Origin of the sequence: Sphingomonas sp. SKA58 (genome assembly GCF_000153545.1) — a bacterium.
Taxonomy (GTDB): Bacteria; Pseudomonadota; Alphaproteobacteria; order Sphingomonadales; family Sphingomonadaceae; genus Sphingobium; species Sphingobium soli.
This window is the reverse complement of the sequence record NZ_CH959307.1, coordinates 642,372-698,574: the sequence shown is the minus strand read 5'-3', so window position 1 is coordinate 698,574 and position 56,203 is coordinate 642,372. Positions and strand designations below refer to the sequence as shown.

The window sequence follows — 56,203 nt, the reverse complement described above, 5'->3', positions numbered from 1 at the left end:
GAGAGGTGGTGTCGCAGTGATTTGTCCATTGAATGTCCGGATCGGCCAGAAGTCCCGGTGAATCGATCCGTTCTTGCTTTATTCTCTGGAACGAAGCTAGAACAGGTGCAGAATCATGACGGACAGTTTTTTGAACGATGTGCCCTTTCGGGAGGCCGACCTGCCAATCGCGCAGCGCGATGATCGGCAAAGTCTGCTCGTTATCGCCGACTGGGCCGATATGGAAGAAGTGGCGCCGATTGCGGATGCCGCCAAGCTGCGGTTGTTAGGCGTAACCGGCTTGGCCGAAGCGTCGGCCAGGCTGGATGAGCAGACGCACTGCGACACGCTCCTGCTGTTTTGCCCGATCATGACCGCAACGCTGGAGCGATTGCTTGTCCAGGTGGAAACACAGGCAATCCAGACTGGCATGGCTGTTGTGCTGGTGGCTGGATGGGATACGGTCGACCTTGCCTTTGCATGCATTCGCAGCGCACACACCCAGCTCTTGTGCGATCCCGACCCGGTGGAATTGGCGGCGGCGCTGGTCGCGGCCGGTGAGCATCGTCCGTTCAGCGGCAGCGTGCATGAAGTCGACCGGGAAGCCTTGCGATTGCAGCAGTTGAGCGAAGAAGTAGGCCGCCTTGCGCGCACGATCGACGCCTTGACGCAACGGGGGAAGGCTTCCGCCACGCCAAGCTTCGATCTTGGGCCACGGATATCCGACCGTCCCAGTGACTATATTGGCATGCCCGTGATCCCGCCTTTCTCTCCCCCGGCGCGTCCGGTCCAAGGGGGATCGGTGAGCGCAGAGCAGATACGCGACATGCTGCGCGCACGGCGTATCCGGGCGGATTTTCTGCCTGGCGACCTGTTCGCTGATCCAGCCTGGGACATGCTGCTGGATTTGCTCGCCGCACGTTTGGAACAGGAACGCGTGTCCGTATCGAGCCTGTGCATCGCCGCCGCCGTACCGCCCACGACGGCGTTGCGCTGGATCCGAACGCTAACCGACAAGGGCATGGTGCAGCGACATGCCGACCCGCAGGACGGCCGGCGCGTTTTTATTTCGCTGGCGAACGACACGGCCGATGCGATGGTGCGCTGGTTCGGCGCTAGCCGCAGATTGCTGTGCGGCTGAGGCTTGACCGCCGGCCTATTTCGCCGCAATAGGCGCCTTCCCCACGGGGGCGATTAGCTCAGTTGGTAGAGCGTCTCGTTTACACCGAGAATGTCGGCGGTTCGAGCCCGTCATCGCCCACCATCTATATTGGCGATAGTCGCGCCGTCGCTGAATCTCCCTATTCGCCTTGATGTAAATCCCCAGCCATGCGCGCTCGATGGGACAATCGGGCTGCAATGTCATCTCGCCTTCGCAACGTTCAGCCTGTGGCAAGCCGCGATTGGCCACATATTCGATATGCCGACTATCGCTGCTTTTGCCGAAGCTATCCTTCCCGCGCTGCTGATTTGTTCGCCCCTGGCGGTCATTGCGACGCAGGATTGCGCGGCGTGGCGGCTAAGGTCGGCATCGACCGCGCAGGATTGGAACGATGTGTGCGCTCGCGAACTGACGCGCCCGATGTGATCGGGCATATTGCGATATAATGCGGCCGCTGCTAATTCCATATGTCATGATCCAGCCGCCTGAAATCATTCGAGTCTCAAAGCCCCGCGTCTCCTGCGACGGATCGGGCGATATTCCCGCAGCACTCGGCCATCCGCGGGTGTTTCTGGAAATCGACGAGCACGGTTATGTCGATTGCGGCTATTGCGACCGTCGCTTCGTGCTGATCGGCGGCGTTGCGGATACCCCCGATGTCGTCACCAAGCCGGATATCGCTTCGGGCGCCAGCCTGTAAGCTTTTCTGTTGGGTTGCAGGCAGGGCGCGCCTATATCGGGCGCATGACCGATACCGCTTCCCTCTTCACCGATGCCCGTGGCCTTCTTTATCGTCCGGGTCTGCTCGATCCCGATGGCGCGCGCCGGCTGACGGCCCAGGCGCTAGGTCGTTGCGACGACGGTGAATTATATCTGCAATATCGCGCAAGCGAGAGTTTCGGGTTTGACGATGGCCGGCTGAAGACCGCCGACTATTCTACTGATGCCGGCTTTGGTCTGCGCGGTGTCTCGGGCGAAATGACCGGCTTTGCGCATGCCAATGATCTCAGCGAGGCGGCCATCGCCAAGGCGGCGCAAACGCTTACCCTGCTTGATCCCGCCAAGGATCAGCCTGCGCCGCCGCCCCAGCGTACCAATCGCCATCTTTATACCGACGCCAATCCGCTAGAAATCGTTCCGTTTGCGGAAAAGGTCTCGCTCTGCGCAGAGATAGACGCTGCCGCCCGCGCGCGCGACCCGCGCGTCGCGCAGGTGTCGGTCAGTCTGGCAGGCAGCTGGTCGGTGGTGGAGATCGTGCGCGCCGATGGCTTTACCGCGACCGATATTCGCCCTCTGGTGCGTCTCAACGTCTCCATCATATTGGAGGAGGACGGCCGGCGCGAAACGGGTGTTTTTGGCATTGGCGGCCGCTATCTTTATGATCAGGTGATGGACAAGGCGGTGTGGAACCGCGCGATCGATGAGGCGCTGGCGCAGGCGCGCGTCAATATGCGCTCTGTCGCAGCGCCTGCGGGCGAGATGACCGTGCTGTTAGGACCCGGTTGGCCCGGCGTTCTGGTCCACGAGGCGATTGGGCACGGCCTTGAGGGCGATTTCAACCGCAAGGGCACCAGCGCTTTTTCCGGACGCATTGGTCAACGCGTCGCGGCACCGGGCGTCACTGTCGTTGACGATGGCAGCATCATGGATCGGCGCGGGTCCCTGTCGATTGATGATGAGGGCACGCCAACGCAGGAAAATATCCTCATCGAGGACGGGGTTCTGCGCGGCTATATGCAGGACCGGCTGAATGCCCGGCTGATGGGGGTTGCGCCCACGGGCAATGGCCGCCGCGAAAGCTATGCGCATGCTCCGATGCCGCGGATGACCAACACCTTTATCAAGGGCGGGCAGGATGATCCGGAGGAGTTGCTCAGCCGTATGAAGAACGGGATTTTCGCGAAGAGCTTTGGCGGCGGTCAGGTGGATATCGTGTCGGGCAAGTTCGTCTTTTCATGCACTGAGGCCTATAAAGTTGAAAATGGCAAATTGGGTGATCCCATAAAGGGTGCGACGCTGATCGGCGACGGCCCTACCGCGCTGACCAAGGTTATCGGGATCGGCAATGACTGGGCGCTGGATGAGGGCATCGGCATGTGCGGCAAGGGTGGCCAAAGCGTTCCGGCCGGCGTGGGCCAACCTACGCTGTTGATGGAGGGGCTGACGGTCGGCGGCACGGCCGCCTAGGCCGTTACCTGCGGCCAACCGAGCCAACTGCTCCGTAAACGGCGGGAACCGTTGCGGCCGGTGCGACATTAGTCATGCATGAACATGCTGACCGACAGCCATGATGCCGTGACCGCCGATTGGGCGGCCGCGTTGCTTGATTTCTGGTTCAATGAGGTAGGCGAAAAAGGGTGGTGGAGCCATGATCCACAATTGGACCATGTATGCGCCCAAAAATTCGCCCATCTGTGGCGTGAAAAGAAAAGCCAGGCCGCTGCGGATTTCCAGGATCGAGCCGATGACGCGCTGGCCGCGGTTATCCTGTTCGATCAATTGCCCCGTAACATGTTTCGCGGCACCGCTGATGCCTTTGCTACGGACGCTTTGGCGCGGGATATAGCGCGTGGCGCGATCGCGCATGGATATGATGTACAGATCGGCGGCGCAGGGCGGTGTTTCTTCTATATGCCATTCATGCATAGCGAGGACAGGGCCGATCAAGACCTGTCCCTCACCCTGTTCGAGGGAGCGGGCGACGCCAAATGGCTCGAATTCGCCCGCAAACATCATGAGATGATCCAGCAATTCGGTCGGTTTCCGCACCGTAATGCCGTGCTTGGCCGCATGACCAGATTCGAGGAAGAAGATGTGATTGCCGACGGCGCGGATTGGTGAGCTCCGTGCACAAATTTTAGGCAACATCCTGCTGCTGCTTAATTTTGCAGCGGAGCTTTTCGCATATCCAGCCGCAAAGCCCGCATTAACGCGTCTTTATCTTTTTGGCACGGCCCTTGCTGATATGTCCCCGCACACCATTCACAGGGGGCGACATGAAACTTGTCATGGCTATTATCAAGCCGTTCAAGCTGGACGATGTCCGCGAGGCGTTGTCCTCGCTCGGCATCGCCGGCATGACGGTCAGCGAAGTGAAGGGCTTCGGTCGCCAGAAGGGGCAGACTGAAATCTATCGCGGCGCCGAATATTCCACCAACATGGTCCCGAAGATCAAGATTGAGGTCGTCTGCGACGACGACCTGGCGCCACGCGTGGTCGAAGCGACCCAGGCCGCCGCCAATTCGGGAGCGATTGGCGATGGCAAGATCTTCGTTCTCGATGTGGGACAAGCCGTGCGTATCCGCACAGGTGAGACCGGCGAAACCGCGCTGTAAGAAGGGGGAAATGATGAGCTTTTCCAAGAAATTCTGCGGCGTGGCGGGGGCTGGTGCCCTGTCGCTGTTCGCCGCTCTGCCCGCCTGGGCGCAGGACGCGGCCGCCGCCGCGCCGACGCCGGACAAGGGAGATACCGCGTGGATGATGGTATCGACCGTTCTCGTCCTCGCGATGATTCTGCCGGGCCTCGCCTTGTTCTATGGCGGCCTGGTCCGCACCAAGAACATGCTGTCGGTCATGACGCAGATTGGCGCCGTCGCTGCCTTCGCCATGCTGATTTGGGTGATCTATGGTTACACCATGGCCTTTGGCGACGGCGGCAACGCGGTCATTTCCGGCTTTGGCAAACTGTTTCTGGCCGGCGTCACGCCTGACAGCACGGCGGCGACCTTCACCGACGGAGTCGTCATCCCGGAATATGTCTTCATCTGCTTCCAGATGACCTTTGCGGCCATCACCGTCGCGCTGGTGCTGGGTTCGGTGGTGGAACGCATGAAGTTCTCCGCCGTGATGGTCTTCGCCCTCATATGGCTCACGATCGTTTATTTCCCGGTCGCGCACATGGTGTGGGCTGGCAACGGCTATTTCTTTGGCCTTGGCGCGCTCGACTTCGCGGGCGGCACCGTGGTCCACATCAATGCGGGCGTTTCCGCACTGGTGGCCTGCCTCATCCTTGGCAAGCGCATCGGCTTCCCCAAGGAGCCCATGCCGCCGCACAGCATGACGTTGACGGGCGTCGGCACTGGCTTGCTGTGGGTCGGCTGGTTCGGCTTCAATGCGGGTTCGGCCCTTGAAGCCAATGGCTCGGCCGCACTGGCTATGATCAACACCTTCGTCGCCACCGCATCAGCCGGTCTGTTCTGGATGCTGGCGGAGCGCCTCAACGGCCACAAGGGTTCGGCGCTGGGCTTCTGTTCGGGCATCATCGCAGGCCTCGTCGCCGTCACGCCGGCAGCGGGCAATGCCGGACCGTTCGGCGCGATCGTGCTGGGCGCTGTAGCTTCGATCATCTGCTTCTATGCTGTCACGGTTCTCAAGCCGAAGCTTGGCTATGATGACAGCCTCGACGCCTTTGGCATCCATGGCGTCGGCGGCATCATCGGCGCAATCGGTACCGGCATCGTCTATGCGCCGAGCCTTGGCGGCCCCGGCGACGGTTCGGTCGGCATTGGCGCACAACTGGTGATCCAGATCGAAGCGGTTCTTGCGACCGCCATATGGGCTTCGATCGGCACCGTCATCGCAATCTTCGTCGCCAAAGCTGTCACCGGCCTGCGGGTCAGCCAGGAGGTCGAATATGAAGGCCTGGACCTCGGCGAACATGGCGAGCGTGCCTACAACCCGTAATTTTCACTGAATTGGCCGGGCGGTCACCCTGTTCGACAGCAACCGCCGCCCCGCCTTCCGATGTTCCTCCTGCGAACATGCCTTGGGCCGGTACGAAAGTGCCGGCCTATTTTTTTGGAGACGGGGGCAGGTACGAAAGTGTCGGCCGTCCTTCCAGCGCCTTTGCTGGATTAGCTGGCGGGACGATGCCAGAGCGTCGAAGGCCTTTCCGCATCGGCGGGCCAACGCCGTGCGCGCCCGACGACCTGAATCCCAGCGCGCGCGACCCACATCAGCTTGTCGCTCTTGCGCGTCACCACGCGGTGATCCCATGCCATTGGTCCGCGCCGCGCAACGGTGCGGGCAATATCGCCATAGATACCGGCGGCGGCCAGAACGGCCCAGGCGGCACGCGGTGGCAGCATGCCAGTGCCGTGCCGCGCGCTATCTTCATAGGCTGCGGCCATATCCGTCAGCCGGCGGCCGAGGATGGCAAGGCGTGGGCGAACCCATGGCTTCATATGCTCGCCAGGCGGAATGTCCATTTCCACCAGCCATTCGACGGGCAGGTAGCATCGGTCCGCCGCCTCATCTTCCCCGATATCGCGGGCGATATTGGCCAGTTGAAAGGCAAGACCAAGGTCGCAGGCGCGATCCAGCGTCGCATCGTCATGCGGGTCGACCCCCATCAGCACCGCCATCATGCATCCGACCGCGCCGGCGACATGATAGCAATAGCGCAGCATGTCATCCTGACTGCGGGGCCGCCAATCGCGGGCATCAAGCGCGAAGCCCTCGATCAGATCATGGGCGTAGCGGTGCGGAATACGGCATTCCCGCATGACCAGGCCAAAGCCGTCAAAAGCCGGATCGCCGGTGGGTTCGCCCCGCAGCGCCCGGTCGGTCATCACCCGCATATCCGAAAGGCGTGCCTGCGCGTCGGCCACGACGCTCATTGCCCCGCCATGGTCCTGCCCGTCGGCGATATCGTCGCAAGTGCGGCACCAGGCGTAGAGCAGCCAGGCGCGTTCGCGGGTTTGCCGGTCGAACAGCTTGGATGCCATGGCGAAGCTTTTGGAGCCGCGCGCGATGCTGTCGCGGGCATGGGCGACGAGCCTCGCGCGATCAGGGGCGATGGGATCGGTCATAGTCCCCATCCATGCCCGCGTGCGCCGCCGGCGTCGAGGGGTTACAGCCGCGCGGCCTTCATCGCGAAGATCGTTTCATGCGGCTGATAGGCCGCCATCGCATCGACCAAGGCTTCGATGCTGTCTTCATGCACCAGAATGCCGGCATGTTGCGGCCGGATGAAGCCGCTTTCCACCATCTGGCGGTTAAAACCGATCAGCTGATCGTAAAAGCCCGCTACGTTGAGCAGGCCTACGGGCTTGTTATGATAACCCAGCTGCGCCCAGCTGATCGCTTCCCATAATTCGTCCATCGTGCCGACGCCGCCCGGCAGTGTCACGAACCCATCGGAAAGGTCGGTAAACAGCTGCTTACGCTGGTGCATGGTCTGGACGACATGGAGTTGCGTGCAACCGCGATGCGCGACTTCCGCGCCGACCAGCGCTTCGGGAATGACGCCGACGACTTCGCCGCCCGCTTCCAGCGCGGCGTCCGCGACCGCGCCCATCAGGCCAAGCCGCCCGCCGCCGTAGACGACGCCGATGCCCCGCTCGGCGAGCGTGCGGCCGACGTGACGCGCCGCATCGATATAGGTAAGGTCGGCTGGCGTCGCCGATCCGCAATAGACTGCCAGTCTTTTCATCTAAGTCCTGCTCAAATCGTCCAGCATCAGCGCGGCGGTCGCCTTGGCGCTGCCCACCACGCCGGGAATGCCCGCGCCGGGATGGGTGCCGGCCCCTACCAGATAGAGATTGGGAATGACATCGTCGCGATTATGCGCGCGGAAAAAGGCGCTTTGGGTGAGCAGCGGTTCCAGGCTGAAGGCACTGCCCATATGGGCGGCAAGATCCCGGCCGAAGTCACGCGGCGTATAGTGGAACTGGGTGACGATGCGCGATCGGATGTCGGGGATCAGCCGATGCTGGATCTCATCCAATATGCGCTCGGCATAGGTCGCGCCGAACTGGTCCCAGTCGATCGGCAGCTTGCCCATATGGGGCACCGGGGCGAGCGCGTAAAAAGTCGAATGACCATCGGGCGCCATCGACGGATCGGTGACGGTCGGGTGGTGCAGGTAGAGCGAGAAATCCTGCGGCAGCACGCCATGATCGTAAATATCGGTCAGCAACCCTTCATAGCGCGGGCCGAACAGGATCATATGATGCGGGATGCCCGGCCAGCTGCCCTTGATCCCGAAATGCAGCACGAACAGGCTGGGCGACCAGCGTTTGGCCGCCAGTTTCTCGCCCTGCTTTTGTCCGCGTGGATGGTGGGCGAGCAGGTCTCGATAGCTGTGCATCAGGTCGGCGTTGGAAGCGACCGCATCGGCCTCGCCGCGCCAGCCCGAAGCGGTGTGCACCGCCGTTGCCTTGTCGCCATAGGTTTCGATCCGCGTGACTGGATCGCCCAGCCGCAGCGTGCCGCCCAGTCGTTCGAAATGGGTGGCCATGCCCTGCACAAGCCGGTTGGTGCCGCCCTGAGCGAACCAGACTCCGCCATCCTTCTCCAGCTTGTGGATAAGGGCATAGATCGAACTGGTCTTCATCGGATTGCCGCCGACCAGCAGGGTATGAAAGGACAGCGCCTCGCGCAGCTTTTCGTTCTTCACATAGGACGCGACGATCGAGTAGACCGATCGCCATGCCTGATACTTGGCCAGCGCCGGGGCCGCTTTCACCATCGATGCGAAATCGAGGAAGGCGACATGGCCGAGCTTGCGATAGCCTTCTTCGTAAACGCCGGCGGCATAATCGCAGAAACGCTCATAGCCCGCGACATCGCCGGGATCGAGCTTTGCGATCTCGGCCCGGAGCGCTGGCTCGTCATTGGAATAGTCGAAATTCGTGCCGTCGCGCCAGTTGAGCCGGTAGAAGGGCGACACGGGCATCAGGGTGACATCCTGCGCCATGTCATGCCCTGACAGCCGCCACAGTTCAGCGAGGCAGTCAGGATCGGTGATGACGGTCGGCCCCGCATCGAACGTAAAGCCGTCCTTTTCCCACATATAGGCCCGGCCGCCCGGGCGATCGCGCGCTTCCACCAAGGTGGTCTGGACGCCGGCCGACTGGAGGCGAATGGCAAGGGCGAGGCCGCCAAAGCCCGCACCGATGACGATAGCGGTTCTGGACATCAGGCGGGCGGGTTCAGCAAGGTGCGCATGGCGCTCCTTATGGGGATGGGTGGCTTGCCGCACAAGATGCGCAAACGGTCAGCCATGGTCGATTGGCCAGCGTAGAATCGCTGGATGAGCGCGGGGTGGAGGCCATAGAAACGGGAGAATATTCGCCAGCGCTCGTCGGGTCGGGCCGCGCCGAACAGCATCTTGCCCAGCATGCGATAATAGCCGCCCTGTCGCCAATGCGCCCGTGCAAAGGCGCGAGTGGCGGCAGGCAGGCCGTCCAGCGGCTGACGGGCCAGCCAGAGCGCGAAGCGGACGGCGTCGGGCAATGAATAGCCGGTCATCGGCTGGAAGAGGCCGGCGCGCACGCCTGCACGGGCGACGGGATCGGATACCGGCCAATAGCGATCAAAGTCGCCGCCATGGACGACAGGCAGCACGCCTTCTTCCCGGTGGACGCTCTGCGCGTCCCAGCCCTTCGCTGCGGCATAGGCGGCGATCCGCTCGTCCAGCACCACGCCGTCGAGGTCGGGCTTGTCGCTATAATAGGTGTCCTCGACGAAAATGTTGTGGTCGTCCCAGGGGAGCAGGTAGACGAAGCGATAGCCGTCATGCTGATCGACGCTGGCGTCCATGATGACCGGGCGCTCGACGCCGTGGGGCGCAGCGCAGCGCAGCGCGTGACCGACGAATTTTTGCCAGCCGCAGCGCAGAGCCGAAAGGTCGCCCGGTCCCCGCGCGTCGAGGACCGCCTGCGCGTGAATGATGCGCCCATCGGCCAGCGTGACACGATCGGGCGCGAGTGTTCGCACGTCCGCGCCGATGAGGAGGCGATCGCCCAGCGTCTTGCGCACATGGACAGCGAAAGTGACGGAAGTAATGCTGTTATACGGGGTGGCCAGGTCGCGCTGAAATCCGGGAAAAATGACGGCATGACCCTGTGTCCAGCGATGCGCGATCATGGGGTCCACCAGCCAGCGATCCTGCGGGGCGACGTCGCCGTCGAAAAAGGACCAGATGTGGTTGCCGCCCGGCTCTGTGCCATGTTCGATCAGGAGCAGGCGCAATTCCGGACGCAAGGCGGCGAGCGCAAGCGCGGCAAGTCCGCCGGCGAGGCCGCCGCCGACGATCACAAGGTCACAGTCGATGGAATTCATGAACCCCTGATAGGGATTGGAGGACGCGGGCGATAGCATCCCTTCCGCTCCCTTGGCAGAAAAGTCATTATAGTGTAGGGGGGTATATTATGCATATTGTCGAGGATAGAGAAAAGCTGCTCGCGCGCACGCGACGAATCGCGGGCCAGATCGCCGCTGTTGAGCGGCAGTTGGCTGGCGACGCCGATTGTTCGCAGACGTTGCAGCTGGTCGCGTCGGTGCGCGGCGCTGTCGGCAGCCTGATGGAAGAACTGATCGAGCAGCATATGCGCGCGCATGTCGCGCGACCGGGGCTAAGCGACGTTGCGCGGGCCGCGGCTGCCGAGGAAATGCTGGCGTTGATCCGCCGCTATGGGAAATGACGATGCACGACGCTCATCATCACGCCCATGAGCATGGTCGCGATCACTGCATGCCGCCACCGCCGCCAACCGCCACGCCGGGGGAGGCGGAAGAACGCCATTATTTCGACCATATCTACCTGAGCGCCGGGCATGACCGCAATGCGCGCCGCACCATCTGGGTCGTGTGGTTGACCGCCGCGACGATGGTGGTGGAGATCGCGTTCGGCTGGTTGACCGGGTCAATGGCTTTGCTGGCCGATGGCTTTCACATGGCGACCCATGCCGGCGCACTCGCGGTGGCGGCGGCGGCCTATGGCTATGCGCGCCGCCACGCCCGCAATCCGCGCTTCACCTTCGGCACGGGGAAGGTCGGCGACCTGTCGGGTTTCGCGTCCGCTTTGTTGCTGGGCGTCACGGCGCTGTTGATCGCGGTCGAATCCGTCACGCGCTTCTTCGAGCCAGTGCAGGTGGCATTCGGGGAGGCGACGCTGGTGGCGGTCATTGGCCTGGTCATCAACATAGTGAGCGCCCTGCTGCTGGGGCATGACCATAGCCACGCAGATGGGGACGCGCACGGCCATGCCCATGCCGACAATAATATGCGCGCGGCCTATATCCATGTGCTGACCGATGCGCTGACGTCGGTGCTGGCGATCGCGGCGCTGCTGGCCGGACGCTATATGGGCTGGTGGTGGCTGGACCCGGCGGTCGGCCTGCTGGGCGCGGTGGTCATCGCGCGCTGGGCCTGGGGTCTGATGCAGGACACGGCCGCGATCCTGCTCGACACCGCCGAGCCGGCGCTGATGGCGCGGCTGCGGCTGGAGGCGGAAGCCGAGGGGGCGACGATCCGCGACCTGCATGTCTGGCGGATCGGCCCGCATGCCCATGCCGCGATCCTGAGCCTTGCGCCGGGCGCCGATGGCGCGGCAGTGCGGGCGCGGATCAAGGCGCTGCCGCGCATGGAGCATGTGACGGTGGAATGCTGAACCGCCCGGTTATTGCGGTTTAAGCGCGTCCATGATCTGTCGCACCGGGCTGATGTCATAGCCCGCTGCCGCTGCCTGTGCCGCGAGCACATCGGGGTGATCCCCGGCCCGAGCGCGGGTGAGTGCCCAGAGCAGCGTGCTGCGCGTGCCCGAACGGCAATAAGCGAGGATTTTGCCTTGGCCCGCCTGATCCAGCGCCTGCGCCATGCCATCGAGCTGCCAGGGGGCAAAGCCGCCATGGGCGACCGGCACGGCGACATAGTCGATGCCGGCCTTCAGCGCAGCGCCCTCGATCTCCGCGCCGTTGACCTGCCCCGGCTCTTCATCATCGGGCCGATTGTTGACGATCATCGTCACGCCCTGCGCTTTTGCCTCCGCGACTTGCTCCACGCTGATCTGCGGGGACACGAGGATGCGGTCGGTGAGCGTGCGGAACATGGGGCTTCTCCTTCTGCGGCAGAGCGATGCCTTTCGATGACCGCGCTGGCAAGGCCTTTGCTTCACCAGAGGGCGCGGCGGAGATGGTGCGGCTGCGCTGCCTGGGTTTAAAGAAACGGGCGAATTGCCGCCAGAAAGGCGTCGCCATAGGCGTCAAGCTTCTTCTGGCCGACACCGCTGATGTGGCTGAGTTCGCGGATATTGGCCGGGCGCTGTTCGGCCATTTCGCGCAGCGTGGAATCATGAAAGATGACATAAGGCGGCACGCCCTGGTCCTGCGCCAGTTCGCGGCGGCAGGTGCGCAAGGCGTCGAACAGCGGATCTCCCACGGGATTGGCGTCGGCGCCGTTGCGGGCATTGCGGCGGCCGCGCCGTTCGCGCTTTGGCGGCATCAGGATGCGCACCTCTTCTTCGCCGCGCAGGATCGGGCGGGCATTGGGACCAAGCATCAACCCGCCATGCTCGGTCGTTTCCAGCGCGTCGCGGACCAGCAACGCGCGTTGCACCGGGCGCAGCAACGCCATTTCTTCTCCACTGACGATGCCATGCACGGAAATGCGGTCATGGCCGCGTTCGCGCACCTTGTCATTGGCGGCGGCTGTCAGCACCGCTTCGATATGGCCCGCGCCGAAACTCTGCCCGGTGCGGTAGACCGCGGACAGATATTTGCGCGCCGTCTCCGTCGCATCGACGCTGGCCGGGGGCGAGAGGCAATTGTCGCAATTGCCGCAGGTGGGCGGCGGGCTTTCGCCAAAATGACGCAGCAGGATGGCACGGCGGCAGGTCGCGGTTTCGACCAGCGCGCCCAGCGCCGCGATGCGGGCGCGCTCCCCCTGCTGACGCGCGGGTTCGAGTTCGGCGATGCGCAGGCGCGCGCGGGCGAAATCCTCCGCTCCCCAGAAAAGATGTGCGACCGCCGGTTCCCCGTCGCGACCGGCGCGGCCCGATTCCTGATAATAGCCCTCGATCGATTTGGGCAGGCCTGCATGCGCGACGAAGCGGACATCGGGCTTGTCGATACCCATGCCAAAGGCCACAGTGGCCACCATCACCATATCCTCGCTGGCGATGAAGGCGGCCTGATTGGCGGCGCGGGTCGCAGGGTCCATGCCGGCATGATAGGCGCGCACGGCTCGCCCGCCGCGCCCCAGCGTCTCGGCAAGCTTTTCGGTCGCGGCGCGGGTCTGAGCATAGACGACGCCGGGGCCGGGATGCTGGGCGAGCAGATCGGCAAGCTGGCGCGTCAGCCCCTCGCGCGAGTGGACGGCGTAGCGGATATTGGGCCGGTCGAAGCCCGAGATGATAAGGCCGTCTTCAGGAATACCAAGCTGGACCAGAATGTCGGCGCGCGTATGCGCGTCCGCCGTCGCAGTGAGGGCAAGGCGCGGGACTTGCGGAAATTCGTCGAGCAGCGGGCGTAGCAGGCGATAGTCGGGGCGGAAATCATGGCCCCATTCGGACACGCAATGGGCTTCGTCGATGGCGAAAAGCGCGATCTTTGCCGAACGGAGCAGGTTGCGGAACGACTCCTGACTGGCGCGTTCGGGCGCGACGTAGAGAAGATCGAGATCGCCACTGCGCAGCCGGTCCTGCGTTTCGCGCCAATCGGCGTCCACGCTGGTGAGGCTGGCGGCGCGCAGGCCCACCGCATTGGCGGCGCGCAACTGGTCGTGCATCAGGGCGATCAGCGGCGACACGACGATACAGCAGCCATCGAGCGCGGCGGCGGGAAGCTGGTAGCAGAGCGATTTGCCCGCGCCCGTCGGCATGATGGCCAGCGTCGGGCGGCCCGCCATGACACGGCCGACCACCTGTTCCTGCACCCCGCGAAAGGCGGTGAAGCCAAAGATATCGTGGAGAAGCGTGGGAATGTCGCGCGCCATCGCGCGGCCTTAGCGGCTGGGGGAGGCAAGGGCTAGAGCGGAGCGCATGACAAAACATGCCCGCCCTTCCGGCGCGGGCACCGCCTTACCGAACGGGTCAGGCTGCCTTGCCCTTCAGCGCTTTTTGCCGGCGGCGCTGCACGGACGACCCAATACCCATGGCTTCGCGATATTTGGCCACGGTGCGGCGGGCAATATCCATGCCCTTGGCCCGCAGCATATCGACCAGCGTGTCGTCGGACAGGATCGCTTGCGGATCTTCGGCCGAAATCAGCGCCTTGATATGGCTCTTGACCGCTTCGGCCGACACCGCGCCGTCGCCGCCGGCCGCCGCCACGCCGCTCGTGAAGAAATATTTGAGCTCGTAAAGGCCGCGCGGGCAGGAGAGATATTTGTTCGATGTGACGCGGCTGACGGTGCTTTCATGCATGCCGATCGCATCGGCCACGGCCTTGAGCGTCAGGGGCTTTAGGTGCGCGACGCCTTTTTGGAAAAAGCCTTCCTGCTGGCGCAGGATCTCGCTCGCCACCTTGACGATCGTCTTCTGCCGCTGGTCGAGCGCCTTCACCAGCCAGTTGGCGCTGGCTAGGCAGTCGGCCAGCCAGGCCTTGCTATCCTTGTCCTGCTTGCCGGTCGACAGTTCGACATAATAGCTGCGATTGATAAGCACGCGGGGCAGGGTGGCGCTGTTGATTTCGATCGCCCAGCCGTCGCTGGCGGGGCGAATGAAGAGGTCGGGCGTTACCGGGGCGGCGGTGGAGGCGGAAAAGCGCAGGCCGGGCTTGGGGTCATAGCCGCGCAATTCGGCGATCATGTCGGCCATGTCCTCTTCATCCACGCCGCAGATGCGGCGCAGCTGGGGGAGGGCACCCTTGGCCAGCAGGTCCAGATTGGCGAGCAGCCGCGCCATGCAGGGGTCGTGACGATCCGCCTCCTTGGCTTGCAGAGCGAGGCATTCGGCGAGCGATCGCGCGCCAACGCCCGTGGGGTCAAAGCCGTGAATGACGCCAAGCACTCGTTCGACCTGATGCAGCGGCACGCCCAAGCCATGGGCGGTCGCCAGCAGGTTCGCCTCCAGATAGCCCGCCTCGTCGATCTGGCCGATCAACTGCGACGCGATCAGCAGGTCCATGCCCGCAAGGGCGGCGCGCGCCTGATCCATCAGATGTTCCTGAAGGCTGCTGTCGGGCGCAGCGAAACTGTCAAAGTCGGGTGCATCCTCGGCATAGCCGCCGCCGATAGGCTCCATGCCCCCGCCGGTGCCCAGCGCCGACGCGATCCGGTCGCCCGGACCATCGTCGATGAAGGTTTCCGCGCCATGATCGACGTCGAGCGGGCTGTCGGCCGCGCCGAGGCCCTGCGCGATCAGATCGTCGCTCGCTCCGCTTTCGGCCGCCAGCGTCGGGGCCTCGACAGTCCGGTCGATGCCATCGGTCGCGACAGGCGCATCATCTGGGCCGGTGTCGAGCAGCGGGTTCTTTTCCAGTTCGCCCGCGACAAAGGCGTCGAGTTCCAGATTGGACAGCGCCAGCAGCTTGATCGCCTGCTGCAATTGCGGTGTCATGACCAGAGACTGGCTCTGGCGAATGTCGAGGCGCGGCCCCAGCGCCATCAGGCGAGCGCCCGGTCGAGGAGGAAAGGCCGCCCCCGCCCCATGTTACAGCTGGAAATTTTCGCCCAGATACAGGCGGCGGACTTCAGTATTGGCGACCAGTTCGGTCGGATTGCCGGCAAACAGCACCTGACCGCCATAGATGATGCATGCGCGATCGACGATTTCCAGCGTTTCGCGCACATTATGGTCAGTGATGAGAACGCCGATGCCCCGATTCTTGAGGTCCTTCACCAGATCGCGAATGTCGGCTATCGACAGGGGGTCGATGCCGGCAAAGGGTTCGTCGAGCAGCACGATCGAGGGGTTGGCCGCCAGGGCACGGGCGATTTCACAGCGGCGACGCTCACCGCCCGACAGCGCCATGGCAGACGAATCACGCAGCCGGGTGAGGCCGAATTCATCGAGCAGTTGTTCAAGCCGCGCCGCGCGGGCCGCCTTGTCCGGTTCGGCCAGTTCCAGCACCGCGCTGATATTCTGCGCCACGCTCAGCCCCCGAAAAATCGAGGTTTCCTGTGGCAGATAACCCAGGCCCAGAATCGCGCGGCGATACATGGGCAGGCCGGTGATGTCCTGCCCGTCCAGCACGATGCGGCCGCGATCGGGGCGGACCAGCCCCATGACCGAATAGAAACAGGTCGTCTTGCCCGCGCCATTGGGGCCGAGCAGGCCGACCACTTCGCCCTTGCCCACGGTCAAGGACACGTCGGACAGCACCACGCGCTTGTCATAGCTTTTGGCGATCGAGATGACGGACAGGCCATCGCCCACTTCCTGCGGGGCGAGGGGGTGGGCCGGGGTCGGCCGGTCCTGAACGGTCACGTCGTGCATCCTGTCATCCTTGGCGAGCCATGGGTTCGCGCGCATGGATTGGCAGTCCTCGCGCGGCTGGCAAGCTTTGTGCATGGTAACAGGATGGGAGCAAGAGTAAAATCCCGGCTTAGCGGATCGGCAAGGCTGTCTCATATTTGGTCGTCGACAGCGCAAATTGCGACGATGCGCCTGCCACCGACGGATGTTTGAGTAAGGTGCGCATCAGGAAATGTTCATAGTCCGCGACGTCGGACGCGACGACGCGCAGCAGATAATCCCATTCGCCCGACATCGAATAGCATTCCATCACCTGTTCGTGGGCGCGCACGAAATCCTCGAACGCGGCAATGGCTTCGGCGGAAAATTCCTTCATCCGCACATGGCACAGCACAATGACGCCCTGCCCCAGCGCATTGGGATCGGCGATCCACACCGCGCGCCTTAGCAGGCCCTGATCCTGCATCGCACGGACGCGCCGCCAGCAGGACGGGCCGGTGCTCCCGACCCGTTCGGCGAGTTCGGCGTTGCTGAGCGTCGCGTCGCGCTGCAATTCCGAAAGGATACGGCGGTCTAGCAGGTCGAGGCTGGGTAAATTTGTCATGCGATTGGCATATCACGAACATCGCTTTCAGTCAGGCTGCAAGCTGCCGGGATTTTGAAAAGCATTTTCGCGCGTCGTTTGCGATGATGCGCATATGGAGATGGACGCCCAAAATCCGCCCGTCGGCGCGGCAGCCGACTGGACAATTTCGCAGGATTGGACCGCCTATGACGCGGGCGATCATGCGATGTGGGACCGGCTGTTCGAACGACAGGCGGCGATGCTGGAGGGGCGGGTGGTCCCCGAATTTCTCCAGGGTCTCGACATTTTGCGCATGGACCGCCCGGGCATACCGGAATTTACCGCGCTCAACGAGCGGCTACGCGCGGCGACGGGATGGGAAGTGGTCGCGGTTCCGGGGCTGGTGCCCGACCGCATATTCTTCGATCATCTCGCCAACCGGCGCTTTCCGGCCGGTCGGTTCATTCGCACGCCCGAACAGGAGGATTATCTTCAGGAACCGGATATCTTCCACGATGTGTTCGGCCATGTGCCGCTGCTCGCCAACCCTGTGTTCGCCGATTATATGCAGGCCTACGGCCGCGGCGGACTGCGTGCGGACGGAATGGGCGCCATCGCGAAGCTGGCGCGGCTTTACTGGTATACGGTCGAATTCGGCTTGATCCAGACGGATGCGGGCCTGCGCCTTTATGGCGCGGGGATCGTGTCATCCAACGCCGAATCGCATTTCGCGCTGGAGGATCCGTCGCCCAACCGCATCGGCTTTGACCTGCGACGGATCATGCGCACCCGCTATCGCATCGACGATTTCCAGCAGAGCTATTTCGTCATCGACAGTTTCGAGCAGTTGCTGGCGCAAACGACGGAGACGGATTTCGCCCCGCTCTACGCCGATCTCGTCGCGCTGCCTGATTATGACACTGATACCATCGCGCCTGAGGACCGTGTGCTGACGCGCGGCACTCAGGCCTATGCCAGACAGAAGGAAGAGGAGCCTTTATGACCGCCACCATGTTGGACCAGCAGCCCGACGCTGCATCCACCAACCCGCTGGGCCTCAACGGGTTCGAATTCGTCGAATTCACCTCGCCCGATCCCGACGCCATGGCCGCGCAGTTCGAGGCGCTGGGCTTTACCGCGACCCATCGTCATCCGACCAAGAATATCACCCGTTACAAGCAGGGGCGCATCAACCTGATGCTGAACCGGGACGATGCCGGGCGGGTTGCTGCCTTTCGCGGGGTGCATGGACCGTCCGCCAGCGCCATGGCCTTCCGTGTGGCCGATCCGCAAGCGGCGCTTGCCTGGGCGCTCGATCATGGGGCCAAGGCCACGGAAGAGGATGACACGGTGATCGAAGGGATTGGCGGTGCCTATCTCTATTTCATCAAGGATGGCGAGGATCTGTATGCCAATTGGGCGGAGATGCCCGGCTGGCGCGACAAGGAAGCGGCCAACAGCGTCGGGCTGGACCTGCTGGACCACCTGACCCACAATGTGCGGCGCGGCCAGATGCGCGTGTGGAGCGAATTCTACCGCACGCTCTTCAATTTCGAGGAGCAGAAATTCTTCGACATCAAGGGCAAGGCGACCGGCCTCACCAGCCAGGCGATGATCGCACCCGATCGCGCGATCCGCATTCCCTTGAATGAAAGCCAGGACGACAAGAGCCAGATCGAAGAGTTCATCCGCGACTATCATGGCGAGGGTATCCAGCATCTCGCGCTCACGACCGACAATATCTATGACACGGTGGAAAAGCTGCGCGCGCGCGGCGTGCGGCTGCAGGATACGATCGAAACCTATTATGAACTGGTCGACAAGCGCGTGCCCGGCCATGGCGAGGATCTGGAACGGCTGCGCCGGAACCGCATCCTGATCGACGGTGATATCGAAAGCGAGGGCATCCTGCTCCAGATTTTCACGGAGAATATGTTCGGCCCGATCTTTTTCGAGATCATCCAGCGCAAGGGCAATGAAGGCTTTGGCAACGGCAATTTCCAGGCCCTGTTCGAAAGCATCGAACTCGACCAGATCCGCCGCGGGGTGATCAGCGTCGATAGCTGAGCGAGCCGATGCCGCCCGGCGAGCGGCCGGGGCGTGCGCAAAACAACTTTCCGCCAAATAAAATGGCGGCCGGTCCGGGAATTGGAGAGACTTCCCGGACCGACCGCCATGGAGACAAGGCGCGGTGAGGAGACACCGCGCCCTGCCGGGCACTCAGTCGAATTTGAAGCGAACGCCCAAGGCGAAAGTGCGGTCGATCAGCAGCGTGCTACTGTTGAATTCCGTCGGATTGCCGACGTCGCCGAACTTATAGTAATTCTGCTGCTTGGCCTTGGTCAGATTGACGGCGTCGAAGGTGATGCCGATGTCGTCATTGACGTTCCAGGTCAGCTGGAAGTCCAAGCTCTTTTCTGGCGCGCGCCAGAAGCCGATCGGGTTCGCAAAAGACCGGCCTTCATTGTTGTTCAGGAAGCCCTTGCGCCAGATATAGGACAGACGCGCGCCGATCGGACCATTATCATAGGCGAGCGTCGCATTGTAGGAGAGCTTCGACACGCCGAAGAAGGCAGACTTGGTAGTGCCGGTGATCTCACCTGCGTTGTTGACGACCGGGATGGTCTGTTCGGAATCCAGGATCGTCGCGCTGCCCGTGAAGCCGAGGCCGTTTAATACGCTGGGCAGATAGGACGGGAAATAGGTCAGCCCCACTTCCAGCCCCTTGAGCGTCCCGTCGGAGGCATTGGCCGGACGCGTGATATTGAAGAATTCGGTATAGGTTTCGTTGCGCGGCAGATAGTTGTTCGGGATGAATTCGCGCACAGTCAGCGGGACGACCAGCCCGTCAATCTTGCGCTGGAACGCCGTCACATAAATCGCGCTGTTGCGTTCGAAATACCACTCGAGCGCCAAGTCCATATTCTTCGAATGCGTGGGCCGCAGATTGGCATTGCCCGCCGAACCCGTGCCGAAGCCGATACGCGACAGATCGCCGGTCAGCGAGAGATTTGGATTGAGATCGCCAAAGGCGGGACGGCGCAGCGTTTCCCCGTAATTGAAGCGAATGCGCAGATTGTCGGTGATATTGTAGCGCGCGGTGAAGGACGGCAGGAATTTCTCCGACCCCGTCGACACCGTCGTCCGGGCGAAATCATTGCCCCGATCGAAATAGTCGTACAGCGTGTCGATCGCGACGAAGCGCACGCCGGCCTGAAGCTGGAGCGGCCGCCCGAAAAGCTCCAACTCCCCATCTGCAAGGATATAGGCGGCAAGGTTGGATTCGTTGATGCTGAACACGCGCCCGAACGTCATCTGGTCCGATAGCAGAAGGCCCGGCTCGACGGCGCGATACAGCTGACGAACGGCGTCCTTGTTCATGCTGCGCGGATCGGCCAGCACCCAGCTGGTGGGAATGTCGGCGCGGCCATCGAAGAAACCGCTGTTGGTGAAGGGCGTGCCTTCGCCAAAGGCGTCCAGAGTCACCCCCAGCCCGCCGGCGCCCTGATCGCGGACGAAGCTGTCGGCCTTGCGATCATCGTAGCGGAAGCCCGCCTTGATGCGGCGCAGGAAGCCTTCGTCCCACTTATATTCGCCATCCAGCATGAGCGTAAGCGCGCTGCCGGTATTCTTGGTGCCGCTGTCGAACAGGTTGCCAACGGTCCACTGGCTCGCGTCCGTCAGCACATCCTGATTGCCGAAGCTGTAGGCGGGCAAGCCACCCCCGGCATTGAAATCGACATCCAGATCAAGCGGACCGCGATCGGTGCGGATGGCGAAGAAGGAGGTTTCGTTCTTGCTGTCCTGATAGGCGACGTCAGCGGAAATCTTACCTTGCGAGCCGACGTCCCATTTCGCGTTCAGGGCATAGACATAGCTGTCCGTGCGATTGGTTGCCATGTCGCCGCTGTTGAAGCCGGCGACCGAGCCCATTCGGCGCGACTTGATGATGTTCGTGCCGTCATACAGCTCGAAGCTGTTCGCCACGTCGGCCGGCAGGTCGCCCCACCAGTCGGCGAAGCTGAAGTGCAGGCTGTTGAATGTTTCGCCGCGGAAGCCGGTGTAGAAGACTTCGGCGGTGTAGACCGAGCTGTCATTGGGCGCCCATTGCAGCGCGGCGTTGATCGATGGCCGCTCGCGCTTGCCGTAGAGGTCCGACGCGATGACGGCGTCGCGCGAGAGATAATAGGGTGTCTCGACGCCATTGATGTTAAGCGTGGAGCCCGGCGCGGTAGGTAGGCCAGCATCGAGGCCCGGCGTCCAGTTCTGGTTGCGATCGCCCGGGAAGATGCGCTGAAGCGGAGTGAGGCCAGATCCTTCTGGCGGATTTTCCGTCGCGAACGGCACCATCGCGCCGGCCTGGAGATTCTGGTTGCGATATTCAGCGCGGGTGAAGCTGGCATTCACCAGGATGCCGATGTCGCCGATCCCGGTTTCCCAACGATCGCTGACCAGCAGCGCCACGTTGGGGTTCACCTTGTCCGCCAGTTCGGAATAAATGCCGCGCGCGAGACCGGAGATGGTGAAGCCATCAAAGTCGAGCGGGCGACGGGTCTGCACGTCGATCTGGCCGGCCAGGCCGGTTTCCAGCTGGTCGGCCGAACGGGTCTTGTAGACGTCGACACGGCTGACAAGGTTCGCCGAAATATCCTGGAGCGCGAAGGATGTGCCTGCTGCTGTGAAGATATTGCGGCCATTGAGGGTGGTAAGCGGATCCGTCAGGCCACGAATGGTGATCGTCGCTGTCTCGCCACCCGCACGATCGGTGACCTGAATGCCGGTCACGCGCTGAAGCGCTTCGACAACATTATTGTCGGGCAGCTTGCCGACATCTTCCGACACGATCGAATCGACGATCTGCGTTGATTCCCTGCGGACATTCAGCGCACCCACGATCGACGCGCGCACGCCGGTCACGACGATTTCGTTGACCTCATCGTCCGCCTGCGGCGCGGCGGCGGAGTCGGGCACGGTCTGCGCTTGCGCGGCACCCGCCAGCATCAGCGCAACCATGGATGTGGAACCAAAAATGACGGACTTCAAAGCCATCGGATATCCTCCCCAAGGGGCTGGCGCATACGCCATGCCCATGTTTCGATTACTCCGACTAATTATTGCTCCGACAAATGAAGCGCAAGTGGAAAATCGGCCCACTATGTAGGATGGCCTGGGTCAGTGACATTTATGCTGCATATTGGGCTGAAAGCGGGACGGAAGACCGCAAAAATATGCAAAAAGCCGGCGACCGTTCGGACCGCCGGCATTCTGAATGATGGCCGTTTGTCTGACTTAGTGGATTGTCAGTCCGCCCGCCAATAGGCGGAGTTGTCGCGGCTGGCAACGAGGGCGACCTGGCCATCGACCATGCCGATGGCCTTGCCCGGTGCGGCGACGGCGGCGAGCCGCAGCAGGCCCTGCCCCTTTTCCTCCAGGCGCACAAACTGGCTACGCAGCGAAAAGTCCGCGCTCTTGCTGTCGGGTTGCAGCGTCACGGTGCCATCCTTGGCAGCGACCAGATAATGGTCCGGCATGAGAATGGGCGAGAGCATGATGCTGTCCTTGCCTGCGCGACCCTTCGTCTGGCGGAACTGCGTCTGCGCCAGCGATGGGTTGCCGCCGATCAGGCGCGTGCCTTCATGCGCCAGCAACGCGGCCGGGTTCGCGGCGGACACGAAGCGCTCGGGCAGGGGGCCATTGCCCACCGGCACGCCGAAATCGGGCGTGCCATCGGCCGTATAATAGAGGCGCTGGACCCGGGTGTGGCGGTCCGGGTTGAACAGCGGGTCGCCTTTGATCTCCTCATAGTCACGGCCGTGATAGACCAGCATGTCGCGGCCCTGTTCGTCGACCGTAAAGCTGTTGTGGCCGGGGCCATAGACGCTGGTCTGGGAATTGGTGACGAACACCGGCTGCTTGGACTTGGTCCAGCTTTTGGGGTCCATCAGATCGGCATTTTCGTCGGCGGTGAGCAATCCCAGGCAATAGCGCGCATCGGTCGCGCTGGCCGAATAGGTCATGAACAGGCGGCCATTGCGATGAAGGATCGCGGGCGCCTCCCCCACCTTGTAGCCGCGCACTTCCCAGTCGAGCGTCGGGACGGTGAGCCGCGCGGGTTGGGCGCTGAACGTCAGCGGCGTCTTCATCGGCGCGATATAGAGATTGGAATTGGTGTCGATGCCGGGTTCGCGCTGCGCCCAGGCCATGTAGCGCACGCCCTTGTGGACGAAGATGGTGGAATCGAGATTGAAGCTGTCCCACGGCGTCTGCAATTCGCCCAGCACGCGCCATTTCCCGGTCATGGGATCGGCACCGTCACACACCACCGCATAGGTGCGGATGCGGAACACGTCGTCCCCGCCGCCGCTCGGGCCAGCGGCGAAATACATATACCAGACGCCGTCGATCTGATGCAGTTCGGGCGCCCAGAGGAAGCCGGAGCGCGGCCCGCTGGCTTCATGCCGCCACAGCACCGCTTCCTTGGCTGTCGCAAGACCGGCGATGGTCTTGGAGCGGCGCAGAACAAGCCGGTCATATTCAGGCACGGAGCCGGTCATGTAATAATAGCCGTCTTCGTGACGGAAAATCTGCGCATCGGCGCGGTTCTTGACCAGTGGGTTGACGGGCACCGGGGCGGCGGCGTCGGCCTTGGCCGCACGCACTGCGGCCGGCGCTGCCGACAGGGCGGCAGCGCTACCGATGAAGCCGCGACGGGACAGGGCGAAAGACATCAGGTTTCTCCGGTTAAGTCAGACTAATAAGGATCAATATTGTGCTACGGGCCATCCGTCAGCCCCCCATGTCACCGGCGCGATGCGCAGGGTCGGCGCGCCGTCCGCCTGTTTGTCATAGGCGTGATAGACGACATAGTCCTTGCCGTCCGTGTCATGCAGCCAGCCGGCATGACCCGGGCCGCGCCAGCGCTGCTGTTCCTGAAGATCGGCGCGCAGGAAGATGGTTCCGCCCCCTTCCATCAGCTTGCTGCCATCCCTCCCCACATAGGGGCCCGTAATTTCCTTCGATCGGCCGATCACGGTATAATATGTGCTGTTCACGCCCTTGCAGCAATAATCATAGCTGACCATCAGCCAGTAATAACCGCCATGGTCGATAATGAAGGGCGCTTCCACCGGAGCAGGGCCCCCGGCTGGAGCCGGGCGGCGGGCAATGCTGATGGGCCTGGCCTCCGGATCCTTGGGCTTGCCGGTTTTCGGGTCGAGCTCGAACAGCTTTATGCCGGTCCAGAAACTGCCCAGCGTCAACCAGTGACGTCCTTGCCGGTCGATGATGAAATTGGGGTCGATTGCGTTGTAATCATCTTCCTTCGTCGACAGGACCACCATCCCTTCGTCGCGCCAGCCATAGTCGGGCGAGGCGCGATCCAGCGTCCTTGAGGTGGCAAGGCCGATCGCCGACCGGTTGGAGCCGAAGGTCGAGACCGAATAATAGAGGCGATAGCGACCATCGACGAAGCTGATGTCGGGCGCCCACATGCCGTTGCTGCCTGGAATCGCCTGACTTGCCCAAGCGGGCAGGGCAGTGAAGACGGGGTCGCCGGCTTTCCAGTGGACAAGGTCGGAGGAGGTGCGCGTTTCGATCAGTCGCTTGCCGTGGCCAGTGCTGAACACATGATAGATGCCGCCTTCGCGGATGATGACCGGGTCATGGGTTGGCGTAAGGTCGCCCGCCAAGCGGCTGTTGAGCGACGCGTCGGCGGCATCGGCGGAGGATTGCGCGCAGGCCGGCGCGGCGAAAAGGGCAAGGCCCGCCCAGGCGCAGAGGATCGATCGGACCATGGCGGCCTCTCCTTCATTCAGATGCGTGCCGCCGCCCCGCCATGGAGCGACGACAAAGGGGATGGAGCGGGCGGCGATTCCACCCTCCGCCCGCTCCAAACTGTCATTGCAGGTCGAGCACCACGACCGATTTGGGCGGCAGGGTGACGCTGAGCGTGCCGCCGCTGACCTGCGCCCCGGTGAACGGCGCGGGCTTGATCGTTTCAGGCGCATCGAAGCTGTTGTGCGCATTCATCGCCGACGCCGTCAGGATGCGGCCGGCCACCGTCGCGGCGTTGAGGCCGTCCAGCTTCACCGTCACTGTGTTGGGCTGGTTCGGGTCCAGGTTGGACAGGCCGACATGCACCTTGCCGTCCTTGCCACGCACGGCCGAACCGCTCACTGCCGGCATGGTGAATTGCCCCTTTCCATACCATGGCGTGTCAAGCTCGATCGGCAGCACAGTCGCGTCCTGCCACGGCTTGTACATCTCGAAGACATGATAGGTGGGGGTCAGCACCATCTTCTTGCCGTCGGTCAGGATCATTGCCTGAAGCACATTCACCATCTGCGCAATGGCGGTCATTCGTACGCGGTCGGCATGCTTGGCGAAAATGTCGAGATGGACCGAGGCGACCAGCGCGTCGCGCAGCGTATTCTGCTGGCGCAGGAAGCCGGGATGCGTGCCGGGGTCCTGCGCATACCAGGTGCCCCATTCATCGACCGCCAGGAAGACCCGCTTCTTGGGGTCATATTTGTCCATGATCGCGACATGCTTGGTGATCAGCTCGTCCATATGGACGGCCTTGGCCAGGGTGTCGGCCCATTCGGTCTCGCCGAAATTGACCGGATCGGCCTTGGGAGGCCAGCCACCTTGGGGCAGAGTGTAATAATGGAGCGAAAGCGCGTCCAGCTGGTCGGCCGCGACCCGCATCATCGTTTCGGTCCAATTATAGTCATCGACATTGGCGCCGGCCGCAATCTTCAGGATTTTCGTGCCGCGCGGGGCCTTGATAAAAGTGGCGTAACGGCGGGTCACGTCGGCGGCATATTCGGCGCGCATATTGCCGCCGCAGCCCCATAGTTCATTGCCGATGCCGAAATAGGGCACCGCATAGGGTTCCTTGTGCCCGTTCTTCGCGCGCTCTTCCGCCAGGGTGCCGGCGGGCGCAGTCATATATTCGACCCACTCGGCCATTTCCTGTGGCGTGCCGTTGCCGACATTGCCCGCGACATAGGCTTCCGCCCCCACCTGACGCAGCAATTCGAAAAATTCGTCGGTGCCCACGCTATTGGGCTCGGTCACGCCGCCCCAATGGGTGTTGACCTTGACCGGGCGCTTCGCCTTGGGACCGACGCCTTCGCGCCAGTGATATTCGTCGGCGAAACAGCCGCCGGGCCAGCGGATGACGGGCACGGACAGGTTGCGCAGCGCCGCGACGACGTCGTTGCGAAAGCCGTTGGTGTTGGGGATGGATTTGTCATTGCCGACCCACAGGCCGCCGTAGATGCCATTGCCCAGATGTTCGGCAAATTGGGTAAAGATTCGTCGGTCATAGACCGGGCCGGGCGTGTCGGCGTGGATGGTCGCACTGGTCGGCGTGCCGTCGGTGTCGGCAATGGCCGGGGCCGCCAGCGCGCTCGTCGCCAGCAGCAGCGCGGCGGTCGCGCGGCGCAAATAACTGATCATGTCGGTCCTCTCCTGTTGCAATCAGTCGTGAAAAGGGTCGGTGGTCTCGCGGCGGCCACGCAGGAAGGCGTCGGCGACCAGCCGTAGCGGCGCTGTATCGACGTCACTGCGGCCGCCACGGATCAGCGTGGAAAAGCGGCTGTAGAGTCCTGCATATTCGATATCTTCGCCATGTTCGGTCCCGCTGGGCAGGGTCAGCACCGCGCCGCCCTGACTGAGCCTGAGCACGCCGGCATCGGTATCCACGACAATGTTCCAGCTTTGCGGTCCGGTCTGCCGCCAGTCCAGATCCATATGGATCGGCGCGCCCGCCGTGTCGCGAAAGGCGATGTCGGCGGCGATCGGCGCGGCGCGGTTTTCCGGCAGGACCAAAGTCGCGTCCTTCAGGAAGAAGGGGCGGGGCAATATGTGCGTGACGATGGAGAGGGCGTTGATGCCGGGGTCGAACACGCCAAGCCCGCCCGGCTGCCAGATCCATGCCTGCCCCGGATGCCAGACGCGCACATCCTCCCGCCAGACGATCGAGACCTTGTCGATGCGGCGCTCGGCCAGCCAGGCGCGGGCGGGGGCGACGCCGGCGGCAAAACGGCTGTGCCATGCCGCGAACAGCGTCGCGCCGACCCTGTCCGCTTGGGTTTTCAGCGCTTCCACTTCAGCGAGCGTGGCGCCGGGCGGCTTTTCCAGGAACACATGCGCGCCGCGACCCAGCGCCTGCGCGGCCAGTTCATAGCGGACTTGCGGCGGGGTGCAGAGGGCGACCGCATCCACCGCCGGCCCCTGCGCCAGCAACGCATCCAGACTGGCATGATGGGGCACGCCGGGCAGGCCCGCATCATGCGGGCTGACGGTTGCAGCCAGGCTGAACGCACCATTGCCTCGGATGGCCGGCACATGCTGGTCACGCGCGATCTTGCCGATGCCGACGATCGCGATACGGATCGGGTCCATCTCGCTCAGAGCGTCTTGACGGCGACCTGGACAGGTGCGGCGCGCTTCAGTTCGTTGCGCACCGGCAGGGTGAAGGGCGCGGCGAGAATTTCGAACACATCGCCTTCCTGGCATGCCACGCCGTCGCTGAAGGACAGGGTGGCGGTGCCGAAGAAATGGACGTGAACGTCGCCGGCGCGGCGAAACAGGTCATATTTGAAGTGATGATGTTCCAGATTGGCAAAGCTGTGCGACATGTTGCCCTCGCCGGACAGGAAGGGCTTTTCCCAGATCACTTCGCCATTGCGCAGGATGCGGCTTGCCCCCTCGATATGTTCGGGCGGCGTGCCGACCAGCAATTCCGGACCCAGCGAAGCCTGGCGCAGCTTGCTATGGGCAAGCCAGAGATAATTGTGTCGTTCGGTGATATGGTCGGAAAATTCATTGGCGAGCGCCAGCCCCAGTCGGTGAGGCGTGCCATCCTCGCCGATCAGGTAGATGCCAGCCAGTTCCGGTTCCTCACCGCCATCCTGGGCGAAGGCGGGCATGGTGAAGGGGGCGCCGGGATCGACCAATTGCGACCCGTCCCCTTTGTAGAACCATTCGGGCTGCTGTCCGACTTCGCCGTCCGCAGGCTTGCCGCCTTCCAGACCTTCGAGAAACATGCGCATGGAGTCGGTCTGTTTTTCCGCCGCAGCGGCTTCGCGATGCATCTTGTCGCGGCCTTCGGCCGAGCCGAGATGGGTAAGGCCGGTGCCGGTCATCAGCAGATGGGCGCCATCATCATGGTCGATCGGCGCAAGCAGTCTGCCGGCCTCATATTCCGCTGCGATATCGATCGCACTGCCCTGACCGGCGTCGGTCACCGCCTGCGCCAGATCGATGCCCTGCGCGATCGCATGGAGCGCCAGTGCGCGGATGCTGGCGAAGCCGGGGACAAGATAGGCGGTATCGCCCTGTGCAGCGATGACGGCGCGCTCGCCCGAATCCGAACGATGCTGCAACAGACGCAATGACATGAACACTCTCCTCCCGCGCGCCCTGCCGGCGCTGGATCCGACGAAATAGCTGCTGCCCGCGCGACGATATGTCGCTCAGGCGATGAAGCTCAATTACTCCGACATATTGCAAGGCGATGGCAAAGGCAATGATTGTATTTTAGAGGGAACTATGCCTCAAAGGATCAAGGTGGGGAGGAGCCCGAATGGTGAAAGAAAGTCCGTCGTTGCGAGCGGAAGAGGCGACTGGCAACGGCAAGGACCGGGCGACGCGGGGGCCGGGTCGTCGGCTGCACGGCGCGATCGCGCACAAGCTGGGCACCGCGATCTTGTCGGGGCAATATCAACCCGGAGACACCTTATCGGGCGAAGTCGCTTTTGCCGAGGAGTTGGAAGTGTCGCGCAGCGCCTATCGCGAGGCGATCCAGGTGCTGACCGCCAAGGGGCTGGTCGAAAGCCGGCCCAAGGCGGGGACGCGCGTCCTGCCGCGCACGCGCTGGAACCTGCTGGATCCCGATGTTCTGGCCTGGGCCTTTGCCGGGGAGCCTGACATCCAGTTCGTGCGCGACCTGTTCGAATTGCGCGCCATCGTCGAGCCGGCCGCGGCCCGGCTGGCGGCGCAGCGGCGCGACAAGGATGACCTCAAGCTCATGAAGGACGCGCTCGCCGCGATGCGTCGTCATACGCTGGCGACCGACGCCGGCCGCGCGGCCGACCGTGATTTTCACAATGCGATCCTCAACGCCACGTGCAATGACGCCCTGCTGGTGCTCACGGCCAGTATCGGTGCGGCGGTCAATTGGACGACCCAGTTCAAGCAGCGCGCCCGCGCCCTGCCGCGCAATCCCATTCCCGATCATGTTCGCGTCTATGACGCCATCGTCGCGGGCGACCCGAAGGCGGCGGCCGAGGCGATGGGCGTACTGGTCGATCTCGCGCTCGAAGACACGGCGAGCGCGATGGAGCGATAAGGCGCACAGAAAGCAGAACGCAAAAAAGGGCCGGCGCATATCCCAAGCGCCGGCCCTTTTTCCTGTCCGATGGTGCGACCCCTCGGCTCGTTACGCCTCGATTTGCTGGTCCGGCAGCGCGTTGGTCGTCTTCGACCCCCACAGCGCGTAGAAGAGCACATAGAGTTCGCAGGCGGCGGTCAGCAGGAAGCTGGTCTGCAGACCATAATGATCGGCCAGCCAACCCTGCACCACCACCAGCGCGCCGCCGGCGATCGCCATGATGAGCAAGCCCGATCCTTCCTCGGTCAGGGGCCCAAGCCCCTTGATGCCGAGCGTGAAGATGGTCGGGAACATGATCGAGTGGAACAGGCCGACCAGGATCAGCGACCACATGGCGATGGGGCCTGTAGTGAACACCGTTACCAGCATCACGATGAACGCGCCGATCGAGAAGGCGGCGAGGACATGGCCGGCATCGAAGCGCTGCATGATCGCGGAACCCGCAAAGCGGCCGACCATCATGCCGCCCCACAGGAAGGTCAGGTAATTGCCGGCCTGTTCATGGGTCAGGTTAGCGATCTGCGGCTGGCTGACGAAATTGATGAACAGGTTGGCGACGCCGATTTCTGCGATCAAATAGATGAAAATCGCGGGAATGCCGAACACCAGGTTGCGGTGCTTCCACAGCGAATGCTTCTTGCGTTCTTCCTTGTTGTGGCGCTGCGTCGCATTGCCCATGGCGGGCAGGGGGAAGCGGGCGATGACCACGGCCAGGACGGTCAGCACGATCGCGACCAGCACATAGGGCAGGATGACCGACTGCGCATCGGCGAGTCGCTCGGCCTGGGTGAGGACGACTTCGCCCTGCGCAGTGCCGCCCTTGGACCGGCCCAGGATCAGATAGGCCCCGAACATCGGCGCCAGCATCGTGCCCGCCGAGTTCATCGCCTGCACAAGGTTGAGGCGCGAGGAGGCGGTTTCGGGCTTGCCGACGACCGCGACATAGGGGTTGGCAGCAACCTGCAACAGCGTGATGCCGCTGGCGATCACGAACAGCATGATCAGCGTGACGCCATAGGATGGAATGGAGGCCGCCAGCGTCATGCCCAGCGCGCCCGCCGCCATGATGAGCAGACCGATCACCATCGACTTTTGATAGCCCACCCGTTCGATCAGCTTGGCCGATGGGATGGACGCGAAGAAATAGGCGATGAACCAGACCGATTCGATCAGCGTCGTCTGGGTGTAGCTCAGATCAAACACGCTGCGCAGATGCGGCAGCAATGTGTTGTTGATGACGGTGATGAAGCCCCACATGAAAAAGAGGCTGGCGAGCAGCGCGAGCGCGGGGCCGTAGCGCGTGCCGGGATTATGCGTTGCGGCCGGCGCAGCGCCAGACGAGATCGGTCCTGCCATTCATCCTTCTCCAGTGCAGTTCCAGGCGGCGGGCGACCGATCAAGGGTTGCGCACGCCAATTTTGTCGGAGTATATCCCGCGAAACCGCCCGTCAATGGGCGCGCGTCACCGGGAGGAAGTCCAATGCGAAAGGTCGTCACGTTGAAAACAGCGTTGTCATATGCGCTCGCCCTCAGCCTCGCAAGCGGAACAGCGCTTGCCGCCGAAGCGAGCCGCGCGCCGGCCGGAACGATCGACGGCGCGGCCATCGAAACGCTGACGCTTACCAACGGTCAGGGCGTGACGGCGAAAATCCTGACCTATGGCGCGACGCTCCAGTCGCTGATGGCGCCGGGCAAGGACGGGCAGAGCATGGATGTGCTGCTCGGTTATGACGACGCAAAGGATTATGCCGACCATCCCAATTATTTCGGCGTCACCGTTGGCCGCTACGCCAACCGTATCGCCGGCGGCAAATTCAGCCTGGACGGCAAGGCCTATCAGCTGCCGGTAAACGACAATGACGTCAATTCGCTGCACGGCGGCGGCAAGGGCTTTGACAAGCAGGTTTGGAAGGTCGTGTCGATCAAGAGCGGGCCGACCGCCAAGGCGGTGCTGGCGCTCACCAGTCCCGATGGCGATGCGGGCTATCCTGGCAAGCTGGACGTTACTGTCACCTACACGCTGGACGAAAGCGGCAATCTGGGCATCGCCTTCGACGCGAAGACCGACAAGCCGACCATCGTCAACATGACCAACCACGCCATTTTCAACCTGGCAGGCGAAGGGTCGCCCGAAGGGGCGCTGGGTCATGTATTGACCATCCCCGCCAAGGCCTTCACGCCGGTCGACGCCAACCTCATCCCGACGGGCGAATTGAAGCCGGTCGACGGCAGCGTGTTCGATTTCCGCATGCCGCGCCGCGTTGCTGATGGCATTCGCGATGGCCGCGACCAGCAGATCGTCTATGGCCGGGGCTATGACCATAATTGGGCGCTCGACAAGGGGGCGACCCGGACGCCCGAACTGGCCGCGCGGCTGGAAGACCCGGTGTCGGGCCGGGTGCTCGAAGTGCTGACGACCGAGCCGGGCGTGCAGTTCTACGCTGGCAACTTCCTCGACGGAACGCTGGTCGGCAAGGGCGGCCATCTGTATCGGATGGGCGACGGCATTGCGCTGGAGCCGCAGAAATTCCCCGACGCGCCGAACAAGCCATCCTTCCTGTCGGCGCGGGTCGATCCGGGCAAGCCCTATCACCACCAGATGATCTATCGGCTATCGGTGAAGCGCTGATGCCGCAATGGCGGATGATCGCGCGCGAAGGCGCGGACATATTGGGGGAGGGGACATTGTGGTCGGCGCGGGGAAACGCCGTCTACTGGGTCGACATCCTCGCCCCGGCGCTCAACCGCCTGTCGCTCGATGACGGGGCTGTCACCCGCATTGCTATGCCGGAACCGCTCGGCTGGCTGGCGGAACGGCAGGCGGGCGGTTTCATAGCCGGCTTTCAGAGCGGCTTTGCCGCGCTAACGCTCGACCCGCTGACGATTGATCCCATCGGCGACCCCGAACCGCACTTTCCGGGAAACCGGATGAACGACGGCAAGGCCGACCGCCAGGGCCATATCTGGTGCGGCACGATGGACATGGCCGAAGAGCATGATCGCGGGTCGCTTTACCGCCTTGCGCCCGATCACAGCTGGACCGTCATCGACAGCGAATATCGGGTGCCCAATGGCCCCTGTTTCTCGCCCTGCGGCCAATGGCTCTATCACAGCGACACGGCAAAGCGGCAGATATACCGCCTCCGCCGGACGGAGGAGGGGGCCACGGATCGCGAACCGTTCATCCAGTTCGCGGAGACGGATGGCTATCCCGATGGCATGACCGTCGATGCCGAAGGCCATATCTGGGTGGCGCATTGGGGTGGTAGCCGGGTCAGCCGCTTCACCCCTGATGGCCGGTTGGACCGCGCGATCGCCCTGCCGGCACGGCAGGTGACCAATATCTGCTTTGCCGGCCCTGATCTCGATCGAATGTTCGTCAGTTCCGCGACTGTCGGGTTGGACGATCCTTCCGAGCATGATGGCGGCTTTTTTGAGGTCGACTGCGGCGTGAAGGGCTTGCCCACGCATTTGTTCGCCGGCTGAAAGAGCGCGAAATTTCATAGGGAAGGGGGGAGCGGTGGGCCTTGGCACACGCGCTCCCTTTCTCATTCCATTCAAAGCCAATCAGCCCACTTGCATTTGCCGGGAAATGCCTTTAACAAGCGAGGACAACGTTGTCATTGCCCCTCCAAGGCAGATGATGTTGCGCCCGGACAGCCTTTGGCGAACTGCACGCGTCCAAAGGCTGTCCGGGTCGATGTCTCCCTTGTCCCGATATACCGTCATTTTAACGGCAAGGTGCTGCACGCAAGCATTTCTGTCCGCGCGGCGAACATTGCTTGTCCGGTTTATCTCTATCATAATGATAGTAAGCCGCGACGAGTCGGCGCTAAGGAGAGCCATGAACGATATTGAGTCCGAGGTGCCACTATCCTGGTGGACCCGCCTGACCCAGGCCTTGATCCGCGACCCTGCGATCACCTTGCTGGATACCCATGACACTGAACATGAAGCGGAGGACATGCGGCGCGCGTCGTCGCGTCTCGGGGAAAGCATCGGTTAAACGCTGCGTTGCCAAATAAATGCTTCGTTCCCACGCGAGAGCCGGGCATGAATGGCGTAACTTCCACCATCATGAGGCATATCATGGCCACAGACCCGCGCGCCGTCACTCGTCCCGTCGATCCCCTGTTGCTGGAGCGCTGGTCGCCGCGCGCTTTCGATGGCTCGGCAATGCCGCAGGCCGATCTCGATACATTGTTCGACGCCGCGCGCTGGGCCCCGTCGGCCTCCAATTATCAGCCCTGGCGGTTCCTGTACGCGCATCGCGATAGCGCCGATTGGCCGCGTTTCCTGGATCTGCTGGTGCCGGGCAACAGCGTCTGGGCGAAAGAGGCATCAGTGCTCATGATGCTGTTGTCTGACACGCTTACCGCCGCGCCGGGGTCCACCGACTGGACGCCCTCGCACAGCCATAGTTTCGATGCGGGTGCGGCATGGCTGGCGCTGGCGCTTCAGGCGACGCGCATGGGCTATCATACTCATGCCATGGCGGGGGTCGATTTCGACCGCGCCCGCATCGAACTCGCCGTACCAGACCGCTTCCGCCTGGAAGCCGCCGTCGCTATCGGCCGGCGGGCGGACAAGGCGATCCTGCCCGACCATCTGCAGGCGCGCGAAACGCCGAGCGGCCGCAAGCCGATCGATGAATTCGCCTTCGCCGGCAATTTTCGCGACTGATATCGGAGACGAAGGCGGGGTTTGTTGCCCCGCCTTCTTGGGTTAGCCTTCCCTCCAGCCGCCACCCAGTGCGCGGAACAGGTCGACCTGGGCGAAGGCGACGTTGCGGTCCGCGCTGGCGAGGTCCGCGTCGGCGGCAGCCTGGGTGCGCAGCGCATCGAGAACGGTCAGGAAGTCGATCCGTCCCTCGCGCTGGCGGGCGGTGCTGATGCGCGCCGCGCGGGCGGCCTCATCCCGCGCGGTTTGTAGCGCGGTGCGGCGTGACAGCGCCTGAGCGTAATTGGACAGCGCCGTTTCCGTTTCCTCCAGCGCGCGCAGGACGGTGCCGTCGAAGCTGGCGAGCGCGACGTCGCCGTCGGCGCGCGCTGCGGCGATCCGCGCGCGATTAGCCTCCTGATTGGGGAAAGCCCAACTGATGAGCGGGCCCAGCAGCCAGTTGAGCGGGCCGCCGCCAAACAGGTCGCCGCCGCCAATGGCCGTCGTACCGACCGACCCGCCCAGGGTGATGCGGGGGTAGAGATCGGCCGTCGCCACGCCGATCCGTGCCGTGTCGGCCGCCAGCCGTCGTTCCGCCGCCCTCACGTCGGGCCGTCGCGCCAGCAGCGCGCGGCCGTCGCCGACCGGAATCGGCTGCGTCAGGTCGGGCGTCTGCCGCGCCGCGCGCACCGCGTCCGGCAGGTCCTGCGGCGTACGGCCGGTCAATGTGGCAAGGCGGAACAGGGCGGCGTTGCGGTCGGCCTCCAGCGACGGGATGAGCGCGGCTTGCTGATCGCGCAGCGACGTCACCCGCACCACGTCCAGCCGGTCCGATCGGCCGACGTCAAAGCGCGCCTGGGTGATGCGTAAAGACCGGTCGAGCAAATCCACCGTCTGACGGGCAACAGCGATCCGTTCGGCCGAGGCGGTGGCGTCGACATAGGCGCGCACCGTATCGGCCACCACCGCGACCCGCACGGCATCGGCGTCGGCGGCGGCCGCTGCGGCATCGCCACGCGCCGCCTCGATCGACCGTTTGACCCGGCCGAACAAATCCACCTCATAGGCGACGTCCAGCCCCATATCGATGGTCCAGTTTTCCCGGTCCATGCCGGGCAGTGTCTGCGCCTGGGACACGCGGCCATAGGTCGGCGATCCGCTGAGCGTGGTGCTGGGCAAGCGGTTGGACCGCGCACCGCGCAGCTGGGCGCGGGCGCGCTCCAGCCGGGCGACCGCGACGCGGATGTCGGTATTGGCCGCCAGCGCATCGCGCACCAGCGTGTCGAGCAGCGGATCGTCATAGAGCCGCCACCAATGATCCTGCGCCGGGCTCTGCGCGACCGCCGGGTCCGCCGCCCCGATGAACGGGGCGGCTGCGCTGGCGGGCGGTGCGGGCGGGCGATAGTCCGGCCCGGCGGCACAGGCGGTCAGCGCACTGGCGCCGAGCAGCAGCGTAATGAAATGCCTTGTCATGGTTTTCGTCCTCATTCGGCGGGCTGGATCGCGGTCGCGTCCGCCTGCCCGCGCCGGCGCTGGGCGAAGCGATCGCCCAGCGCGCGGCACACGACATAGAAGGTAGGGGTGAAGAGCAGGCCGAAGGCCGTGACGCCGGTCATGCCGAAGAAGACCGCCGTGCCCAGCGCCTGGCGCAATTCCGCGCCCGCGCCGCTCGCGATCACCAGCGGCACCGCCCCCAGAATGAAAGCGAAGCTGGTCATCAGGATCGGCCGCAACCGGGTCTGCGCCGCCTGAACCGCCGCCTCGATTGGTGAAAGGCCCTGTTCTTCCTCCGCCTGCTTGGCGAATTCGACCACCAGGATGGCGTTCTTCGCCGCCAGCGCGATCAGCACGACCAGGCCGATTTGCGTCAGGATATTATTATCCATCCCGCGCAGGTTCACGCCCAGCATGGCCGCGAACAGACACATCGGTACGATGAGGATGATCGACAGCGGCAGCGTCAGGCTTTCATATTGCGCCGCCAGCACCAGAAAGACGAAGAACACCGCCATGCCGAAGACGAGCCCCGCGGTATTGCCCGCGCTCTTCTGCTGAAAGGCGACGCCCGTCCATTCAGCGCCATAACCGGACGGCGCTTCCGCCGCGAGCTTCTCCATCGTCATGAGCGACTGGCCTGAGGAATAGCCAGGCGGCGTGTCGCCGTCGATTTCCACCGCCGGCATCAGATTGTAGCGCACCACGCGATAAGGGCCGGTCTTGTCCTCGAACGTGGCTACCGATCCGATCGGCACCATCTGCCCACTGTTCGACCGCGTTTTTAGATTGGCGATGTCCGCCACCGATCCGCGATGCTCCGCATCGGCCTGTGCGGTGACGCGATAGGTGCGGCCGAGCAGGTTGAAGTCGTTGACGAAGGCGGAGCCCAGATAGACCTGCATCGCTTCGAAGATGCGTTCGGGCGGCACGCCCAGAAGGTCAGCCTTGCGGCGATCGACATCGGCATAGACGCGTGGCGTCCCAACGTCGAACAGCGTATAGACCATTGACAGGCTGGGTGACTGGTTCGCCTTGGCGATCAGGTCGTTCGCCTGTTTGTTGAGATCCGCATAGCCGCGTCCCTCCCGGTCCTCCAGCATCATGCGATAGCCGCCGGCGGAACCGATGCCCTGGATGAGCGGCGGGGGCACCAGCAGGATGCGCGCCTTGTCATAGCCCGCAACCGCCTTGTTCGCCTGCTCCATGATGCCGGCGTATGTGACGCCTTCCTTCTCCCGCTCGGCAAAGCTGTTGAACGGGAAATAGATCGCCGCGCTGTTGGGGGCCTGCGTCTGCGACGGGCCATGGAAGCCCGCGAACATCACCGCGCCGCGCAGCCCCTTGATCGGCAGGATCTTCTCCGCGACCTCGCGTGTCACCTTGTCCGTGCGCTCCAGCGACGCGCCCGAAGGTAGCTGGACCACGGCCAGGAAATAGCCCTGATCCTGGGCCGGAATGAAACCGCCGGGCGTCACCCAGAAGAGGGCGATGGTGGCGGCGATCAGGCCGGCATAGGTCAGCAGCATCTTCTTGGGCCGTGCGACCAGGAAGCGGGTGAGGCGTCCATAGCCCGCGCTCATCCGGTCGAACCCGCGATTGAACGCGTCAGCGCCCTGGCCGAGCTTCTGCCGCCAGACCGGATCGCCGCTGCGGTCGCGGGGACCATGTTTGGGCTTGAGCAGCAGCGCGGCGGCCGCCGGCGACAAAGTAAGCGAGAGGATCAGCGAAATGACCGTCGCGGTCGAGATGGTGACTGCGAACTGCTGATAGAAGGCGCCCGAAATGCCGGTGATGAACAGCGTCGGCACGAACACCGCGCACAGCACCAGCACGATCGCGATCAACGCGGTCGATACCTCGTCCATGGACAGGCGCGCGGCCTCCAGCGGCGACAGACCGTTTTCGATGTTGCGTTCGACATTTTCGACCACGACGATGGCGTCATCGACGACGATGCCGATCGCGAGCACCAGCCCGAACAGCGACAGATTGTTGAGACTGTAGCCAAGCCCCGCCAATATCGTCGCGGTGCCGATCAGCGAGACCGGAATGGCGATGATCGGGATGATCGCCGCACGCCAGTTTTGCAGGAAGACGAGGATCACCAGCACCACCAGCAGCACTGCCTCGACCAGCGTGTGATAGACCGCGTCGATCGACTGGCTGATGAATTCGGTGGGATTGTAGATGACGCTATATTCCAGCCCCTTGGGGAAGCGCTGGGACAGTTGATCCATTTCCGCCTGCACCTTTTCCGCCGCGTCGAGTGCGTTGGAGCCGGGCCGCTGCATCACCGCGATGACGACGGTGGGCTTGTTCGACAGATAGGTGTTGATGCCATAATCCTGCGCGCCCAGCTCGACGCGGGCAACGTCGCGCACGCGCACTTGACGCCCGTCGGCATCGCTGCGGATGACGATGTCGGAAAATTGCTCGGGCGTCTTGAGACGGCCCTGCATTTCGACGCCGATCTGGAAGGCTTCGCCCCGGTCATAGGGCGGCTGGCCGATCGAGCCGGCTGACACCTGGACGTTCTGGGCGCGGAGCGCCGACACGATCTCACCGGCGGTCAGGTCCAGCGCGGCGGCGCGATCCGGGTCGATCCAGATGCGCATCGCATAGTCGCGCGATCCAAACAGTTGCACGTCGCCCACGCCGTCAAGCCGAGCCAGACGATCGCGCACCTGCGTCAGCGCATAGTTGGACAGGTAATTGCGGTCGAACGTGCCGTCGGGCGATTGCAGGTTCACGACCATCAGGAATTCGGGCGTGGTCTTGCGGGTAACGACGCCCAGGCGCTGCACTTCTTCGGGCAGGCGCGGCACGGCGACCGCGACGCGGTTCTGCACCAGCACCTGTGCGGCATCCAGGTCGGTGCCGATCTTGAAGGTGACGGTGATCGTCACCTTGCCATCGCCGGTCGACTGGCTGCTCTGGTAGAGCATGTCATCGACGCCGTTGATTTCCTGCTCAATCGGGGCGGCGACGGTCGATGCGACGGTTTCGGCCGATGCGCCGGGATATTGGGCGGACACCGTCACGGTGGGCGGCACGATGTCGGGATATTGGCTGACCGGCAGGCCAATGAAGGCCAGCGCGCCGACCACGGTGATGACCACCGCGATCACGGCAGCGAAGATCGGCCGGTCGATGAAGAAACGGGAAAAGCGCATCGGATCGTCCTTTGCGAGCGAAAGGGATGCCGCGCGATCCGGCTGGGCCGGATCACGGGCTTGGGAATATCGAGCTGTTGCGGGCGCTTATCGGGCGAACGTCGCCTGTGCTGCGGCCGGGGTCACGCTATCAACCGGGGTCACCGGCGCAGGCGCAGGCCGGATCGTCGCGGGCCGTGTCGCGACCTTGGCGCCGGGCATTGCCGCCTGAACATTGGTGATGACGATCCGGTCTTGCGGTTTGAGCCCGCTGCGGATGATGCGCAGCCCGTCAACAACAGGTCCCAGTTCAACAGGCTTCGCGGCAACGCTGTCATCCTTGCCCACGACCAGTACGGTCTTGCGCGCCTGATCTGACTGGATCGCTGCGTCCGGCACTAGCAGGGCGCTCGCCTTGCCGCCATTGGCAAGGCGCATATTGCCGAACAGGCCCGGCGTCAGAAAATTGTCGGGATTGGCGAAGACCGCGCGAATGCGGATCGTGCCGGATCGCGGATCGAGGCCATTGTCGGTGAAGTCGAGCCTGCCCTTGTGGCGATAGTCGGCCTCATCCTGCAATCGCACCTCGACCAGGCCGCCGTCCGCCTGATCCCGTTGCGACTTGAGGTAGAGCGCTTCGGAGGCGTCGAAGTTGAAATAGATGGGGTCGAGCTTGTTGACCGTGGTCAGCAAGGTCGCGCCATTGCCCTCCGCCCCTGACACCAGATTGCCGATATCGACGCGGCGATCCGACACGCGGCCGGAAATGGGCGCGCGAACCTGGGTGAACTCGACGTCGAGCGCGCGGCTGCGTTCGCGCGCCTGCGCGCCCGCCAGTTCCGCCTGGGCCGCCTGCAAACGCGAACGCAGGGAATCGACCTCGCTGGCCGAAACCGCTTCGTCGCCGGTCAGACGCTGGACGCGGGCATAGTCATTCTTCGCCAGCAGCAACGCGCTGCGCGCGGATGCGACGCTTGCCCGGGCTTCGGCCAGCGCGGCGCGGAACGGACGCTGGTCGATGGTGAAGAGCAGCTGGCCCTTGCGCACATAATCGCCGTCCTGAAAATGAATGGCGGTGACGGCGCCCGACACGCGGGGGCGAATGTCGACGGTCTGGCTGGGGGCGAAGCGGCCGACATATTCGTCCCACTGGGTCACGGCGCGTTGCAGCGGCGCGGATATGCCGACCGTGGCGATCTGCGCCGCCTGCGCCTGTGCTTGCGGTTTATCGACCAGCTTCCATACGCCTCCCAGTGCCACCACCAGGGCGATCGCGGCGATCCCGCCCTGACGGCGCGACCAACGGCGACGGGGCTTCCGTGCGGCCGCGTCCTGCGCGCCGTCGGTATAGATTTTGCTCATCTGGTTCATGCGAAACTCCGGCGTGGGCGGGCATGACGGCCCGCACTGATGGTGGCGAGCAGCAGTTCAAGCTGCGCGGTGGAAAAGCCCGCGGCGCGAAAGGCGGCCAGGGCGGAAAGCGATACGGCATAGCCGCGATGCCAGGCTTCGACGGCCAAGCGCCGCAACGCCTCCAGTCGTTCGCTGGCGAGCGTCAGGTTCGTGTCTTCGCCGAAAATCCAGCGGCGCAGGCGGACGAAGCGCCCCGGCCCTTGCAGGGATCGCAAGCCATCGGTGCGCGCCAGTGCAACAATCTGCCATTCTTGCTGGGTGAAGTCCGTGGGGGTCGAAACCCCTTGAGCGATTGATGCAACCGGGGCGGGGCCGGCCATGGGTTGGCTGAAATCAAGGAAAGCCATGAGGATGCTCCTTCCTGTCCCTGTGAAAATCCTGTCTGAAGCGAATGCGCGTCCTTAGGCCCGGAGCGCGATCAAAGGCGTCCCGCGGCTTGCGCCCGAAATTTGCGCAGACCATCCCGTCTGGCCGCGCGGCTACGCGTCAGGGAGAAAGGCTGTGATGATGGAAACGATGCGACCGGGCGGACCCGATGTGCGCCGTTACCCCGCCGTCAGCGACAACGGAAGATGATGGGAATAACGTTCAAGATTGACCTCCCCGGGCAGATGCCCAGTTCATTCTATACCAAGCGGTATATATTAACCGGACCTGTCTGGTCAAGAGGCTTTTCTGTACCGGAAGGTATTTTATTTGCGATGCGGCATAGAAGCTGAATTCAACGTCCCGGCCATATCGACAAGGTGGTGTCGATCAGCGCTTCCAGCCGCTCGACCGCGACGCCTGCGCCAGCCTGCACAGCCATGCCCTGCAACACCGTCGACAGATAGCAGGCCAGCGCGGCCGGATCGACATGGTCGGGCAGGTCGCCTTCGTCGCGCGCGCGTTCAAGGCGTGCGACCAGAGCGCGATCCGATGATGCCCGACGCGCCAGGATTTCGTCACGAATACATTCGGAATGAGCGGTGCCGCCCACTGCGCTGATGACGCCCATGCACCCCTTGGGATCGGTGCTGTTGGTCTGGATCGCCAGGGAGCCGCGCAACAGCCGTTCGGCCACCTCCCGCGACGTCGGCGCGTCCAGCGCGGATTTCATGTAGCACAGCTTGTCGCGTTCGTAGAGGTCGAGCGCCTTGCGAAACAGCGACTCCTTGTTGCCAAAACAGGCATAAAGGCTGGGCTTCGTGATGCCCATGGTTTCGGTCAATTCCGCCAGCGAAGCGCCTTCATAGCCGCGACGCCAGAACACCTGCAGCGCAGCCGACAGCGCCTGTTCGGGATCGAACTCCCGTGGCCTCCCTCTCCCGCTTTGTGTCACCGTTTCCATACCGATCGGTATATAGGCCATGGGGCCAGAATGTCCAGTGCCGCTAGATCTTGGCCCATGGCTCTGACCCGTCGCTTTCGGTGTCGGCATTCCTTTCAGGCCGAATCATCGCCGCCGCCAGGGGGCACCCGCCCGGCGCGTTCTTTCTTACCGGAACAGAGCATCAGATGGCACGGGCCTGGCTGCTGTTCGGGCTTTACAGGCTTTCCTCCGGGCGGGACCCAGCCAGGTGGGGGCGTTCCGCAAAAGGGCACGGAAGCGGGCGCGGCGGCATGGGGTATGGCGGCCGTCGCCAGCGACAGGCACGCCAGCGCTGGCAGGACCGAAACGCTATACTGCATGGCTGAACCGTTGCTCACGCGGCTCCAGATAGGCATCGAAGGTCGATGCGATGGCGCGGGCATAGGGCAGCGCGGTCGGATGCAAGGTCACATGGCTGCCCTGCCGATGCAGCAGACCCAGTTCCTCAAAGCGGGAAAGGTCCGGCAAGGGGAGGGTGCCGACATGGGCCTCGCCCCGGCATAATAGCGACTCGATCACGCGGCCGCGCGCCTGATCATCCGGTGTCCGGATCACGCCGCGACAGGCGCCGGCCTGTCCTGTCGCCATCCTGTCGCGATAGGCGCCAGCGGCCTTCTCATTTTGCACAAGCAGGTCTGGGAAGGCACTGATCGCGCTTGCCCCCATGCCGATCAGGACGCCGGCATCGTCATCGGTGAAGCCCTGGAAATTGCGCCGCAGCCCGCCCCTTCGCGCCGCTTGCGCCATGCTGTCGCCGGGCAGCGCGAAATGATCGAAACCGATCGGCAGATAGCCGGCCGCCAGGAACTGGGCATGCCCCAGCGCCGCCATGGCGAAGCGGGCCTCCATATCCGGCAGCGCGCTGGCATCGATCCGGCGCTGACGCGGGAGCAGGCGTGGCATATGCGCATAGCCGAACAATGCAATGCGCGCGGGCGCCATGCGCATGGTCGCTTCCAGTGTCGCGGCCAGATCGTCGAGAGACTGGCCCGGCAATCCGTACATGAGGTCAAACCCCACCGCGATGCCGATCCGGCCGAAGCGCTCCACTGCGCGTTCCACCATGTCCAGCGGCTGGATGCGACCGATCCGCGCCTGCACGGCCGGGGTAAAGGTTTGCACGCCCAGATTGACCCGGCCGACCCCCATGACCCCCATCGCGTCGATCCACGCCCGGTCCAGTCTGCGGGGGTCCAGTTCGACGGAGATTTGCGCATCGCGCGCGCCGAAGCAGCGGATCACCTGCTGAAGCAGGCGGACGAAATCGACCAGCGGCAGGCTGTTTGGGCTGCCCCCGCCAAAGGCGATGCGCGTGATATGCCCGCGACCGCCAAGGCGCTGCGCCGTCGTCGCAATCTCTTGTTCCAGCGCATCGACATAGGCGGCCAGACGATGGCTGCGATTGGCAGCGCCGGTGTTGCACCCGCAATACCAGCATATGTCATGGCAATAGGGAATGTGCAGATAGAGCGAGACGGGGGTGCCCTGGGCAATCTGGTCAATCCGCTCCAGCATCGCGTCGGCGCCCACGGCGTCGCTGAACTGCGCGGCGGTGGGATAGCTGGTGTAGCGGGGCACGGGCCCGGCGAGCAGGTCGGGATGATAGGTCCACATGCCGCTTGCCTCGCATGGCGAGGACGCGGCTGCATTGCGCTCGATCAAAATTCCCGTTGCGCCTGATCAATGCAGCGCCCGCCGATGCGGGCCAGAGCGGCATCTCCGAATAGGTCATATCGAAGGGAAGGAGATCCATTATGCAGCCCATCAAGACGCTGTTGCTCGCTGCTGCCGGCGCCGCCGTTTTTGCGAGCGTGCCCGCCCAGGCGAAACAGGGCGACATCCTTGTCCGACTGCGCGGCATCGTCGTCGCGCCCAATGAGAAGAGCGGGAGCGGGCTGCCAGCCTTCCCGGGCGAAAAGGTCAGCATCGACAATGCGGTCGCGCCGGAAATCGACGTCACCTGGATGGCGAGCGACCATATCGGATTTGAGCTGATCGCCGCTACCACCAAGCATAGCGCCAGCGGGCGCACGGGCACGACGGGATCGATCGGCAAGCTGGCATCGACCTGGGTCTTGCCGCCGACGCTGACCGCGCAATATCATTTCCTGCCCGATGCCCCCGTGCGGCCCTATGTGGGGGCGGGTGTCAATTATACGCTGTTCTATAGTGAGGATGCGTCGGGCGCGCTGGAGAGCGCAGCCGGCCAGACGAAGGTGCATATGTCCGACAGCTTTGGCTGGGCCGCGCAGGCTGGGGTGGACATCGACCTCAACGACCGGCTGTTCCTCAATATCGACGTCAAATATATCGATATCGATACGACGGCGCGGCTGTCCACCACGGCGGCGGGCGTACAGAAAGTGCATGTCGACCTTGATCCGCTGGTATTTGGTGTGGGCGTCGGCATGCGCTTCTAATTAACGGGGGGCAGGGGAGAAGGGCGTCGTCCTCTCCTGCCCCCACCCAATATCGGTCGTCGCCCAAGCGGTCAGAATTGGCGTTCCAGCAGAACCAGTGCAGGGTCCCCATCGACTGGCCGGGCGACGAAGCCCTTTTCCCGTTCCAGCGTGATGGCGGCGTGATTTTCCCGGCTCTCGATCGACTGGATTGCGCGGACGCCCCATTGCCGTGCCTGCGCGGCGGCATAGTCGAGCAGCGTCCAGCCAATGCCACGCCCCTTATAGTGCGGGCTGATGGAGATCGCGACTTCGGCGATTTCGATTGCCTGATCGGCAGCAAGCGTGGCTGCGGCGATGATCTCGTCTGTGCCCGGCAGGAGGGCGAGGATGGTTTCGTGTCGCCCATGGTCGAAGGCCGCTATGTCCTGCGCCTGCGCCACGGTCAGATGTCGCACCGACGACAGGAAGCGGAAGCGACGGCCTTCATCCGATACGATGTCGAAGAAGGCCGCCACCGCCTCCGCATCGGCCGGTGTCGCGGGGCGGGTCGAAAAACGGAAGCCGGTGCGGGTGACAAGGTCATTCATGGGCATGCTCCTTTTGAGGATCAGGCGGCGGCGAGCCCGCGCACGAGAAAGGGCAGGCGCGTGCCGTCGGGTTCGGTCAGGGTCAGATAGCTGCCTGGCGCGATGCTGTGGGCGTCCAGCCGGTAGATGCGCTCGTCGTCCGCGTCGCCCGGCGCATAGGACAGCGCCCAGCCATCACCGGTGCGCAGCAGATAGCCGTGCTGGTCGGGTTCGTTGGGCCAGAAGCGGCGCACCGTCGCCAGTTCCGGCCGGGTGCGATATTCCTGTTCGTCGATCATCCCGGCCGGATCGAGCGGCAGGCGAAGCACATAGCTTCGCGCTGCTGATCCCTTGGGGAAGGTGGGCGTGCGCGCCAATTCCAGGCGGATGGTCGACCAGGTCATGGCCACCATTTTCCGCGATCCGACGCAGCGCCGAAATAGGGACTATCCCGGATGGCGGGCCGGACGGGCGTCCGATAGCCATCGTGGCGAGCCTCAATGATCTGGAGGAGCCGATCATGAAGACGATCCTGCTGCATGTGCATGACGACAGAGGGGCCGAAGCGCGGTTGCAGGCGGCCTGTGATATTGCCCGCGCGACCGGCGCGCATATTCGCTGCGTCCAGTTGGCGGCCATGCCCGCGATGATGATGGCCGATGCCTTTGGCGGCGCGGCGCTGGCACCGTCGGTGATGGAGGAACTGGAAGCGCATGATGCGTCGGTGCGGCTGCGGCTGGAAGCGCGGCTGGCCCGGGAGGATGTGTCCTGGGACTGGAGATACTGGTCCAGCGACCCAGTGCCGGGGTTGCTGTTCGCCAGTCGCCTGACCGATCTGGTGATCCTGTCGCTGGCGCAACATATGCGGCAGGATGTGGACGATCCGCTCAACCTGGTAGCGGACGTGGTGCTGGGCGGACGGACCCCGGTGCTGGCCATGCCGGCCACCGCGCGCCATGTCGATCCGACGGGCTGCGCGATCGTCGCATGGGATGGATCGGCCCCGGCGGCCGCGGCCCTCACACGCGCGACCCCGCTGCTGAAGCGCGCGCAGGCCGTGCATATCGTCACGGTCGAGGAAGCGGACAAGGACCGGTTTCCATCGACTGAGGCCGCCGAATATCTGGCCCGCTATGGGGTTGCGGTGGAATTGCATGCCCTGCCGCGCGAGGGCGCGGCGATCGAAACGATTTTGGCGGAAGCCGCCGTGCGCCTTGGCGCCGATTGGATGGTCATGGGCGTCTATGGCCATGGCCGAATGCGCGAAATGATCTTTGGCGGCGTGACGCGCGCCCTGCTGCGCGATACGCGCATCCCGCTCTTGCTGGCGCACTGAAAGGATTGCATGGTTCCGCGATGGCTGTGGCGGATGACGAGACAGACGGACTGGACCGGCAGGCGCATAGCCTTGAACAGGCGCTGCTGTCGTCGATCCTGAGCACCGTGCCCGATGCGCTGATCGTCATAGACAGGCAGGGTCACATCGTGTCGTTCAGCGCCGCTGCGCAGGCCATGTTCCAATATGCCGAAAGCGACGTTCTGGGCGAAAATATCGCGATGCTGATGCCTTCGCCCGATCGCGAGCGGCATGATGGCTATATCGACCATTATATGCGGACCGGCGAGAAACGGATCATCGGCATTGGCCGGCTGACCAGCGCGCGGCGGCGCGACGGATCGGTCTTCCCGATAGAATTGTCGGTGGGCGAGGTGCAGGATCGCGGCCGGCGGCTATTCACCGGCTTCATCCGCGACCTCACCGAGCGGCAGCAGGCGGAGCGGCGGGTCGCCGATTTGCAGGCCGAACTGGCCCATGCCGGGCGAGTCACCGCCATGGGGACGCTGGCATCGGCGCTGGCCCATGAGTTAAACCAGCCGCTTGCCGCCATCGCTAACTATATGGAGGCGGGGCGCGACCTGCTGGCGACGCCGGGCGACATCGACCGGGAATTGCTGGGCGAGGCGATGCGCGAAAGCGCGGGGCAGGCATTGCGCGCGGGCGAGATCATCCGGTCGCTGCGCGAGTTCATCAAGCGGGGCGAGACGGTGCGCGGCCCCGAAACGCTGCGCACGCTGTTGGCCGAGGGGGCGGCGCTGGCGCTTATCGGCATGCAGAGCGGGGGGATCGATATGGATGTGCAGGTGGACGCGCGTATCGACAAGGTGCTGGTCAACCGCGTGCAGTTGCAGCAGGTGATCATCAATCTGGTCAAGAATGCGGTGGAGGCGATGCACGGATTGCCCGTGCGCATCCTGCGGTTGACGGCCGCGCCCGATGCGGACGGCAAGGTCGAAGTCGTGGTGGCCGATTCCGGCCCGGGGCTCGACCCCGCCATGTCGCGCACGCTCTTCACCCCCTTCACTACCAGCAAGCCGGGCGGCATGGGCGTTGGCCTGTCGATCAGCCAGACCATCATCGAAGGTCATGGCGGCCGCATCTGGGCGACGCCGTCGCAATGGGGCGGTACGGCTTTTCATTTCACCCTGGACCGCGCTGACGAGATATGAGCCAAGCCTACCCCATCTATGTCGTCGACGATGACGAGGCGATCCGTCGGTCGCTGTCCTTCCTGCTCAAGACAAGCGGCTTTGCCGTGCAGCTGTTCGAGGGCGGGCTGCCGTTCCTGAAGGAGGCTGGGCATTTGGCGCCGGGCTGCGTGCTGCTGGACGTGCGCATGCCCGACATGGACGGTCTGGAGGTGCAGCGCGCGTTGCGCGGGCGGGGCGTGATGCTGCCGGTCATCATCATGACCGGCCATGGCGATGTCGACATGGCCGTGCAGGCGATGAAGGCAGGGGCGAGCGACTTTATCGAAAAGCCGTTCGAGAAGGCGGCGCTGCTGGCGTGCATTGCGGCGGCCCAGCGCCAGTCGGTCGCCGAGCGTGGTCTGTCGGCGCGGGCCATGGAGGCGCAGGCGCGGCTCAACGTCCTTACCGATCGCGAGCGCGATGTGCTGAACGGGCTGGTCGATGGGTTGCCCAACAAGACCATCGCCTATGACCTGGGCATCAGCCCTCGGACGGTCGAAATCCATCGCGCCAACCTGATGCAGAAACTGGAGGTCCGCAGCCTGGCCGAAGCGTTGCGAATCGCCTTTCACGCCGGCCAGGGTGCTGACGCTCCACCCGGCTGAGTCGGGCCGCATGCCTTTGACGCCGGCGTGACAGGAGCGAAGTTCACACGCTTTGCGCTTTTTGGGCTCGAAGCGACCCCTTCGCGCCTGCGAAGCGACCACGAAACGACCACGAAGCGACACTAGCCCGCCGCGCCAACCGCCGCCACGCAGCGGCCGCGGGGCCGTGCGCGATGCGCTGTCAGGGTCGGCGACATGGCGGATGGGGGCGGTCATCCACCAGGATAGATCAGAGATTATCCAACATTGGAAGCACATGGCCCGCAGCGGGCAGGGGGCGCTTTTTCGCGTCAGCCCAGCACGTTGGGCAAATCCTCAAACCCCTTGCGCAGGGCGGCGCTCCAGCTTTGCGAGATACGGGCAAATTCCTCGTTATCCGCTTCTATGCGGGTGCGGACGCGAAAATCGAACATGTCGGTCGGGATCACGACCAGATCGAGCGGCATGCCGACCGACAGGTTGGAGCGCAGCGTCGAATCCATCGACACCAGCACCGCCTTGGTCGCGTCCTCCAGGCTGGTTTCGCGGGCGATGATCCGGTCGAGGATCGGCTTGCCATATTTATGCTCGCCAATCTGGAAGAAGGGGGTGTCCTCGGTCGCCTCGATGAAATTGCCGGCGGAATAGACGAGGTAAAGGCGCGGCTTTCCGCCCCGGCGCTGCCCGGCGACCATGATCGATGCGCTGGCGCCCGATCCGCCCATTTCGATATTTTCACGATAGCGTTGCTGCATCGCCTGCATCGCCGCGCCGATGATCTGCGCCACCCGGTACATGGTGTCGCAATTGAGGATGGTTTCGACATCCGGGTCGAAGGCGGATTCCTTGATCGCCTTGCTCAGCAGGGACTTGACCCCCTGGGTGATCGACAGATTGCCCGAACACAGCAGGGTGATCGCCCGTTCGCCGGGCACATGATAGGTAAAGCTCTTCCGAAAGCGCGCGATATTGTCCATGCCCGCATTGGTGCGGGTGTCGGACAGCATCACCAGCCCCTGGTCGACGCGTACGGCCACACAATAAGTCATGGCCCCCCGGCCTCCCGATGCAATTGATCCGATCGACGAATCGTCGGACCCTCCATCCGACGTGCGGACCGAGTTTTCAACCTGCGCCTGGAATCGGGGGCGTGCTTTGTTGCTGCTGGCGTTGCAATTGGCGCTGCTCCATCCCCTCTTCGGCCTGCGCGATGCGGACATCGGCGTCGATGCAGATGTCCCCCGCGACAGTGACGGAGCCCCGGATCGGAGCGGCGTCATCGGCGTCCAGGCCGCTGGCGATCCGCAGATAGCGTTCGGTGACGCAGACGCGGTTGGATGGATCGAAGCCGATCCAGCCCAGGTCCGGCAGCCAGGCCTCCGCCCAGCCATGGGTTTCGTGCAGCGTGTCGCCATCGCCTGAAAGTAGATAGCCCGAGACATAGCGGGCTGGTACGCCAAGCGTGCGCGCGGCGGCAATGAAGATTTGCGCGTGGTCCTGGCACACGCCAGCGCCAAGCGCGAACGCATCGGCTGCGCTGGTGTCCGACGTGGTGACGCCGGCGCGATACTGGACCGCGTCCACGACGGCCGCCGACAGGGCGTGCAGCATGGCGAGCGGACCGCCACCGGTCGGCAGGGTGCGCGCCATCGCGGCAATCGCTTCTGAAGGGCGTGTCAGCCGCGTTTCGCGCAGGAAATAGCGGGGATCGACCCGGCCATTGAGATGGCCCATCACACCATGCCGATCCTGCGTTTCGACCAGTCCTTCGGCCACGATCGCTGCATGGGTCAGCGGGCTGTGGCAAACCCAGATCGCCTCCATTTCGCCATAGCTGTTGGTGCGGAAGCCGGTGAGCCTGTCGTCATTGACCAATACCTGCCAGTCCAGCACGCGCTGCGCAGGCGTATCAACCGGCGTCAGTTTCAGGCGCATCGCGACGCGGCCCGTGGCGGCGGCATAGCTGTAGATGGTCTGATGGCGGACGATCAGCTTCATTATCGGGTCATCCAGGCCATCAGCCGAAGTGATAGGTCTGGGCGATCTCCGCGCCCAGCCTGTTCGTCACCATCAGGCCATGTTGCACGGTTTCGTGCAGACCCTGTCGGAAGATTTCGCCGCTGTCCTGGCTTTCAAGGCCGGCCACCATATCCTTGACCGTGTCGTGGCACGGCCCCTTGGCGTCGTGCCAGCCGGCCAGGCGGTTGAGCCGGTAGGCCAGCTGGTCGTAGCAATAGGCGACGCTGCGCGGAAACAGGCGGTTGAGCATCAGGAAGTCGGTGATCTGCCAAGGGGTGTAGGTGCCGCCATAGACATGATGGTAGGCGCGCGCGCCCGACAGCGCATAGAGCACCGACGTCCATTGATAATGGTCGCGATTGCCGCCGATCACCTCGGTTTCGGGAAGCAGGACATAATATTTGACGTCGAGCAGGCGCAGCGTCATCTGCGCGCGCTCCAGCGCCGATCCGCAGCGCAGGAAATCATGACCTTCGTTGCGCAACTGGCCCGAATGGGCAGCGCCGCGAAAGGTCATGACGCGGGTTTTGACCCAGTCGATCAGGCTGGGGAGCTGTTGGCGCGCTTCGGCCACGTCATAGCTGTCGAGCTTGCGCCAGCCCTCATTGAGCGCTTCCCACATGTCCTGCGTCAACATGGTGCGCGCGGACTTGGCATTGGCGCGCGCCTTCAACAGGCAGGAGCGGATCGAGCTGGCATTGTCGAGGTCCAGCATCAGATAGGCGACGGCGTCGCTTTCGGTGACGGTCGATCCTTCGGGAAAGCGATATTCCGCCCCCGTCGCGCGCACGACCGATCGCCATTCGTCGCGATGATGCGCGCCCGGCAGGATCGCCATGCGTTGCCCCATCGTCAGGAGCCGCGCGGTCGCCTCTGCGCGTTCCATGTAGCGCGCCATCCAGTAAAGATTTTCGGCGGTCCGGCTCAGCATGGGCGGGCCTCATGGGTCGGGACGGGTCTCATCATCATTCCTGCAGCACCCAGGTATCCTTGACCCCGCCGCCCTGGCTGGAATTGACCACCAGCGATCCTTCGGTCAGGGCAACGCGCGTAAGGCCGCCGGGCACGAGTCGGATTTGCTTGCCGACCAGGCAATAGGGCCGAAAGTCGGCGTGGCGGCCCACGACCGACGCCGGCCCCAGCGTCGGCACGGTCGACAGGTCGAGCGTGGGCTGGGCGATGAATTCGCCCGGATTGGCCTTGATGCGCTCCGCATAGGCTTCGACTTCGGCATGGCTCGCCTTGGGGCCGATCAACATGCCGTATCCGCCCGACCCATGGACTTCCTTGGCGACCAGATCGTGCAGATTTTCCAGCACATAGGCGCGTTCGTCCGGCTTGCCGCACTGCCAGGTCTGGATATTGTCCAGGATCGGCTTTTCACCCAGGTAGAAGCGGATCATTTCCGGCACATAAATATAGACCGCCTTGTCATCGGCGATGCCGGACCCCGGCGCCGACGCCAATGTCACGCCGCCGTTGCGATAGACGTTGAAGATGCCGGGCACGCCCAGCAGGCTGTCGGGGCGGAAGACCAGGGGGTCGATATATTCGTCGTCGATCCGCCGGTAGATGACATCGACCGCCTTTGGCCCCAGCGTCGTCTTCATCCAGACGCGATCATCGTCGACGAACAGGTCGGCCGGCTCGACCAGTTCGACGCCCATCAGGTCAGCCAGGAAGCTGTGCTCATAATAAGCGCTGTTGAGCGATCCCGGCGTCAGCACGACGACAACAGGGTCGCCCTTGCACGCGGGCGGCGCGACTTCCTTCAGGCTCTTGAGCAGTTCGGCGGGATAATCATCGACGGGCGCGACCACGCCCTGCGCGAACAGTTCGGGGAACATGCGCGTCATGATCTCGCGATTTTCGAGCATGTAGGACACGCCCGAAGGGGTGCGGCAATTATCCTCCAGCACTTCGAAACTGCCTGGCCCGGTGCGCACGATGTCGATGCCCACGATATGGCTGTAGACCTTGCCCGGCGGGGTGAAGTCGGCCATTTCCGCCAGATAGGCGCTGTTCTTGTAGATGATGTCGGCGGGCATGATGCCCGCCTTCACGATTTCGCCGCGATGATAGACATCGTGCAGGAAGGCGTTCAGGGCGCGGGCGCGCTGGCGGATGCCCCGGTCCAATATACGCCATTCATTGGCGGTGAAGATGCGCGGCAACAGGTCGAAGGGAATGAGCCGTTCGGGATCGCCGCCTTCGCCATAGACGGCGAAAGTGATGCCGATGCGCCGGAAAATCGCCTCCGCCTCGTCCATGCGTCGGTTGAGCCCGGCAATGCCGGTGCGGTCCACCCATTTTTGCACTTCGTCATAACAGGGGCGGATTGACCCGTCGGGCTCGAACATTTCATGGAAGGGCAATTGGACGATCCTCCCTCGGCCGGCGGCCGGTTGTGCATTGCAATATTAGTGCGCCGCGCCGTGGTGAATGCAAGGCAAAAGTGGCGAGTGGCAAAAAGGTTGCCAGGCTGTTGACTCTAAATGGCGGAAAAGTCGTTTCTGTTCGTTTTAACGCGGGATTTTGAGGCGCGCATCATGCGCCCGCCAAATTTTTCGCGCGCCCCGTTGACCGCCCGAGCGCCGCTGCGTATAGCGCCGCCTCACCGTCGGCCATGTGCCGCGCGATGCCCATGGGGCGGAGTAGCTCAGCTGGTTAGAGCAGCGGAATCATAATCCGCGTGTCGGGGGTTCAAGTCCCTCCTCCGCTACCATTTTCCCCATTCATTCGCATATCGGCCTTGCTTCGGCTGTCAAAGCGCGCCAATCACCCCCGCAAAAGGCGGCAAGGTGAAGAGGATTGCGGGCATATGAGCCTTTATGACGTTCTGATCGTGGGTGCGGGCCATGCCGGCGCCCAGGCGGCGATTTCGCTGCGGCAATTGGGGTTTGAAGGGTCGATCGGCATGATCGGCGACGAAAAGGACCCGCCTTATGAGCGTCCGCCGCTGTCCAAGGAATATTTCGCTGGCGACAAGCCGTTCGAGCGCATCCTGATCCGCCCCGCCGCCTTCTGGGAAGAGCGCAAGATTGACATGCTGCTGGGCAAGCGGGTGAAAAGCGTCGATCCTGCGGGCAAGTTTGTGACCGTGGGCGATCGGGAGATCGGCTATGACAAGCTGATCTGGTGCACGGGCGGCAGCCCGCGCATGCTGACCTGCAATGGCGCGGATGCCGATAACGTCCACGCCGTGCGCCGCCGCGCCGATGTCGACGCGATGATGGCCAAGATGGACAGCGTCCGGCATGTGACCATCATCGGGGGCGGTTATATCGGGCTGGAAGCGGCGGCTGTGCTTACCAAGTTCGGCAAGACGGTCGTGTTGCTCGAAGCGCTGGACCGGGTGCTGGCGCGCGTTGCGGGCGAGCCGCTGTCGCGCTTTTACGAGGCGGAACACCGCGCCCATGGCGTCGACCTGCGCACCGGCGCGCAGATGGATTGCATCGAGGTGGCCGACGGCAAGGCCACGGCCGTGCTGATGGCCGATGGCGAACGGATCGAGACCGACATGGTGATCGTTGGCATCGGCATCGTGCCGGAAACCGGCCCGCTGATCGCGGCGGGCGCGGTTGGCGGCAATGGCGTCGATGTCGATGAATATTGCCGCACATCGCTGCCTGACGTTTATGCGATCGGCGACTGCGCCGCGCATGCCAACCGTTTTGCGGGCGGCGCGACGATGCGGCTGGAATCGGTGCAGAACGCCAATGACCAGGCCAAGACTGCCGTCGCGCACATCGTCGGAAAAGGCGAGCCCTATAATGCCGTGCCCTGGTTCTGGTCGAACCAATATGATCTGAAGCTCCAGACCGTGGGCCTTTCCACCGGTTTCGACGAGGTGGTGGTGCGCGGCGATCCTGACAGCCGAAGTTTTTCCGTGGTGTATCTGAAGGGCGGCAAGGTGATCGCGCTCGATTGCGTCAATGCGGTCAAGGATTATGTCCAGGGCCGCGCCCATGTCCTGTCCGGGGCGGCATTGGATACGCAGCAACTGGCCGACCCGGCCATTCCGCTGAAGGAAGTGGGGCTGGCCTGACGGCGCCGCCTGCATAGGGACGATTACGGATAGGGCGCGACCAGCCGCTGCGTCATGCAGCAGCCATGGATATGCGATTTGACCTGGCGCAAAATGGCGCCGTGCCCGCCGCCCTTCGGCCCCGTCCGATTGACGCCTGCACCATCTGCCTGGTGCGCGACGCGGCGATCTGCGCCGACCTGTGCGACGCGGATCGTGCGGCCTTGAGCCGGATCGGGCGGCGCGTGTCGGTGAAGGCCGGGCAAACGGTGATGTGGGAAGGCGACGACAGCAGCATCGTCGCCAATGTCATCGAAGGCACGCTCAAGCTGTCCACATCGACCGGAGGCGGGCGCGAACAGATTGTCGGCGTGGTCTATCCATCGGATTTCATCGGCCGGCCTTTCGGCGCGCGCACGCCGCACAGCGTCACGGCGCTAACGGACGCGCGGCTGTGTCTTTTTCCGCGCGGCAGCTTCGATGGCTTTGCGACAGGTCATGGGGCTTTGCAGCATCGCTTGTTGCAACGCACGCTTGACGAGCTCGACCGCACCCGCGCCTGGATGCTGTTGCTAGGCCGAAAGAGCGCGCGGGAAAAGGTCGCGACATTCCTGATCGACATCGGGCGGCGATTGCGCGGTGATCGCGATGGCGTGATCACGCTGCCCTTGTCGCGCCAGCAGATTGCCGATGTGCTGGGACTGACGATCGAGACCGTGTCGCGTCAGATGACGGACATGAAGCGGGAGCGGCTGATCGACCTAGTCGGGCGCAGGGGCGTACGGCTGGTGGATGAGGCCGCATTGGAGCGCCTCGCCGAAATTTCCTGAGCCGCCCGTCATCGACAAGCCTGTTTTGACGCAGCCGCCATCGCACGACATTCGAACGGGCGCGTGGAGCAGCCCCCTCGCACGGCAGAAGCCGCAGGAATGGGGAGCTTCGCCCCTGCCATCAGGCGCCTACGCACTTTCCCGTAAAGACCCGCTTTCCTGCATTTGACACAGCAATCCCAGGACACGCCGCGTGCTTTTTCTGACGGGCGGCGCGGACCGGGACGTGAAGCGGGGAAAGGTCCATGGATAGACTGGTTTTGCGGACGGGAGGCTGGTTCGCGCTGGCCCTGGTCGCCTTTGCAGCGATGCTGGGTGCGCGCGATGGCGGCTTTGCCGTTCATATGGGCATTGTCAGCCTGGTCGCGCTGGGGCTGGCAATCATCGCCATGCGCCGGGCCGATTATGCAGCCGTTGCCCGCGGCCTGCTGAAGATGCCGGCCGATCAGGGGCGCTATTATGACGATGTGATCCGCTGGGGCGTGATCGCCACGGTATTCTGGGCGCTGGCGGGGTTTCTCGCCGGACTCTATATCGCGTTGCAACTCGCCTTTCCGGCGCTCAATCTGAGTCTGGAATATACCAGCTTCGGCCGGCTGCGGCCGCTACACACATCGGCGGTGATCTTTGCCTTTGGCGGCAACGCCCTCATCGCCACCAGCTTCTATGTGGTGCAGCGCACCTGTCGCGCGCGACTGTTCGCGCCCAAACTCGCCGACTTCGTTTTCTGGGGCTATCAGCTGTTCATCGTGCTGGCTGCGACCGGCTATCTGATGGGCATCACCGAGGGCAAGGAATATGCCGAGCCCGAATGGTATGTCGATCTGTGGCTGACGATCGTCTGGGTCGCCTATCTGGTCGTGTTCGGCGGCACCATCGTCAAACGGTCCGAACCGCACATCTACGTCGCCAACTGGTTCTACCTGGCGTTCATCCTGACGATCGCGATGCTGCACATCGTCAACAACCTGTCGATGCCGGTCAGCCTGCTGGGGTCCAAAAGCTATGCCGCCTTTGCCGGCGTGCAGGATGCGCTGACCCAATGGTGGTACGGCCATAATGCGGTCGGCTTCTTCCTGACCGCCGGCTTCCTGGCCATGATGTATTATTTCGTGCCCAAACAGGCGCAGCGGCCGGTCTACAGCTATCGCCTGTCGATCATCCATTTCTGGTCGCTGATCTTCCTCTATATCTGGGCGGGGCCGCACCATCTGCACTATACCGCGCTGCCCGACTGGGCGCAGACGCTGGGCATGGTGTTTTCGATCATGCTGTGGATGCCGAGCTGGGGCGGCATGATCAACGGCCTGATGACGCTGAACGGCGCCTGGGACAAGATCCGCACCGATCCGATCATCCGCATGATGGTGATGGCGCTGGCCTTCTACGGCATGTCCACCTTCGAAGGACCGATGATGTCGGTCAAGGCGGTCAACAGCCTGTCCCATTATACCGACTGGACCATCGGCCATGTGCATTCGGGCGCGCTCGGCTGGAACGGCATGATCACCTTCGCCTGCCTCTATTATCTGGCGCCGCGCCTGTGGAAGCGCGAGCGGCTCTACAGCCTGCGGCTGGTCAACTGGCACTTCTGGCTCGCGACCGTGGGTATCGTCCTTTACGCCGCGTCGATGTGGGTGGCGGGCATCATGCAAGGGCTGATGTGGCGCGAATATGGGGCCGACGGCTACCTGGTCTACGCCTTTTCCGAAGTCGTGAGCGCGATGTGGCCCATGTATCTGATCCGCGCGGCGGGCGGGCTGCTCTATCTGAGCGGGGCCATCATCATGGGCTGGAATATCGGCCGCACCATCGCGGGCAGCCCGCTGCGGCAAGAAAAGCCGATGCACGACGCGTCGCACGACATGGCGGCCGACAAGCCGCTGATCGCCCGCCCGGCCTGAAGGGGAAACAGGACATGGCTTCCAA

At 63.7% G+C, this 56,203-nt stretch carries 53 protein-coding genes and 2 tRNA genes (1 of these 55 running past the window's edge); 26 read left to right on the top strand and 29 right to left on the bottom strand.

Annotated features, from left to right (window positions below; all coding sequences use genetic code 11):
* Positions 1-115: 115 nt before the first annotated feature.
* The 8 genes from SKA58_RS12775 (at position 116) to SKA58_RS12740 (ending at position 5,824) form a co-directional block, all read left to right on the top strand.
* Positions 116-1,120, top strand: coding sequence for a winged helix DNA-binding protein (locus SKA58_RS12775; RefSeq protein WP_009822862.1), 1,005 nt, complete (start codon positions 116-118; stop codon positions 1,118-1,120).
* Between the two features lie 47 nt (positions 1,121-1,167).
* Positions 1,168-1,243, top strand: a tRNA-Val gene (locus SKA58_RS12770).
* 156 nt (positions 1,244-1,399) lie between these two features.
* Positions 1,400-1,567, top strand: a complete 168-nt coding sequence (locus tag SKA58_RS20350) for a hypothetical protein (protein ID WP_232209421.1) — start codon at positions 1,400-1,402, stop codon at positions 1,565-1,567.
* 46 nt (positions 1,568-1,613) lie between these two features.
* Positions 1,614-1,841 carry a zinc-finger domain-containing protein gene (locus tag SKA58_RS12760; protein ID WP_037543564.1) on the top strand — a complete coding sequence of 76 codons (228 nt, stop codon included), beginning with the start codon at positions 1,614-1,616 and terminating at the stop codon, positions 1,839-1,841.
* Between the two features lie 44 nt (positions 1,842-1,885).
* Positions 1,886-3,328 carry a metalloprotease TldD gene (gene tldD, locus SKA58_RS12755; RefSeq protein ID WP_037543561.1) on the top strand — a complete coding sequence of 481 codons (1,443 nt, stop codon included), beginning with the start codon at positions 1,886-1,888 and terminating at the stop codon, positions 3,326-3,328.
* A gap of 78 nt (positions 3,329-3,406) precedes the next feature.
* Positions 3,407-3,982 (top strand): DUF924 family protein, encoded by a 576-nt coding sequence (locus tag SKA58_RS12750; protein ID WP_009822858.1) that lies wholly within the window; start codon positions 3,407-3,409, stop codon positions 3,980-3,982.
* A 155-nt stretch (positions 3,983-4,137) separates the two neighbouring features.
* Positions 4,138-4,476 (top strand): P-II family nitrogen regulator, encoded by a 339-nt coding sequence (locus SKA58_RS12745; protein ID WP_004209785.1) that lies wholly within the window; start codon positions 4,138-4,140, stop codon positions 4,474-4,476.
* Positions 4,477-4,489: 13 nt separating this feature from the next.
* On the top strand, positions 4,490-5,824 hold the full coding sequence (locus SKA58_RS12740) for an ammonium transporter (RefSeq protein ID WP_037543148.1): 1,335 nt from the start codon (positions 4,490-4,492) through the stop codon (positions 5,822-5,824).
* Between the two features lie 170 nt (positions 5,825-5,994).
* Here SKA58_RS12740 and SKA58_RS12735 read toward each other — a convergent pair whose 3' ends face one another.
* Genes SKA58_RS12735 through crtY form a run of 4 tightly spaced genes read right to left on the bottom strand, consistent with a single transcriptional unit; the run spans position 5,995 to position 10,207 of the window.
* Positions 5,995-6,951, bottom strand: a complete 957-nt coding sequence (locus SKA58_RS12735) for a phytoene/squalene synthase family protein (protein WP_009822856.1) — start codon at positions 6,949-6,951, stop codon at positions 5,995-5,997.
* Between the two features lie 41 nt (positions 6,952-6,992).
* Positions 6,993-7,574 carry a TIGR00730 family Rossman fold protein gene (locus tag SKA58_RS12730; protein ID WP_009822855.1) on the bottom strand — a complete coding sequence of 194 codons (582 nt, stop codon included), beginning with the start codon at positions 7,572-7,574 and terminating at the stop codon, positions 6,993-6,995.
* Positions 7,575-9,062, bottom strand: a complete 1,488-nt coding sequence (locus SKA58_RS12725) for a phytoene desaturase (protein WP_009822854.1) — start codon at positions 9,060-9,062, stop codon at positions 7,575-7,577.
* Positions 9,062-10,207 carry a lycopene beta-cyclase CrtY gene (gene crtY, locus SKA58_RS12720; RefSeq protein ID WP_037543557.1) on the bottom strand — a complete coding sequence of 382 codons (1,146 nt, stop codon included), beginning with the start codon at positions 10,205-10,207 and terminating at the stop codon, positions 9,062-9,064. The genes SKA58_RS12725 and crtY overlap by 1 nt, the downstream gene beginning before the upstream one ends.
* A gap of 89 nt (positions 10,208-10,296) precedes the next feature.
* On the opposite strand from crtY, the gene SKA58_RS12715 reads away from it, so the two are divergent.
* Together SKA58_RS12715 and dmeF are read left to right on the top strand one after the other, a co-directional pair.
* On the top strand, positions 10,297-10,569 hold the full coding sequence (locus SKA58_RS12715; protein ID WP_009822852.1) for a metal/formaldehyde-sensitive transcriptional repressor: 273 nt from the start codon (positions 10,297-10,299) through the stop codon (positions 10,567-10,569).
* The gene (gene dmeF / locus SKA58_RS12710; protein ID WP_009822851.1) at positions 10,566-11,537 is read left to right on the top strand and encodes a CDF family Co(II)/Ni(II) efflux transporter DmeF; all 972 of its coding nucleotides are present in this window, start codon (positions 10,566-10,568) and stop codon (positions 11,535-11,537) included. Before SKA58_RS12715 ends, dmeF begins: the two co-directional genes overlap by 4 nt.
* Before the next feature lie 9 nt (positions 11,538-11,546).
* Here the strand turns inward: dmeF and SKA58_RS12705 are convergent, their stop codons facing one another.
* The 5 genes from SKA58_RS12705 to SKA58_RS12685 all read right to left on the bottom strand — a co-directional run bounded on the left by SKA58_RS12705 (position 11,547) and on the right by SKA58_RS12685 (position 16,884).
* Positions 11,547-11,975, bottom strand: coding sequence for a TIGR01244 family sulfur transferase (locus SKA58_RS12705; protein ID WP_009822850.1), 429 nt, complete (start codon positions 11,973-11,975; stop codon positions 11,547-11,549).
* Between the two features lie 107 nt (positions 11,976-12,082).
* A complete protein-coding gene (gene recQ, locus SKA58_RS12700; RefSeq protein ID WP_009822849.1) occupies positions 12,083-13,858 on the bottom strand; it encodes a DNA helicase RecQ in 1,776 nt (591 codons plus the stop codon).
* Positions 13,859-13,955: 97 nt separating this feature from the next.
* Entirely contained in the window at positions 13,956-15,470 is a 1,515-nt protein-coding gene (gene rpoN, locus SKA58_RS12695; RefSeq protein ID WP_009822848.1) for an RNA polymerase factor sigma-54, read from the bottom strand.
* A gap of 45 nt (positions 15,471-15,515) precedes the next feature.
* Positions 15,516-16,301 (bottom strand): LPS export ABC transporter ATP-binding protein, encoded by a 786-nt coding sequence (lptB, locus tag SKA58_RS12690; RefSeq protein ID WP_037543555.1) that lies wholly within the window; start codon positions 16,299-16,301, stop codon positions 15,516-15,518.
* Positions 16,302-16,410: 109 nt separating this feature from the next.
* The gene (locus tag SKA58_RS12685) at positions 16,411-16,884 is read right to left on the bottom strand and encodes an Lrp/AsnC family transcriptional regulator (protein WP_009822846.1); all 474 of its coding nucleotides are present in this window, start codon (positions 16,882-16,884) and stop codon (positions 16,411-16,413) included.
* A 94-nt stretch (positions 16,885-16,978) separates the two neighbouring features.
* On the opposite strand from SKA58_RS12685, the gene phhA reads away from it, so the two are divergent.
* Together phhA and hppD are read left to right on the top strand one after the other, a co-directional pair.
* The gene (gene phhA, locus SKA58_RS12680) at positions 16,979-17,848 is read left to right on the top strand and encodes a phenylalanine 4-monooxygenase (RefSeq protein WP_009822845.1); all 870 of its coding nucleotides are present in this window, start codon (positions 16,979-16,981) and stop codon (positions 17,846-17,848) included.
* A complete protein-coding gene (hppD, locus tag SKA58_RS12675) occupies positions 17,845-18,912 on the top strand; it encodes a 4-hydroxyphenylpyruvate dioxygenase (protein ID WP_009822844.1) in 1,068 nt (355 codons plus the stop codon). Before phhA ends, hppD begins: the two co-directional genes overlap by 4 nt.
* 153 nt (positions 18,913-19,065) lie before the next feature.
* Here the strand turns inward: hppD and SKA58_RS12670 are convergent, their stop codons facing one another.
* The 6 genes from SKA58_RS12670 to araD1 all read right to left on the bottom strand — a co-directional run bounded on the left by SKA58_RS12670 (position 19,066) and on the right by araD1 (position 28,253).
* A complete protein-coding gene (locus SKA58_RS12670; RefSeq protein WP_009822843.1) occupies positions 19,066-21,894 on the bottom strand; it encodes a TonB-dependent receptor in 2,829 nt (942 codons plus the stop codon).
* Between the two features lie 251 nt (positions 21,895-22,145).
* Positions 22,146-23,573 carry a glycoside hydrolase family 43 protein gene (locus tag SKA58_RS12665; RefSeq protein WP_009822841.1) on the bottom strand — a complete coding sequence of 476 codons (1,428 nt, stop codon included), beginning with the start codon at positions 23,571-23,573 and terminating at the stop codon, positions 22,146-22,148.
* A gap of 33 nt (positions 23,574-23,606) precedes the next feature.
* Positions 23,607-24,638: an arabinan endo-1,5-alpha-L-arabinosidase gene (locus SKA58_RS12660; RefSeq protein ID WP_037543145.1), complete on the bottom strand. Its 1,032-nt coding sequence runs from the start codon at positions 24,636-24,638 to the stop codon at positions 23,607-23,609.
* Positions 24,639-24,741: 103 nt separating this feature from the next.
* Positions 24,742-26,307, bottom strand: coding sequence for an alpha-N-arabinofuranosidase (locus SKA58_RS12655; RefSeq protein WP_009822839.1), 1,566 nt, complete (start codon positions 26,305-26,307; stop codon positions 24,742-24,744).
* 21 nt (positions 26,308-26,328) lie between these two features.
* The gene (locus SKA58_RS12650; RefSeq protein ID WP_009822838.1) at positions 26,329-27,255 is read right to left on the bottom strand and encodes a Gfo/Idh/MocA family protein; all 927 of its coding nucleotides are present in this window, start codon (positions 27,253-27,255) and stop codon (positions 26,329-26,331) included.
* 5 nt (positions 27,256-27,260) lie between these two features.
* On the bottom strand, positions 27,261-28,253 hold the full coding sequence (gene araD1 / locus SKA58_RS12645) for an AraD1 family protein (protein WP_009822837.1): 993 nt from the start codon (positions 28,251-28,253) through the stop codon (positions 27,261-27,263).
* A 185-nt stretch (positions 28,254-28,438) separates the two neighbouring features.
* On the opposite strand from araD1, the gene SKA58_RS12640 reads away from it, so the two are divergent.
* Positions 28,439-29,203: a FadR/GntR family transcriptional regulator gene (locus tag SKA58_RS12640; protein ID WP_009822836.1), complete on the top strand. Its 765-nt coding sequence runs from the start codon at positions 28,439-28,441 to the stop codon at positions 29,201-29,203.
* Positions 29,204-29,293: 90 nt separating this feature from the next.
* Here SKA58_RS12640 and SKA58_RS12635 read toward each other — a convergent pair whose 3' ends face one another.
* Positions 29,294-30,601, bottom strand: a complete 1,308-nt coding sequence (locus SKA58_RS12635) for a sugar MFS transporter (protein WP_009822835.1) — start codon at positions 30,599-30,601, stop codon at positions 29,294-29,296.
* A 124-nt stretch (positions 30,602-30,725) separates the two neighbouring features.
* Here SKA58_RS12635 and SKA58_RS12630 point away from each other — a divergent pair, with 124 nt between their 5' ends.
* From SKA58_RS12630 to SKA58_RS12615, 4 genes are all read left to right on the top strand, one after another.
* Positions 30,726-31,874, top strand: a complete 1,149-nt coding sequence (locus SKA58_RS12630) for an aldose epimerase family protein (protein ID WP_009822834.1) — start codon at positions 30,726-30,728, stop codon at positions 31,872-31,874.
* Positions 31,874-32,731: an SMP-30/gluconolactonase/LRE family protein gene (locus tag SKA58_RS12625; RefSeq protein ID WP_009822833.1), complete on the top strand. Its 858-nt coding sequence runs from the start codon at positions 31,874-31,876 to the stop codon at positions 32,729-32,731. The genes SKA58_RS12630 and SKA58_RS12625 overlap by 1 nt, the downstream gene beginning before the upstream one ends.
* 358 nt (positions 32,732-33,089) lie before the next feature.
* Positions 33,090-33,251, top strand: coding sequence for a hypothetical protein (locus tag SKA58_RS12620; protein ID WP_009822831.1), 162 nt, complete (start codon positions 33,090-33,092; stop codon positions 33,249-33,251).
* Positions 33,252-33,334: 83 nt separating this feature from the next.
* A complete protein-coding gene (locus SKA58_RS12615; RefSeq protein ID WP_009822830.1) occupies positions 33,335-33,928 on the top strand; it encodes a nitroreductase family protein in 594 nt (197 codons plus the stop codon).
* Between the two features lie 42 nt (positions 33,929-33,970).
* Here SKA58_RS12615 and SKA58_RS12610 read toward each other — a convergent pair whose 3' ends face one another.
* From SKA58_RS12610 to SKA58_RS12585, 7 genes are all read right to left on the bottom strand, one after another.
* Complete coding sequence (locus SKA58_RS12610; RefSeq protein WP_037543141.1) at positions 33,971-35,377, bottom strand: efflux transporter outer membrane subunit; 1,407 nt, start codon at positions 35,375-35,377, stop codon at positions 33,971-33,973.
* An 11-nt stretch (positions 35,378-35,388) separates the two neighbouring features.
* On the bottom strand, positions 35,389-38,574 hold the full coding sequence (locus SKA58_RS12605) for an efflux RND transporter permease subunit (RefSeq protein ID WP_009822828.1): 3,186 nt from the start codon (positions 38,572-38,574) through the stop codon (positions 35,389-35,391).
* Positions 38,575-38,661: 87 nt separating this feature from the next.
* A complete protein-coding gene (locus SKA58_RS12600; RefSeq protein ID WP_009822827.1) occupies positions 38,662-39,924 on the bottom strand; it encodes an efflux RND transporter periplasmic adaptor subunit in 1,263 nt (420 codons plus the stop codon).
* On the bottom strand, positions 39,921-40,313 hold the full coding sequence (locus tag SKA58_RS12595; RefSeq protein WP_009822826.1) for a hypothetical protein: 393 nt from the start codon (positions 40,311-40,313) through the stop codon (positions 39,921-39,923). Before SKA58_RS12595 ends, SKA58_RS12600 begins: the two co-directional genes overlap by 4 nt.
* A gap of 374 nt (positions 40,314-40,687) precedes the next feature.
* Positions 40,688-41,317, bottom strand: coding sequence for a TetR/AcrR family transcriptional regulator (locus SKA58_RS12590; RefSeq protein ID WP_009822825.1), 630 nt, complete (start codon positions 41,315-41,317; stop codon positions 40,688-40,690).
* A gap of 74 nt (positions 41,318-41,391) precedes the next feature.
* Positions 41,392-41,637, bottom strand: coding sequence for a hypothetical protein (locus SKA58_RS19875; protein ID WP_232209420.1), 246 nt, complete (start codon positions 41,635-41,637; stop codon positions 41,392-41,394).
* Positions 41,627-42,931 carry a radical SAM protein gene (locus tag SKA58_RS12585; protein WP_009822824.1) on the bottom strand — a complete coding sequence of 435 codons (1,305 nt, stop codon included), beginning with the start codon at positions 42,929-42,931 and terminating at the stop codon, positions 41,627-41,629. The genes SKA58_RS19875 and SKA58_RS12585 overlap by 11 nt, the downstream gene beginning before the upstream one ends.
* Before the next feature lie 140 nt (positions 42,932-43,071).
* Between SKA58_RS12585 and SKA58_RS12580 the strand changes: the two genes are divergently transcribed.
* Positions 43,072-43,737 carry an OmpW/AlkL family protein gene (locus SKA58_RS12580; protein WP_009822823.1) on the top strand — a complete coding sequence of 222 codons (666 nt, stop codon included), beginning with the start codon at positions 43,072-43,074 and terminating at the stop codon, positions 43,735-43,737.
* Positions 43,738-43,808: 71 nt separating this feature from the next.
* Here SKA58_RS12580 and SKA58_RS12575 read toward each other — a convergent pair whose 3' ends face one another.
* Both SKA58_RS12575 and SKA58_RS12570 read right to left on the bottom strand, forming a co-directional pair.
* Positions 43,809-44,306 carry a GNAT family N-acetyltransferase gene (locus tag SKA58_RS12575; RefSeq protein WP_009822822.1) on the bottom strand — a complete coding sequence of 166 codons (498 nt, stop codon included), beginning with the start codon at positions 44,304-44,306 and terminating at the stop codon, positions 43,809-43,811.
* Positions 44,307-44,326: 20 nt separating this feature from the next.
* A complete protein-coding gene (locus tag SKA58_RS12570) occupies positions 44,327-44,698 on the bottom strand; it encodes a hypothetical protein (protein ID WP_009822821.1) in 372 nt (123 codons plus the stop codon).
* 74 nt (positions 44,699-44,772) lie between these two features.
* Between SKA58_RS12570 and SKA58_RS12565 the strand changes: the two genes are divergently transcribed.
* Genes SKA58_RS12565 through fixJ form a run of 3 tightly spaced genes read left to right on the top strand, consistent with a single transcriptional unit; the run spans position 44,773 to position 47,419 of the window.
* Positions 44,773-45,621, top strand: coding sequence for a universal stress protein (locus tag SKA58_RS12565; protein WP_009822820.1), 849 nt, complete (start codon positions 44,773-44,775; stop codon positions 45,619-45,621).
* A gap of 20 nt (positions 45,622-45,641) precedes the next feature.
* Positions 45,642-46,793 (top strand): sensor histidine kinase, encoded by a 1,152-nt coding sequence (locus SKA58_RS12560; protein WP_009822819.1) that lies wholly within the window; start codon positions 45,642-45,644, stop codon positions 46,791-46,793.
* Entirely contained in the window at positions 46,790-47,419 is a 630-nt protein-coding gene (gene fixJ, locus SKA58_RS12555) for a response regulator FixJ (RefSeq protein ID WP_009822818.1), read from the top strand. Before SKA58_RS12560 ends, fixJ begins: the two co-directional genes overlap by 4 nt.
* Positions 47,420-47,709: 290 nt before the next feature.
* On the opposite strand, the gene SKA58_RS12550 is transcribed toward fixJ, so the two are convergent.
* The 4 genes from SKA58_RS12550 to SKA58_RS12535 form a co-directional block, all read right to left on the bottom strand.
* Positions 47,710-48,447: a peptidase gene (locus SKA58_RS12550; RefSeq protein WP_009822817.1), complete on the bottom strand. Its 738-nt coding sequence runs from the start codon at positions 48,445-48,447 to the stop codon at positions 47,710-47,712.
* A gap of 76 nt (positions 48,448-48,523) precedes the next feature.
* Positions 48,524-49,396, bottom strand: a complete 873-nt coding sequence (locus SKA58_RS12545; protein WP_009822816.1) for a transglutaminase family protein — start codon at positions 49,394-49,396, stop codon at positions 48,524-48,526.
* A 19-nt stretch (positions 49,397-49,415) separates the two neighbouring features.
* Positions 49,416-50,348, bottom strand: coding sequence for an alpha-E domain-containing protein (locus tag SKA58_RS12540; RefSeq protein WP_009822815.1), 933 nt, complete (start codon positions 50,346-50,348; stop codon positions 49,416-49,418).
* 34 nt (positions 50,349-50,382) lie between these two features.
* Positions 50,383-51,792 carry a circularly permuted type 2 ATP-grasp protein gene (locus tag SKA58_RS12535; RefSeq protein ID WP_009822814.1) on the bottom strand — a complete coding sequence of 470 codons (1,410 nt, stop codon included), beginning with the start codon at positions 51,790-51,792 and terminating at the stop codon, positions 50,383-50,385.
* A gap of 273 nt (positions 51,793-52,065) precedes the next feature.
* On the opposite strand from SKA58_RS12535, the gene SKA58_RS12530 reads away from it, so the two are divergent.
* The 5 genes from SKA58_RS12530 to ccoO form a co-directional block, all read left to right on the top strand.
* A tRNA-Met gene (locus tag SKA58_RS12530) sits at positions 52,066-52,142 on the top strand.
* Positions 52,143-52,238: 96 nt separating this feature from the next.
* Positions 52,239-53,465 carry an NAD(P)/FAD-dependent oxidoreductase gene (locus tag SKA58_RS12525; RefSeq protein WP_009822813.1) on the top strand — a complete coding sequence of 409 codons (1,227 nt, stop codon included), beginning with the start codon at positions 52,239-52,241 and terminating at the stop codon, positions 53,463-53,465.
* Between the two features lie 65 nt (positions 53,466-53,530).
* Positions 53,531-54,274 (top strand): Crp/Fnr family transcriptional regulator, encoded by a 744-nt coding sequence (locus SKA58_RS12520; RefSeq protein WP_009822812.1) that lies wholly within the window; start codon positions 53,531-53,533, stop codon positions 54,272-54,274.
* 245 nt (positions 54,275-54,519) lie between these two features.
* Positions 54,520-56,178 carry a cytochrome-c oxidase, cbb3-type subunit I gene (gene ccoN, locus SKA58_RS12515; protein ID WP_009822811.1) on the top strand — a complete coding sequence of 553 codons (1,659 nt, stop codon included), beginning with the start codon at positions 54,520-54,522 and terminating at the stop codon, positions 56,176-56,178.
* 14 nt (positions 56,179-56,192) lie between these two features.
* Positions 56,193-56,203 carry the beginning of a cytochrome-c oxidase, cbb3-type subunit II gene (gene ccoO / locus SKA58_RS12510; RefSeq protein WP_009822810.1) on the top strand. The gene runs 754 nt beyond the window's last position, so only the first 11 of its 765 coding nucleotides appear in the window; it begins with the start codon at positions 56,193-56,195; the stop codon falls past the right edge of the window.

Bases quoted from the DNA above. Each gene is read 5' to 3' on its own strand.
- SKA58_RS12735 (WP_009822856.1), bottom strand. From the start codon at position 6,951: ATGACCGATCCCATCGCCCCTGATCGCGCGAGGCTCGTCGCCCATGCC.
- SKA58_RS12660 (WP_037543145.1), bottom strand. From the start codon at position 24,638: ATGGTCCGATCGATCCTCTGCGCCTGGGCGGGCCTTGCCCTTTTCGCC.
- SKA58_RS12520 (WP_009822812.1), top strand. From the start codon at position 53,531: ATGGATATGCGATTTGACCTGGCGCAAAATGGCGCCGTGCCCGCCGCC.
- tldD (WP_037543561.1), top strand. From the start codon at position 1,886: ATGACCGATACCGCTTCCCTCTTCACCGATGCCCGTGGCCTTCTTTAT.
- SKA58_RS12540 (WP_009822815.1), bottom strand. From the start codon at position 50,348: ATGCTGAGCCGGACCGCCGAAAATCTTTACTGGATGGCGCGCTACATG.
- SKA58_RS20350 (WP_232209421.1), top strand. From the start codon at position 1,400: ATGCCGACTATCGCTGCTTTTGCCGAAGCTATCCTTCCCGCGCTGCTG.
- SKA58_RS12630 (WP_009822834.1), top strand. From the start codon at position 30,726: ATGCGAAAGGTCGTCACGTTGAAAACAGCGTTGTCATATGCGCTCGCC.
- ccoN (WP_009822811.1), top strand. From the start codon at position 54,520: ATGGATAGACTGGTTTTGCGGACGGGAGGCTGGTTCGCGCTGGCCCTG.
- SKA58_RS12725 (WP_009822854.1), bottom strand. From the start codon at position 9,062: ATGTCCAGAACCGCTATCGTCATCGGTGCGGGCTTTGGCGGCCTCGCC.
- SKA58_RS12625 (WP_009822833.1), top strand. From the start codon at position 31,874: ATGCCGCAATGGCGGATGATCGCGCGCGAAGGCGCGGACATATTGGGG.
- SKA58_RS12610 (WP_037543141.1), bottom strand. From the start codon at position 35,377: ATGACAAGGCATTTCATTACGCTGCTGCTCGGCGCCAGTGCGCTGACC.
- SKA58_RS12600 (WP_009822827.1), bottom strand. From the start codon at position 39,924: ATGAACCAGATGAGCAAAATCTATACCGACGGCGCGCAGGACGCGGCC.
- SKA58_RS12615 (WP_009822830.1), top strand. From the start codon at position 33,335: ATGGCCACAGACCCGCGCGCCGTCACTCGTCCCGTCGATCCCCTGTTG.
- SKA58_RS12545 (WP_009822816.1), bottom strand. From the start codon at position 49,396: ATGAAGCTGATCGTCCGCCATCAGACCATCTACAGCTATGCCGCCGCC.
- SKA58_RS12605 (WP_009822828.1), bottom strand. From the start codon at position 38,574: ATGCGCTTTTCCCGTTTCTTCATCGACCGGCCGATCTTCGCTGCCGTG.
- SKA58_RS12730 (WP_009822855.1), bottom strand. From the start codon at position 7,574: ATGAAAAGACTGGCAGTCTATTGCGGATCGGCGACGCCAGCCGACCTT.
- SKA58_RS12670 (WP_009822843.1), bottom strand. From the start codon at position 21,894: ATGGCTTTGAAGTCCGTCATTTTTGGTTCCACATCCATGGTTGCGCTG.
- SKA58_RS12590 (WP_009822825.1), bottom strand. From the start codon at position 41,317: ATGGCCTATATACCGATCGGTATGGAAACGGTGACACAAAGCGGGAGA.
- SKA58_RS12620 (WP_009822831.1), top strand. From the start codon at position 33,090: ATGAACGATATTGAGTCCGAGGTGCCACTATCCTGGTGGACCCGCCTG.
- lptB (WP_037543555.1), bottom strand. From the start codon at position 16,301: ATGCACGACGTGACCGTTCAGGACCGGCCGACCCCGGCCCACCCCCTC.
- SKA58_RS19875 (WP_232209420.1), bottom strand. From the start codon at position 41,637: ATGCAGTATAGCGTTTCGGTCCTGCCAGCGCTGGCGTGCCTGTCGCTG.
- fixJ (WP_009822818.1), top strand. From the start codon at position 46,790: ATGAGCCAAGCCTACCCCATCTATGTCGTCGACGATGACGAGGCGATC.
- SKA58_RS12750 (WP_009822858.1), top strand. From the start codon at position 3,407: ATGAACATGCTGACCGACAGCCATGATGCCGTGACCGCCGATTGGGCG.
- SKA58_RS12570 (WP_009822821.1), bottom strand. From the start codon at position 44,698: ATGGTGGCCATGACCTGGTCGACCATCCGCCTGGAATTGGCGCGCACG.
- rpoN (WP_009822848.1), bottom strand. From the start codon at position 15,470: ATGGCGCTGGGGCCGCGCCTCGACATTCGCCAGAGCCAGTCTCTGGTC.
- dmeF (WP_009822851.1), top strand. From the start codon at position 10,566: ATGACGATGCACGACGCTCATCATCACGCCCATGAGCATGGTCGCGAT.
- SKA58_RS12775 (WP_009822862.1), top strand. From the start codon at position 116: ATGACGGACAGTTTTTTGAACGATGTGCCCTTTCGGGAGGCCGACCTG.
- SKA58_RS12560 (WP_009822819.1), top strand. From the start codon at position 45,642: ATGGCTGTGGCGGATGACGAGACAGACGGACTGGACCGGCAGGCGCAT.
- hppD (WP_009822844.1), top strand. From the start codon at position 17,845: ATGACCGCCACCATGTTGGACCAGCAGCCCGACGCTGCATCCACCAAC.
- phhA (WP_009822845.1), top strand. From the start codon at position 16,979: ATGGAGATGGACGCCCAAAATCCGCCCGTCGGCGCGGCAGCCGACTGG.
- SKA58_RS12580 (WP_009822823.1), top strand. From the start codon at position 43,072: ATGCAGCCCATCAAGACGCTGTTGCTCGCTGCTGCCGGCGCCGCCGTT.
- SKA58_RS12760 (WP_037543564.1), top strand. From the start codon at position 1,614: ATGATCCAGCCGCCTGAAATCATTCGAGTCTCAAAGCCCCGCGTCTCC.
- araD1 (WP_009822837.1), bottom strand. From the start codon at position 28,253: ATGTCATTGCGTCTGTTGCAGCATCGTTCGGATTCGGGCGAGCGCGCC.
- SKA58_RS12715 (WP_009822852.1), top strand. From the start codon at position 10,297: ATGCATATTGTCGAGGATAGAGAAAAGCTGCTCGCGCGCACGCGACGA.
- SKA58_RS12595 (WP_009822826.1), bottom strand. From the start codon at position 40,313: ATGGCTTTCCTTGATTTCAGCCAACCCATGGCCGGCCCCGCCCCGGTT.
- recQ (WP_009822849.1), bottom strand. From the start codon at position 13,858: ATGGCGCGCGACATTCCCACGCTTCTCCACGATATCTTTGGCTTCACC.
- crtY (WP_037543557.1), bottom strand. From the start codon at position 10,207: ATGAATTCCATCGACTGTGACCTTGTGATCGTCGGCGGCGGCCTCGCC.
- SKA58_RS12575 (WP_009822822.1), bottom strand. From the start codon at position 44,306: ATGAATGACCTTGTCACCCGCACCGGCTTCCGTTTTTCGACCCGCCCC.
- SKA58_RS12705 (WP_009822850.1), bottom strand. From the start codon at position 11,975: ATGTTCCGCACGCTCACCGACCGCATCCTCGTGTCCCCGCAGATCAGC.
- SKA58_RS12655 (WP_009822839.1), bottom strand. From the start codon at position 26,307: ATGATCAGTTATTTGCGCCGCGCGACCGCCGCGCTGCTGCTGGCGACG.
- SKA58_RS12740 (WP_037543148.1), top strand. From the start codon at position 4,490: ATGAGCTTTTCCAAGAAATTCTGCGGCGTGGCGGGGGCTGGTGCCCTG.
- SKA58_RS12745 (WP_004209785.1), top strand. From the start codon at position 4,138: ATGAAACTTGTCATGGCTATTATCAAGCCGTTCAAGCTGGACGATGTC.
- SKA58_RS12665 (WP_009822841.1), bottom strand. From the start codon at position 23,573: ATGTCTTTCGCCCTGTCCCGTCGCGGCTTCATCGGTAGCGCTGCCGCC.
- SKA58_RS12585 (WP_009822824.1), bottom strand. From the start codon at position 42,931: ATGTGGACCTATCATCCCGACCTGCTCGCCGGGCCCGTGCCCCGCTAC.
- SKA58_RS12650 (WP_009822838.1), bottom strand. From the start codon at position 27,255: ATGGACCCGATCCGTATCGCGATCGTCGGCATCGGCAAGATCGCGCGT.
- SKA58_RS12635 (WP_009822835.1), bottom strand. From the start codon at position 30,601: ATGGCAGGACCGATCTCGTCTGGCGCTGCGCCGGCCGCAACGCATAAT.
- SKA58_RS12685 (WP_009822846.1), bottom strand. From the start codon at position 16,884: ATGACAAATTTACCCAGCCTCGACCTGCTAGACCGCCGTATCCTTTCG.
- SKA58_RS12550 (WP_009822817.1), bottom strand. From the start codon at position 48,447: ATGACTTATTGTGTGGCCGTACGCGTCGACCAGGGGCTGGTGATGCTG.
- SKA58_RS12640 (WP_009822836.1), top strand. From the start codon at position 28,439: ATGGTGAAAGAAAGTCCGTCGTTGCGAGCGGAAGAGGCGACTGGCAAC.
- SKA58_RS12525 (WP_009822813.1), top strand. From the start codon at position 52,239: ATGAGCCTTTATGACGTTCTGATCGTGGGTGCGGGCCATGCCGGCGCC.